This is a genomic window from Candidatus Nitronauta litoralis (assembly GCA_015698285.1).
Taxonomy (GTDB): domain Bacteria; phylum Nitrospinota; class Nitrospinia; order Nitrospinales; family Nitrospinaceae; genus Nitronauta; species Nitronauta litoralis.
In genome coordinates this window covers 3,877,501-3,921,641 of the sequence record CP048685.1, presented here as the reverse complement: position 1 = coordinate 3,921,641, position 44,141 = coordinate 3,877,501, and the positions used below count along the sequence as shown (strand labels likewise).

45 protein-coding genes, 2 rRNA genes, 1 pseudogene and 2 riboswitches (1 of these 50 running past the window's edge) are annotated in these 44,141 nt (G+C 46.0%); of the genes and pseudogenes, 20 read left to right on the top strand and 28 right to left on the bottom strand.

Annotation, left to right across the window (positions count from 1 at the left end):
• Nucleotides 1-20: 20 nt before the first annotated feature.
• The 3 genes from G3M70_17940 (at nucleotide 21) to G3M70_17930 (ending at nucleotide 4,382) form a co-directional block, all read left to right on the top strand.
• Entirely contained in the window at nucleotides 21-1,298 is a 1,278-nt protein-coding gene (locus G3M70_17940) for a nitrate oxidoreductase subunit beta (GenBank protein QPJ63648.1), read from the top strand.
• 68 nt (nucleotides 1,299-1,366) lie between these two features.
• A complete protein-coding gene (locus G3M70_17935) occupies nucleotides 1,367-2,194 on the top strand; it encodes a hypothetical protein (protein QPJ63647.1) in 828 nt (275 codons plus the stop codon).
• A gap of 496 nt (nucleotides 2,195-2,690) precedes the next feature.
• Nucleotides 2,691-4,382: a hypothetical protein gene (locus tag G3M70_17930; GenBank protein ID QPJ63646.1), complete on the top strand. Its 1,692-nt coding sequence runs from the start codon at nucleotides 2,691-2,693 to the stop codon at nucleotides 4,380-4,382.
• 13 nt (nucleotides 4,383-4,395) lie between these two features.
• Here the strand turns inward: G3M70_17930 and G3M70_17925 are convergent, their stop codons facing one another.
• Entirely contained in the window at nucleotides 4,396-6,123 is a 1,728-nt protein-coding gene (locus tag G3M70_17925) for a tetratricopeptide repeat protein (GenBank protein ID QPJ63645.1), read from the bottom strand.
• An 88-nt stretch (nucleotides 6,124-6,211) separates the two neighbouring features.
• The gene (locus G3M70_17920) at nucleotides 6,212-6,553 is read right to left on the bottom strand and encodes an iron-sulfur cluster assembly accessory protein (protein QPJ63644.1); all 342 of its coding nucleotides are present in this window, start codon (nucleotides 6,551-6,553) and stop codon (nucleotides 6,212-6,214) included.
• Nucleotides 6,554-6,997: 444 nt separating this feature from the next.
• Here G3M70_17920 and G3M70_17915 point away from each other — a divergent pair, with 444 nt between their 5' ends.
• From G3M70_17915 to G3M70_17905, 3 genes are all read left to right on the top strand, one after another.
• Nucleotides 6,998-7,231, top strand: coding sequence for a BolA family transcriptional regulator (locus G3M70_17915; GenBank protein QPJ63643.1), 234 nt, complete (start codon nucleotides 6,998-7,000; stop codon nucleotides 7,229-7,231).
• A 63-nt stretch (nucleotides 7,232-7,294) separates the two neighbouring features.
• Nucleotides 7,295-7,627 (top strand): glutaredoxin, encoded by a 333-nt coding sequence (locus G3M70_17910; protein ID QPJ63642.1) that lies wholly within the window; start codon nucleotides 7,295-7,297, stop codon nucleotides 7,625-7,627.
• Nucleotides 7,628-7,784: 157 nt separating this feature from the next.
• Entirely contained in the window at nucleotides 7,785-8,312 is a 528-nt protein-coding gene (locus tag G3M70_17905) for a redoxin domain-containing protein (GenBank protein QPJ63641.1), read from the top strand.
• 17 nt (nucleotides 8,313-8,329) lie between these two features.
• Here the strand turns inward: G3M70_17905 and G3M70_17900 are convergent, their stop codons facing one another.
• Entirely contained in the window at nucleotides 8,330-8,935 is a 606-nt protein-coding gene (locus tag G3M70_17900; GenBank protein ID QPJ63640.1) for a nitroreductase family protein, read from the bottom strand.
• Nucleotides 8,936-8,952: 17 nt separating this feature from the next.
• Nucleotides 8,953-9,687 (bottom strand): 1-acyl-sn-glycerol-3-phosphate acyltransferase, encoded by a 735-nt coding sequence (locus tag G3M70_17895; protein QPJ63639.1) that lies wholly within the window; start codon nucleotides 9,685-9,687, stop codon nucleotides 8,953-8,955.
• 33 nt (nucleotides 9,688-9,720) lie between these two features.
• Between G3M70_17895 and G3M70_17890 the strand changes: the two genes are divergently transcribed.
• From G3M70_17890 to G3M70_17880, 3 genes are all read left to right on the top strand, one after another.
• Entirely contained in the window at nucleotides 9,721-10,548 is an 828-nt protein-coding gene (locus tag G3M70_17890; protein ID QPJ63638.1) for a S1/P1 nuclease, read from the top strand.
• A gap of 94 nt (nucleotides 10,549-10,642) precedes the next feature.
• On the top strand, nucleotides 10,643-11,281 hold the full coding sequence (locus tag G3M70_17885; protein QPJ63869.1) for an MBL fold metallo-hydrolase: 639 nt from the start codon (nucleotides 10,643-10,645) through the stop codon (nucleotides 11,279-11,281).
• 93 nt (nucleotides 11,282-11,374) lie between these two features.
• Nucleotides 11,375-12,184 carry a DUF2797 domain-containing protein gene (locus G3M70_17880; GenBank protein ID QPJ63637.1) on the top strand — a complete coding sequence of 270 codons (810 nt, stop codon included), beginning with the start codon at nucleotides 11,375-11,377 and terminating at the stop codon, nucleotides 12,182-12,184.
• A 95-nt stretch (nucleotides 12,185-12,279) separates the two neighbouring features.
• Here the strand turns inward: G3M70_17880 and G3M70_17875 are convergent, their stop codons facing one another.
• Nucleotides 12,280-13,167 carry an acyl-CoA desaturase gene (locus G3M70_17875; GenBank protein ID QPJ63636.1) on the bottom strand — a complete coding sequence of 296 codons (888 nt, stop codon included), beginning with the start codon at nucleotides 13,165-13,167 and terminating at the stop codon, nucleotides 12,280-12,282.
• A gap of 180 nt (nucleotides 13,168-13,347) precedes the next feature.
• Between G3M70_17875 and G3M70_17870 the strand changes: the two genes are divergently transcribed.
• From G3M70_17870 to G3M70_17850, 5 genes are all read left to right on the top strand, one after another.
• Nucleotides 13,348-14,388 carry a HAMP domain-containing histidine kinase gene (locus G3M70_17870; protein ID QPJ63635.1) on the top strand — a complete coding sequence of 347 codons (1,041 nt, stop codon included), beginning with the start codon at nucleotides 13,348-13,350 and terminating at the stop codon, nucleotides 14,386-14,388.
• A gap of 18 nt (nucleotides 14,389-14,406) precedes the next feature.
• Entirely contained in the window at nucleotides 14,407-15,114 is a 708-nt protein-coding gene (locus G3M70_17865) for a response regulator transcription factor (GenBank protein ID QPJ63868.1), read from the top strand.
• Nucleotides 15,115-15,121: 7 nt separating this feature from the next.
• Nucleotides 15,122-15,775 carry a hypothetical protein gene (locus tag G3M70_17860; GenBank protein QPJ63634.1) on the top strand — a complete coding sequence of 218 codons (654 nt, stop codon included), beginning with the start codon at nucleotides 15,122-15,124 and terminating at the stop codon, nucleotides 15,773-15,775.
• A 24-nt stretch (nucleotides 15,776-15,799) separates the two neighbouring features.
• A complete protein-coding gene (locus G3M70_17855; GenBank protein QPJ63633.1) occupies nucleotides 15,800-16,012 on the top strand; it encodes a hypothetical protein in 213 nt (70 codons plus the stop codon).
• Nucleotides 16,013-16,309: 297 nt separating this feature from the next.
• On the top strand, nucleotides 16,310-16,768 hold the full coding sequence (locus tag G3M70_17850) for a DoxX family protein (GenBank protein ID QPJ63632.1): 459 nt from the start codon (nucleotides 16,310-16,312) through the stop codon (nucleotides 16,766-16,768).
• Between the two features lie 37 nt (nucleotides 16,769-16,805).
• On the opposite strand, the gene G3M70_17845 is transcribed toward G3M70_17850, so the two are convergent.
• Both G3M70_17845 and crcB read right to left on the bottom strand, forming a co-directional pair.
• Entirely contained in the window at nucleotides 16,806-17,147 is a 342-nt protein-coding gene (locus G3M70_17845; GenBank protein ID QPJ63631.1) for a DUF190 domain-containing protein, read from the bottom strand.
• 13 nt (nucleotides 17,148-17,160) lie between these two features.
• A complete protein-coding gene (gene crcB / locus G3M70_17840) occupies nucleotides 17,161-17,532 on the bottom strand; it encodes a fluoride efflux transporter CrcB (GenBank protein ID QPJ63630.1) in 372 nt (123 codons plus the stop codon).
• Between the two features lie 131 nt (nucleotides 17,533-17,663).
• On the opposite strand from crcB, the gene G3M70_17835 reads away from it, so the two are divergent.
• Nucleotides 17,664-18,605 carry an ABC transporter substrate-binding protein gene (locus G3M70_17835; GenBank protein ID QPJ63629.1) on the top strand — a complete coding sequence of 314 codons (942 nt, stop codon included), beginning with the start codon at nucleotides 17,664-17,666 and terminating at the stop codon, nucleotides 18,603-18,605.
• Here the strand turns inward: G3M70_17835 and G3M70_17830 are convergent.
• The 16 genes and pseudogenes from G3M70_17830 to G3M70_17755 all read right to left on the bottom strand — a co-directional run bounded on the left by G3M70_17830 (nucleotide 18,598) and on the right by G3M70_17755 (nucleotide 33,188).
• Nucleotides 18,598-19,380, bottom strand: coding sequence for a hypothetical protein (locus tag G3M70_17830; protein ID QPJ63628.1), 783 nt, complete (start codon nucleotides 19,378-19,380; stop codon nucleotides 18,598-18,600). The genes G3M70_17835 and G3M70_17830 overlap by 8 nt on opposite strands.
• Nucleotides 19,381-19,394: 14 nt before the next feature.
• On the bottom strand, nucleotides 19,395-19,943 hold the full coding sequence (locus G3M70_17825; protein ID QPJ63867.1) for a TlpA family protein disulfide reductase: 549 nt from the start codon (nucleotides 19,941-19,943) through the stop codon (nucleotides 19,395-19,397).
• Between the two features lie 31 nt (nucleotides 19,944-19,974).
• Nucleotides 19,975-20,139 (bottom strand): annotated as a pseudogene (locus tag G3M70_17820) (cytochrome C).
• Nucleotides 20,140-20,294: 155 nt separating this feature from the next.
• Nucleotides 20,295-21,467: a transporter gene (locus G3M70_17815; GenBank protein ID QPJ63627.1), complete on the bottom strand. Its 1,173-nt coding sequence runs from the start codon at nucleotides 21,465-21,467 to the stop codon at nucleotides 20,295-20,297.
• Between the two features lie 138 nt (nucleotides 21,468-21,605).
• A complete protein-coding gene (locus G3M70_17810; GenBank protein ID QPJ63626.1) occupies nucleotides 21,606-22,019 on the bottom strand; it encodes a hypothetical protein in 414 nt (137 codons plus the stop codon).
• A 94-nt stretch (nucleotides 22,020-22,113) separates the two neighbouring features.
• Nucleotides 22,114-22,665, bottom strand: a complete 552-nt coding sequence (locus G3M70_17805) for an HAD hydrolase-like protein (GenBank protein ID QPJ63625.1) — start codon at nucleotides 22,663-22,665, stop codon at nucleotides 22,114-22,116.
• Nucleotides 22,666-22,956: 291 nt separating this feature from the next.
• Entirely contained in the window at nucleotides 22,957-23,811 is an 855-nt protein-coding gene (locus G3M70_17800; protein QPJ63624.1) for an SDR family oxidoreductase, read from the bottom strand.
• 36 nt (nucleotides 23,812-23,847) lie between these two features.
• Nucleotides 23,848-24,126 carry a MoaD/ThiS family protein gene (locus G3M70_17795; protein QPJ63623.1) on the bottom strand — a complete coding sequence of 93 codons (279 nt, stop codon included), beginning with the start codon at nucleotides 24,124-24,126 and terminating at the stop codon, nucleotides 23,848-23,850.
• 15 nt (nucleotides 24,127-24,141) lie between these two features.
• Entirely contained in the window at nucleotides 24,142-25,221 is a 1,080-nt protein-coding gene (locus G3M70_17790) for an exo-alpha-sialidase (protein ID QPJ63622.1), read from the bottom strand.
• Between the two features lie 64 nt (nucleotides 25,222-25,285).
• The gene (locus tag G3M70_17785) at nucleotides 25,286-25,711 is read right to left on the bottom strand and encodes an OsmC family protein (GenBank protein ID QPJ63621.1); all 426 of its coding nucleotides are present in this window, start codon (nucleotides 25,709-25,711) and stop codon (nucleotides 25,286-25,288) included.
• 309 nt (nucleotides 25,712-26,020) lie between these two features.
• The gene (locus tag G3M70_17780; GenBank protein QPJ63620.1) at nucleotides 26,021-26,587 is read right to left on the bottom strand and encodes a hypothetical protein; all 567 of its coding nucleotides are present in this window, start codon (nucleotides 26,585-26,587) and stop codon (nucleotides 26,021-26,023) included.
• A 26-nt stretch (nucleotides 26,588-26,613) separates the two neighbouring features.
• Complete coding sequence (locus tag G3M70_17775) at nucleotides 26,614-28,113, bottom strand: glycosyltransferase family 39 protein (protein ID QPJ63619.1); 1,500 nt, start codon at nucleotides 28,111-28,113, stop codon at nucleotides 26,614-26,616.
• Nucleotides 28,114-28,212: 99 nt separating this feature from the next.
• Nucleotides 28,213-28,776, bottom strand: a complete 564-nt coding sequence (locus G3M70_17770; protein QPJ63618.1) for an FABP family protein — start codon at nucleotides 28,774-28,776, stop codon at nucleotides 28,213-28,215.
• Nucleotides 28,777-29,002: 226 nt separating this feature from the next.
• Nucleotides 29,003-30,850 carry a TonB-dependent receptor gene (locus G3M70_17765; protein QPJ63617.1) on the bottom strand — a complete coding sequence of 616 codons (1,848 nt, stop codon included), beginning with the start codon at nucleotides 30,848-30,850 and terminating at the stop codon, nucleotides 29,003-29,005.
• Nucleotides 30,851-30,864: 14 nt separating this feature from the next.
• Nucleotides 30,865-31,034: riboswitch (cobalamin riboswitch) on the bottom strand.
• Nucleotides 31,035-31,063: 29 nt separating this feature from the next.
• The gene (gene cobD / locus G3M70_17760; GenBank protein ID QPJ63616.1) at nucleotides 31,064-32,011 is read right to left on the bottom strand and encodes a cobalamin biosynthesis protein CobD; all 948 of its coding nucleotides are present in this window, start codon (nucleotides 32,009-32,011) and stop codon (nucleotides 31,064-31,066) included.
• Nucleotides 32,012-32,018: 7 nt separating this feature from the next.
• The gene (locus G3M70_17755) at nucleotides 32,019-33,188 is read right to left on the bottom strand and encodes an aminotransferase class I/II-fold pyridoxal phosphate-dependent enzyme (protein QPJ63615.1); all 1,170 of its coding nucleotides are present in this window, start codon (nucleotides 33,186-33,188) and stop codon (nucleotides 32,019-32,021) included.
• A gap of 98 nt (nucleotides 33,189-33,286) precedes the next feature.
• Nucleotides 33,287-33,560: riboswitch (cobalamin riboswitch) on the bottom strand.
• A gap of 163 nt (nucleotides 33,561-33,723) precedes the next feature.
• On the opposite strand from G3M70_17755, the gene G3M70_17750 reads away from it, so the two are divergent.
• Nucleotides 33,724-34,779, top strand: coding sequence for a methyltransferase domain-containing protein (locus G3M70_17750; GenBank protein ID QPJ63866.1), 1,056 nt, complete (start codon nucleotides 33,724-33,726; stop codon nucleotides 34,777-34,779).
• Nucleotides 34,780-34,891: 112 nt separating this feature from the next.
• Here G3M70_17750 and G3M70_17745 read toward each other — a convergent pair whose 3' ends face one another.
• The gene (locus tag G3M70_17745; GenBank protein ID QPJ63614.1) at nucleotides 34,892-35,680 is read right to left on the bottom strand and encodes a dienelactone hydrolase family protein; all 789 of its coding nucleotides are present in this window, start codon (nucleotides 35,678-35,680) and stop codon (nucleotides 34,892-34,894) included.
• Nucleotides 35,681-36,184: 504 nt separating this feature from the next.
• On the opposite strand from G3M70_17745, the gene G3M70_17740 reads away from it, so the two are divergent.
• The 4 genes from G3M70_17740 (at nucleotide 36,185) to G3M70_17725 (ending at nucleotide 39,571) form a co-directional block, all read left to right on the top strand.
• Nucleotides 36,185-36,385 carry a cold-shock protein gene (locus tag G3M70_17740; GenBank protein QPJ63613.1) on the top strand — a complete coding sequence of 67 codons (201 nt, stop codon included), beginning with the start codon at nucleotides 36,185-36,187 and terminating at the stop codon, nucleotides 36,383-36,385.
• Between the two features lie 208 nt (nucleotides 36,386-36,593).
• On the top strand, nucleotides 36,594-36,767 hold the full coding sequence (locus G3M70_17735) for a hypothetical protein (protein QPJ63612.1): 174 nt from the start codon (nucleotides 36,594-36,596) through the stop codon (nucleotides 36,765-36,767).
• 543 nt (nucleotides 36,768-37,310) lie between these two features.
• Entirely contained in the window at nucleotides 37,311-38,648 is a 1,338-nt protein-coding gene (locus G3M70_17730) for a DEAD/DEAH box helicase (protein QPJ63611.1), read from the top strand.
• 260 nt (nucleotides 38,649-38,908) lie between these two features.
• Complete coding sequence (locus G3M70_17725) at nucleotides 38,909-39,571, top strand: cytochrome c (protein ID QPJ63610.1); 663 nt, start codon at nucleotides 38,909-38,911, stop codon at nucleotides 39,569-39,571.
• Between the two features lie 17 nt (nucleotides 39,572-39,588).
• Here the strand turns inward: G3M70_17725 and G3M70_17720 are convergent, their stop codons facing one another.
• The 4 genes from G3M70_17720 to G3M70_17705 all read right to left on the bottom strand — a co-directional run.
• Nucleotides 39,589-40,860: a hypothetical protein gene (locus G3M70_17720; GenBank protein ID QPJ63609.1), complete on the bottom strand. Its 1,272-nt coding sequence runs from the start codon at nucleotides 40,858-40,860 to the stop codon at nucleotides 39,589-39,591.
• A 19-nt stretch (nucleotides 40,861-40,879) separates the two neighbouring features.
• Entirely contained in the window at nucleotides 40,880-42,007 is a 1,128-nt protein-coding gene (locus G3M70_17715; protein QPJ63608.1) for a hypothetical protein, read from the bottom strand.
• A gap of 157 nt (nucleotides 42,008-42,164) precedes the next feature.
• Nucleotides 42,165-42,281, bottom strand: a 5S ribosomal RNA gene (gene rrf / locus G3M70_17710).
• A gap of 125 nt (nucleotides 42,282-42,406) precedes the next feature.
• Nucleotides 42,407-44,141 (bottom strand): 23S ribosomal RNA (locus G3M70_17705); it runs 1,291 nt beyond the window's last position.

The window sequence follows — 44,141 nt, the reverse complement described above, 5'->3', positions numbered from 1 at the left end:
GTTTTTAGGGAGGTTAAACAATGCCTGAAGTCTATAACTGGCAATTGGGTCGCATGGCGACCTATGTGTACGAGGAAAGGCATCCGAAAGAGCAGTTTACGTTTGTATTTAATACAAACCGCTGCATCGCATGCCAGACATGTACGATGGCCCATAAGTCCACCTGGACGTTTTCCAAGGGTCAGGAGTATATGTGGTGGAACAATGTAGAGACGAAGCCTTATGGTGGGTATCCTCAGTTCTGGGACTGGAAGATTTTGAAGATGTTGGAGCAATCCAACCCAGGTCAGAATGTATGGAACGTCCGTAAGACGTCAAACAAGGCCATTCACGGTGTATACGAGGGTGTGACGATTTTTGAAGCACCAGCGAAGATTGGTCTGAACCAGCAGGCGATCGGTTATGTACCGACTGACGAAGAGTGGCGTTTTCCGAACTTTGGTGAGGATACGGCTCATGGTCGTGAGTTCACCCAGTCCCGTGAGGGAACGTTTGGTGGGGACAACGGCACGCGTTCAGTATTGCCAGAGCATAAGATCTGGTTTTTCTACCTGCAGAGGATTTGTAACCACTGCACGTACCCGGGTTGTTTGGCGGCCTGTCCGCGTAAAGCGATCTACAAGCGTCAGGAAGACGGAATCGTTTTGATTGATCAGTCCCGCTGTCGTGGTTATAAGAAGTGTGTTGAGCAGTGTCCTTACAAGAAGCCGATGTTCCGTGGTACGACTCGTATTTCCGAGAAATGTATCGCCTGTTACCCCCGAATTGAAGGATTGGATCCTTTGACCGAGGGTGATCAGATGGAGACCCGTTGTATGGCCGCATGTGTTGGTAAGATTCGCTTGCAGGGTCTTGTCAAGATTGGCAGCAACGGTGAATGGGCGCATGATCCGGACAATCCTCAGTACTATCTGATTCGAGACCGTAAGGTAGCGTTGCCGCTGTATCCGCAGTTGGGAACAGAGCCTAACGGTTATTATGTTCCGTCGCGTCACGTGCCACGAGCATACAGCCAGCAGATGTTTGGGCCAGGTGTTGATCATGCGATTGATCAGTACATGGTACCGGATCGCGACCTGTTGGGCGTGTTGCAGTTGTTCCGAACGACGCAGCGGATTATCTTCAAGTGGAAGCGTGAGCCAGGTCCGAAAATATTCGAGACCAACATCCACGGGAAGAAGTTCGAGATGTATAACGACACGGTAATCGGGTTCAACCGTAAAGGCAAAGAGATCATCCGCGTGACGGTCGAAGAGCCATTTTACGTACGGCCTGAAGAACATCCGGGTGCATTCTAAAAAACCTGGACTCTGTCACTTCCGGGGCGGGTCTGCCGCCCCGGAATGGTTGTAATAAGGAGAGGACGATGAATGATATTGTAACCAACAAAGAGCAAGATCCAATCCTGGTCAAGTTTGGTGAAACCGGGTCTCTGGAGGAAGTGAAGGAACAGCGTATTTCGCTTCAACTGGCCCGCGGCAGGGTCTATGACATTTTGTCAAACGCTTTCACCTATCCCTGGAACCGGAAATTCTTCCGTCCCAAATCACTATTGGAACCAATGGACGTGTGTCTCCTGGATGAACAGGAGTGGGCCGTTCTTAAGGAAATCGTAGGGCGTTTTAATAATTACCTTCCAAAGATGTCGTTGAAAGAGGTTCAGAAAGAGTACATCCGGGTTTTTGGTCATGCCGTTTCCCAGGAATGTCCTCCGTATGAAATGCAATACGGCACCGAGGGCGGGATTCAGTCACAGACTGATGTCCTGATCCAGGTAGGGGGGTTCTACGAGACCTTTGGTTTTGAATTTCCAAAAAGTCGGGGTAAAGAGCGCGTTGACCATCTTTCTGTTGAACTGGCTTTTCTTTCTTATTGCTGTTTCAGGGAAGCTTATGGCGTCAGTAATGGGCACGAAGAAAAGAAAATTGCCATTGTCCGGCAGAGTGAAAAGAAGTTTTTAAGAAACCACATTGCCCGTTGGACTCCTTTATTTTGTATCTTCACCGCCAGAAAAGCAGAACGTGGATTGTATAAGGATCTGGTGGATGTGTTGGCTCTGTTCGTTCGGAATGAATGCGCGTTACTGGATGTAAAGGCACTTAAAGTAGAAGAGCCTGAATATCGCTCCTTGTCCTACAGTATGGAGAATGACCTGATTGCTAATGCTCCAGCGGAGTGTGAGCCAGTTAAATAAAAGGTAAAGACTATATTTCCCACTCCCTGGCAAGTATTTGCCGGGGAGTTTTTTTTTGTCCAGGTCTTTTGATAAATATTGGGTGGATAATTTCCAGTAACTGCTGGTAACAATATCTGATAATGAATCAAGTTATCAAATAGCAAACAGATGCTACGGAACCGGTATTCTTTTCAGTTATTACATTTAGAAAAATGATCAGATTCATTTAAAAAAATTCTACAGGATTTTAAAACCCCGGCATTTCATTTGGCATCTTAATTAGGGATGCAGTTTCTGTCTTATTGCTCTCGAAGTTCAGGTTGTCCCGGTATTACACAGCCAAAAGCATAAATTTTGGTGGAAACGGTTTTGATTTGTTTTTGATTCCTGACTGGGAGTGTCATGCCTGTTATTTTTTATGTGTCAGGGAGATGCTGAAACTCCTGAGTGCATAACATTCCTGGAAATTTCGGCTCCCAAAAATTCTTCGGAGATTAGAGCCATCGATAACTCAATGTTTGTATTTGATCCATTATCCCAGGGGTTGGATCTTCTTGCTCAAAGAGATTTGCAGCGCGCGGAATCACTTTTTCTTCGCGTCATTAATGATCCGTTTGTTCAGGAAGATGAACTCCAACAGGCCCGATCGTATCTTAATGATATACGGTCCTGCCAGGCCGGAACAAAGACACTTGATTTCGACCAGTACGGTCAATTATCCAAAAAAACGACACCCTCACTTGAGCCCATTTACAAGCTCATGACGGAAATTTATTTTTCCAAGGCTGAAACCTTTCCTGAAATCACCGCTGTAATTTCCGAAGCAGTTCCCAAGGTAATCAACCGTCTGAAACAGGTTAAAATCAGGGATATTCTGGCGCGTGATGCCCTTTTCCAGAAAATTGAGAAAATGGGATTGAAAGCGATCAAGGAGGAATTGAAAAAAGTATCTCCTGAAACTAAAGGTCCGGAAGTTTTTCGATGGAAAACTATTTATAGAAAATTCATTGAACAAATTAATCCCATTCTTCTGGAGCGTCACCTTGAACTGCTAGGCTATGTTCTTGATACTGGAGATATAGCAATACTGGATGATCCCAAGTTAACAGTGCTCACTGCAAAATACAGATGGATTGTAGAGAGCACCCTTCATTCAAAGTGGTATTTGATGCGGAGTTATTTTTTTAAAGCCCGCTCTGAAATCGAACAACAATTTTCGAAAAAAGAGGGTACCCGAAAGTTCTGGGAAGAGGTGAAGTACAAAAAAATAACGATTTTTGAAGAGTGCGGGTTTGAGGAAAAGCACATCCAGAAGTTCCTCTTCATCGATAAACTAAATTACAAAACCCTGGAGGAAATTTACGATTTTGCCAGGGAATTGGGGCTTACACTGATTCCAAGAGATGTCAGCCTGGCGCTGCGTGGGATAAAAAAGGCGAAGGATCACATCCGTGAAAGAGGGGGGCATTTGATGGGAGCCCGCCGCGAATTTCAGGGGCAATTGATTGAGCTTGGGTTCTCAACGGAAAATGCCTACCAGGTGGCAAGACATGCCAAACGTGCCAATAACCACCAGATTGCTGATGCCTTCCGCACGTGCCTCAAGGTAGCACAGGACGAGATATACTGGTATCGGGTTCCTCGACAATCACAAAAGCTCAAGGCCGATATTGAAGAACAATGCTGCAAGCATTTGAGCACAGTTCGAATTCACCTGTTTGACCGTGGGCGCCTGAACAAATTATTACTGCAAATTGGAAAAAGCCTGATCCGGAGGTATTTGATCCGGCATTACGGGGAATCGGTTGTCGGGCTGCATTGTTTTTTCAGGCTTGCGACGGTACATCAGTATTACAAGCTGAAGTTTTTTCATTACCATATGGCGGAAGTTCCAAGCGTATCGGAGTTGATCAAGGTCAGCCGGAAGGACTTTGTTCCGCTTGTCAAAGAAGGTTACAATAATTTTCTTAAGAAAAAACGGTTGGTTGTTCCCAAAACCCTTTTTGAAAAGGTTGAGGCTTACAAGTCGGTTACAGAGTGGGAAGACCCATATACAACGACTGAAGAAAAATTTCTGCTGCGCTTCTGGTTTTTGATGGACCACGGAGTTTCCATCACCCAGGGATTGTTGAATAAGGAGGTTTTGGCGCCAGGAGCTGATCTTTGGGGATTTTTAAAGCGGCAGGGAGAAGAATGTGAAAGTTAAGCTGGACTCAAGATCAGGTTGCGTTATCGGTTAGTTTATTCAACCGATTTTGCATATCGCGCAGTGGCATCAGGTCACCTTTTTTGGAAGCGGCGGCAATACCGTCCTTGTATACCTCTGTGGCGCGGTCCTTTTGTTCCAGCTGCTCCAGAGTTTTTCCCAAGGCCAGGTAGGCCGCAGAGTAGTCTTTAAAATTTTCCACAACCGTTTGGAGCGGTCCCAGTGCTTCTTCGTAAAGTCCTTTTTCAAAATAGATGGTCCCCAGACCGAAATTGGCTACCTGGTCCACAGGGTCGATCTCAAGAACCTGTTTGAACATACCGACCTGCCGTTCGCGCTCCGCTTCCTGTTCCTTCGACTTCGCTGCCTGGGCTTTTTCTTTTTGTTTTTCCTCTATAATTTTTTCGAACTGTATGGCTGTGGCTTCTCCCTTTTCCGCTTCAGCTTCCTCAATCCGGCCTTGTTGCATGTAGTAGACGGACAGGTTGGAGTGAGCCATGATTTCGCTTGGATCAATCTCTACCAACCGTTTCATAAGAGCGATTGCTTCGTCCAGTTTGTTTTGCTTGGATAGCAACACCCCGAGTGCTTCATAACCCAGAGCAAATTTGGGAGCCAGGGCGATAGCCTCTCTCAGCAAGGCGATAGGGCGGTCCAGATCGTCTTCCTTTTTGTAGATTTCCATAGCCTGTTGGTGCAATTCCTTGGCTCTCGAGAGGTTGGAGACCGGTTGGTAGAAGGGCAAGAGGGCGGTCTTGATTTTAAGGGGTTTGCCATCAACTGAAACCTCAAGGGTCTTGTCAGGGCTGCGATAATTTTTCTGAATGTAGGCAAGGGCGATATTTTTCTCAAGGCCTGGTGAATAAACGCCGCTTTTGACCACACCCAGTCGTTTGTTCCCAAGTTTCATTTCGGCATTATGCTGAAGCTCAGAGGCCCCTTCTTCAAGGGAGATTCCCATCAATGCAAATGAGGGAGCACCGTAAGTTTTCAGTCTGGCAATGACCTCCTGCCCTGTATAGCATCCTTTGTGATAGCTTACAGCCGTGTGCTCCAGGCCCGTTTCTGGCAGAAGCATTTTTTCATCCATGTCCAGTCCATAGACCGGCAACCCTGCTTCAATGCGAAGAATCTCCAGCGCTTCCTGGCTGACGGGGCCCAGCCCGGCAGTCTTTCCTGTTTCTTTTATGGCCTCAAAAATAAGGGTGCGGGCTGATTCCTCGAAAGCCAATACCAGGCCTGTTTCGCCAGTCAGGCTTTTTTCCAGAGCCCATACTTTATGGTTTTTGATTTCCAATTCACGGGCTTCGCTTGTTTTAAAGTCCAGAAGAATCTGACCGGTCAATTCATTGAGAATAGCCAGGGTTTTAGGGCCTTGAAGTCCGAGCAAGCAGAATTCGGGAATCTCCCTGGTAAAAGTCAAGGCTTCGCGAAAGTGAAATTCTTTCAAGGAGTCAATCACCTGATCCGCCTGATTTCTTTCCATTAATAGAAACCCGGCGTTGTCTCCGGTTTTGTAAAGGGTGAAAGTGCCTCGCAGGTTACCTTTGCGGGTGACAATGGCGTTTGCACATCCTTCCCCCGTTTTGAGTGCAAGGCAATCGTTGGTTGTCTGAGTTTGAAGGAATGAAAAAGCGTCTTCACCTTCAATAAAACCGATCTGCCAGGTTTCCATCCAGAAATAGGCGCAAGCTTCGCGAACGCGCCTGTATTCTGCTTCTATAGAGGTGGTTTGTGTCATAGTGATCATAAGAGCCGATTTGGCGAAACAAAAACAGCGCATCGGCCGGAGCCGGATGCGCTGCAGTAAATTTATTGTTTATTTGGACTCAGGTGAGTGAGAATGATTCACCGCAACCACAAGTAGATTTGGCATTGGGATTGACGAAGACAAAGCCTTTTCCTTGAAGCCCTGCCTGATAATCGAGCTGCATGCCTTTAAGATAGATAAGGCTTTTGGCATCCATGAATATCTTAAATCCGTCAGAATCGACAACAGTATCGCCTTTTTCCTCAGGGGTGAAATCCAAGTCATAGGACAAGCCGGAACAACCTCCGCCTTTTACGCCAAGACGAAGCCCGATACCCGGTTTTTCTTCTGCAGCAATCAATTTTTTTACTTCTTCTGCTGCAAGTGGGGTTATGGAAACAAACTGGGTTGTGGTGGTCATATCGTTGGGTCTCCAGAATAACTTTTTTATGGTCCTTCGAAAGCCAAAAAAGGCTTTTTGGAACAATTACTTTAGAGACTTGATTTAGCCTCTACTATTTAGATTAAGAATTTTACATTAGGATTTAAACATGCCTTCTAAATTTTAACATTGCCTGACTTAGTTGCTCTGATCATCGCAGATCATGGTGCAAAAAAGTCTTGTTAGCATCAAAATTATACTGGAAATGACTCTATCGCGCAAACCTGCAGGTTGCTATTTCACTTTAGTTATTATATTGTAAATTATTGATTTTATTTTATAAATTGTTTTTATTTGATTTTGAGGCAAGGAGTTGTGCGGACTGTCATCCTGAAATATAATAAATCCTGAAAGGGATTTTTGAATCCAATAAATACAACTGAATGAATGCATTTAGGTAAAAAGTGAGGTAAGAATTTAATTATGATCAGCATTCCCGATTTAATCAAACTCATCACCGACAAAATTTCCGATGCCGAGGTCAATGTTATGGACAAGACAGGTATGTCGGATCATTTCATAATCCATGTAACGTCAAAGGCTTTTGCGGACGTAGGCATTATGGACCGGCATCGCATGGTCCAGGATTGCCTGAGTACTGCTATGGCTGATGGGCGTGTCCATGCGGCGGAAATCAAGACAGATGTCCCCGGCTAACTTGCCGGAGTCCTATTTTGAACACAATTTGAAATCAACGTTTTCCAGAGTGAGGAACCATCAATGTCTGCATTTGAAGAAGAAATCAAAGACGAAATAGCTCAGAATAAAATCCTGATTTATGGCAAAGGCACCAAAACGGCTCCGCAATGCGGCTTTACAGTGGAGACTATCCAGTTTTTCCAAAAATATGGCTATCCGTTTGAAGTAGTCAATGTACTACCCAACATGGAAAAGCGGGAAGCGCTGAATAAAATGACAAACTGGCCTACACTGCCCAAAGTATTTATCGACGGCAAGTTTTACGGCGACACGGATATCCTGGATGATATGGAAGCTAAAGGTGAAGTGGAGCCTTTGCTCAAGGCCGCGTTTGACGAAAACCCGCCAAGTTAAGAAACGGGAATTTAGGAAATGGCCTTCTGAAAACGGGCGCTGATTATTTCTTAACTCACATAAGCACTTCTTCCAGATCGGGATATAGCCAGGGCAGTTTTTGGTTCCATCCGGTTAGGAATACAAAGGTGCGCTAAATCTATTACCCGAGGGAAACATGGGGCAAAAACTGGAACCAGGGGATCGTGCGCCTAATTTCGATCTTCCCGGAGTTTATGGTTACAAGGCCGGGGCGACGAGTCCCTCACATGAAGATGGGGTTCGGTTCAAGCTGAAGGATTACGAAGGTAAGAAATGGGTGGTCCTTGTATTTTATCATCAGGATTCCAGCCCGGAAGACACCCGCCTGCTGGTGTCATTTAACGGGTACAATCGGAAATTCACCACTAAAGAAATCGAACTATTGGCAATCAGCCAAAATGGAGTCAATTCCCACCGCCAGTTTATCGAGGTTTATCAACTGGGCTTCAGCCTGGTTGCGGATGAGAAAAAGGAAGTGACCGAATTATATGGTGTCATCCGTGAGGAAAAAAACCAGTTTGATGAACTTGAAACCCGGGTCCACCGTACAACCATGGTGATTGATAAAACCGGAATGATACGTAATATCTGGCAGGATATCGAGGATCTGCGGGAACATCCCCGCGAAGTCTGGGAGTACATTGCTAAAGAAAAAGGCGTGTAGACCGTCTCCAATACTTTCTAAAATCCGTTTTCAATCACGACATCATTTAAAGGTAACTGGCCCGGCTTGGGCCAGGAGTCTTTCGTCTTTTTGCCAATAGCCACCATCGCACCCATCACGTGATCCTCAGGCAGATTGATGAGTTTTGCGACAGCCTCAATGTCGTACCCGATCATCGGGCAGGAATCGTAGCCCATTGCTTTGGCGGACAACATCAGAGTCTGCATAGCCATTCCTATCGACCTTTGGGCTTCATCGCGTTGTAGCCAGTCCCGGCCCTCGTGAAAGGGACCCATCCATCCCACCAGTAAATCAGACACCTCTTTAGGGGCATTGGCCCAGTAGCGTTCCGGGTTTTTTGCCCAGGCTTTTGTATCCGCCGTCATCACTATGAGTAAGGATGCATCCGTCATCTGGGCCTGATCATTACCATGCTCCTTGCGGATTTTTGCGCGTAGTTCAGAGTCCCGCAAAACGACAAACCGCCAGTGCTGAATATTGAAACTGGTCGGTGACTGGATGGCTGCTTCCAGTAGTTTTGTTTCTTCGACCGGTGTTAACCTGTGGTCAGGATCAAAGTGCTTGATAGCCCGTCTTTGGTAAATTGCGTCAAATGTGTCCATGGGGATCTCCGGAAAATCTATTTTGATATTTGTTTTGATTCAAAATTTTGGCAGATGGTTTCTCTTATTTTCTGTAGCAGTTCGCTTTCCTTCTGGTTTTTTGCCGTTTCAAGATCAATTTCCGGTGAAAGAATGATTCTGACTTTTCCCGGGTGCACTGCGGTGCTGCCTTTTGGGATGATTCCACCTGTCCCGATAAGGGTTACCGGCACAATGGGCACTCCCGCGCGACTTGCGAGCAGGGTGCCTCCTTTTTTGAATTCACCAATGTTCCCGTCTTTGGATCGGGTTCCCTCGGGGAAAATCACAATGGATGCCCCTGATTTTAATTTTTCCACCGATGCCATGAAAGCCTGGTACGCGTTTTTGCGGTCATCGCGTTGCACTGAAATATATCCAGATGCGTGCATGGACCAACCGACGAAGGGTATCCGAAACAGGCTGGCCTTGGCGACCCAGCGAAGTTGGACGGGCAGGAATCCGGCGAGCGCAAAAATATCGAAAAAGCTTTGGTGATTGGCCAGGAACACCTGGGCTCGGTCGGAATGGGCGTGTTCAAGTCCTTCCACTTCCACCTGGACTCCGTTCCACACACAAAGCAGCCTGGCCCAAAGTGCGGATATTTTATGGGAGGTATTTCCAGTTGGATCGAACAACCGCGCGGTGACGGCTGCCGTTCCCAGAACCAGTGAAAGCAGTGTGATGACAACCCAGAAGCGGGTGGTATGATAGGCTGAAATCAAGGTCTTCAAGTGTAGCGATTAAGATTTGAGGTTGGTTTACCCATGCCTTTTGAAAAAATCCGGCATACGAGAATAGTCAGGTTCCTATATATTGCAGGGTGCTTTGTGGTCTTATTGGCATCAGCTTTTCCTGCTCAGGTTTGGGCCTGGGGGCCGCAAGGGCATCGCATTATTGCTCAGATTGCCGAGGAACGCCTTAAACCGGAAATCTGGCAAGCCATCCAGGACGAGTTTAGCATAAAGCATCTCGCGGATGTCGCCAATTGGGCAGACCAGATCAAGAGTGACCGTAGGGAAACCCGCCCGTGGCATTACTGTAATATTGCAGAAGGGGAGTTATTATATTTGCAGCAACGGGACTGCCCTCACGGTGAGTGCGTTATAGAGAAAACCCACTTCTTCAGGGAAGAGTTATTAAACCCCTCCGTTGTTGGAAGAAAACGAAAAGAGGCTTTCATGTTCCTGGTGCATTTTGTGGGAGATATTCATCAACCCCTGCATATGGGAAATGCGGCGGATCGCGGGGGGAATACAATAAAAGTGATGGTGAGTGGGGAAAGGACAAATCTGCATGCTGTATGGGATCATGATCTCATCCATACTCAGGGCCAATCTCTGGTAAAATACGCAGCGAAATTGTCTGCCAGTATCCAGAAAGAAAATGCTCTGGAATGGGGGGCACGCCGTTTGGTGGAATGGGCCAATGAATCGCGAAAACTGGCAGTACACCAGGGGTATCCACTTGAGTTAAACGACCAGGGTGAATTATCCAGACATTACCTTAAGGCAGGAGAGCAAGCCGTTGAGCTCCAGCTAAAAAAGGCCGGTGTCCGTTTGGCGGATTTACTCAATAAAACTTTGAAACCATAAACAGGAGAAGTCTGTGGGGGATAACGATCGGTTTTATTTCAAACAACTGTTAACTGGGGTTGACGTTGCGCAATCTGACCCCAGCGCCCGCAGCATGGCAAATTTTATTTATCTGATCGGGGATCGTGATACGCGCGAATGCATGGTTGTGGACCCCGCGTGGGATGTTGACGGATTGCTTAAAATCCTGGAAGAGGATGAGATGAAGCTGACCGGTGCGTTGGTAACACACTATCATCCAGACCATGTAGGGGGACATATTTTTGGTATGGACATCATCGGCCTTCCCCGGTTGATGGAAAAGAATCCGGTGCCGGTGTATGTAAACAAACATGAGGCAGAAGGGGTGAAGCAAGTGACTGGGCTTTCAGACACTGATTTAAAGTCAGTCGATAGCGAAGACAAATTAAAGATTGGCAACATTGAAATAAGTTGCCTGCATACTCCAGGTCATACACCCGGTTCACAATGTTTTCGAGTTGAAGATGGATTGATTGCGGGCGATACGCTGTTCCTGCAAGGGTGCGGGCGGGTTGATCTTCCCGGGGGCGACAGCGAAACCTTGTATCATACCCTGACCAAGCGATTGACCAAGATTCAAAATGAAGTTGTGCTGTATCCCGGTCACAATTATGGGGGAAAAGGGTCGGCCCCGATGGGTACAGTGCGAAGTTCAAATTATTATCTTAACGTCAATAGTCTGGAAGAGTGGTTTCGCCTCATGGGGGCCTAGCCCGAAAGGCAACGGAATACCTTTTTTGTGGGTTCAATGGCCTTGAACTTTTTTCTCTTTTAATCTCCCCAAACAATAAACCAACAAACCTATATGACTGAATCTGTAATTTACTCTGGCCAGCTCCGAAAAATGGAGCATGATTTCGCCGAGCCTATCCAGTATTTTCTGAGCCTGGATGAAAAGCGCCGGGAAGTGTCTTCACAGATCGGAAGGATGCTGACGTTGGAATTCGAAGGCACAATCACCTGTGTCGAATGCGGCCGGAAAATTAAAAAAACATATGACCAGGGTTATTGTTTTCCCTGCAGCCGGGACCTGCCGGAAAACGAGATGTGTTCCGTTCGGCCCGAACTTTGTGAGCATGAGAATGGTAATGAAGCCTCAAAGAAGTTCTGGAGTGAATACTGTAACGTTGATCATTTTGTATACCTTTCGCTCACTTCAGGTGTGAAGGTTGGGGTGACCCGGCATTGGAATATTCCGTCTCGCTGGATTGACCAGGGGGCTGTGGAAGGACTTATCATCGCAAAAACACCGGAACGAAAATTGGCAGGTCAGATTGAAGTGGCGTTGGCAAAGCACATGGCGGATAAAACCAACTGGCGTAAAATGCTAAAAGGAGAGGTCGAGGAAGTTGATCTGATCGATTGGCGGAACAAGGTGATCCAATGGGTCCCTGTGGATCTCCAGCAGTATCTGGTTCAGGATGAAAATGTTCAGAGATTGAGTTATCCGGTTCAAACGACACCTGCAAAAATATCGAGCCATAACCTCGATAAAGAACCAGCGTTTACAGACCGGTTGACTGGCATCAAGGGCCAATACCTGATCCTGGAGAAGAAGGTAATTAATTTAAGGAAATATGGCGGATATCATTTGAGGTTTAAGTTTGACGACTAGCAGAAACAAAAAAAGCCCTGGACAATTCGTCCAGGGCTTTTTAGAAAAAATCATACTATTTTTCTTTAGTGCAATAAAAAGTTACTGAGACCGGGCTACGCAGCCTTCTTGACGATTTCTCCCAGGAAGAATTTTTCGTCTTGCTCTTCATCGCGTCGCAATTCGGCGACCTTGATATTTTTAGCCAGTCCCAAAGTTTTCAAGACCCAGATTGCCATCCAGGTGAAATCAATTTCCCAAGGCCGTAAACCATGCCGGGCAGAGCTTGGAAATGCGTGGTGATTATTGTGCCAGCCTTCGCCCCAGGCGATAAGTCCGACCCACCAACAATTGGTAGAGAGGTCGTTTTCCAGTTTAACGTTTCGATATCCAAAGGTGTGAGCCGCGCTGTTGACGAACCAGGTTGAGTGGTAGGCGACAACTAACCGGACGAATATTCCCCAGATAACAAATGACCAACCCCCGACGGCAAACAGGATCAAGGCAAGAACACCCTGCAATTTAAGAAAGTTATTATCGAGAAACTTTATGAAAGGATCGCCCTGCAGGTCTTTGGAATGTGCATATATCTTTTGTGGGTCGTCATAATGGTTTTTGTAGATCATCCACTGAAAATGTGCCCAGAAAAATCCGTATTGCATACTATGAGGATCCATTGGCTGATCAGAGTTTGCATGATGCATTCTGTGCTGCGCCACCCATTTGGTGGGACCGTTTTGACACGCCAGGGTGCCACATAGTGCAAAGAAATAGCCAACGTATTTGGGTAATTCAAAACTTCGATGTGTCAGATAGCGATGGAAACCCAGACAAATGCCTAAGGAAGCTGTCATCCAATAGAGTAAAAACATGACCCCAACAGCGGACCAGGAGAAAAACTGAGGCAAAAAAGCAAGACACGCAGCCAGATGCAGGCCGGTGAAGAATGCCACGTTAATTTTGGACAATTGGGTTTTTAGGTGAATGTTTGGTAAATCGGCCATAACTTGAAAAACCTTTCGTCAAAAATTTTGGAATAAGGGTTCCAACACGATCCTTGCATTACAAGGTTACACGGAGATGGTTGTGCAAAATGTAAAACTTATGTAACATTTTAAATAATCAATGTTTTGGGCCATTTTTGGGGGCGGGTTTTGAGGCCTCGAAAATGTTAAAATCGGGTTATGAATAAGATAAAAACCATTTTTCATCCAATCATCATATTTATTGGAGTGCAGATTGCCTGGATTATACTTATGGCTATCTGGATTCGGTGGTATCTCAAGAATCGCCAGGATTTTAAGGCGTTTGCTGAAAGGCTTCAACCTGGTCTGTTTGCCACTGATTTGAATTGGGTTGTTTTGCTCGAAGGTTGCTTCCTGATGATTCTGATTCTAGGGGGATTTTACGTAATCTTTCTGTTTTGGAACAAGCAGGCCAAGCTTAACCAGTTGCAGAGCAATTTCGTTTCCAGCATGACTCATGAGTTGAAATCTCCGCTTGCCTCTATCCAGCTATATCTGGAAACACTGAAATACCATGATGTGTCACGAGAGGAGGCGCGCGATTTTGTCGAAACCATGCTGAACGATACGGAGCGTCTTTCCGGTCTCATTGAAAATATACTGCGCGCAAGCCACCCTGATCCAAAGAATATGCAGAACGAATTCCAGGCAGTAGATCTGAAGGTGTTTCTGGAAGAGGTAGTGGAAGTGCATAAGCCGCAATTCCGTGAAAACAAGATTGACCTCATCTGTGATTTTACTCCCGTTCCCACTATCATGATGGACCAGCGTTCCATGCGAATGGTGTTTAATAATCTGATGAGCAACGCATTGCGATATACCCTGGAGACCAAGGATGCTTCGGTGACCGTTCGTCTTGGTGCCGACAGCAGATTCTGTCACATCGCTTTTGAAGATAGGGGGATTGGTCTCAATGAGAAGGAAATAAAACGGATTTTCCGCAAGTTCTATCGTGTTTCAAAGCCGGAAACCCAGAACATTGTAGGGGCTGGCCTCGGGCTTTATATTTCCAGTGAAATTGTGAAAAATCATGGCGGATCTATCAATGTCACCAGTGACGGTAAGGACAAAGGATCGACGTTTACAGTGTCCTTGCCACTTAGTGGTGTCCCCGCACTTTCCTGGTGGGAAACATTGAAAACGCCTTTCAAAAGAGTTTCAATCACAAACCCGGCCGGGGCGGGCAGAGCAGGAAATTAAAAAAGTTTTATGGAATCCATAGAAATCAAGAAGAAGCGAATTCTGGTCGTAGAAGACGAGGCGCATCTGGCCAAGGGATTGAAGTTTAACCTGACTCGGGAAGGTTATGATGTGGAATTGGCCGGAGATGGTGACCTGGCTCTGGAAGGTTATAAAACAGGTGGATTCGATATGATGATCCTCGACCTCATGTTGCCAAAGCTCGGAGGACTGGAAGTGGTTCGGACCATTCGTAAAAATGATGTCCGTTTTCCAGTTTTGATGTTGACTGCCCGATCGGCTGATGAAGACAGAGCATCAGGGCTTGAGGCAGGTGCAGACGATTACCTCACCAAACCTTTTCATCTTCCGGAGCTGTTGTTGAGGGTCAAGGGGATCCTGCGACGCGGAGACTGGTATAAAGAACCCGTTCGCGAAGAAGACAAGTTTGAATTTGATGATAAGTGGGTGAATTTTGGAACCGGGCAGGCCCAAGGGGTGTCCGGTGAATTTATTCTCACCCAGAAAGAAGCCATGATCATGAATCTTTTGATATCGAAGCGCGGAGAGGTTGTTAGCCGGGAAGAGCTTTTGGAAAAAGTATGGGGCTTCAGACCGGATACTGAAACCAGGACTCTGGACAATTTTATTTCACGATTGCGTAAGTATTTTGAAAAGAAACCACAAAAGCCGGAATATATCTTAACGGTCCGGGAAAAGGGTTATCAGTTCAGGGCCGACTCCTGAGCTCGCCATGCCTATTCCCCGCAAACGATTTCGAAAAAAGCAGCAAGACTCTCCAGGTGATTTCCTTGAGTTTGGTGAACGGTCTGACAACCGTTACCCATTAAATGAAGACTGGGATGGCAGTGACTGGAAGCCAGTCTCTCGGTTGACATATGGCCTTACTACCGGAATGTTCTTTTATATGGTTTACCTCCTGGCGAACCATAATCCGATTACGGGTAGGTCGTTTGTTATTATGATGCTTCACAATGTGAATCTGGTATTCCACGAATTTGGCCATCCTGCATTTTCATTATTTGGTGACACTATAGGGATTCTGGGAGGAACCCTGGGACAGTTGGGAATCCCTCTGGTGGTAACGGTGGCGTTTTGGAAAAAGCGGGACAGTCTGGGGTTTGCTGTCGGATGTTTCTGGTTCTTTGAAAATTTTCTGGATGTTGCTGTATACATGGCAGATGCTATCGATCTTAAACTACAACTCATTGGTGGGTTGGGACTGGAAGCGCACGACTGGCGTAATCTGTTTTTGAGATGGGATTGTATTCTAAGTGCAAAAAAAATAGCAGCGGTGACCAGTGCTCTGGGCTGGATTGGAATGTTCTGGGCCTGGCTCTGGCTTGGGTGGCGCTGTTTGTTGACGCGTAACGCTCAACTACAATAAAAATCATGCAAAGGAGTTTTTGACGTGTACGATGAACAAATGGAAAAACTGATTGTGGCCCTCATGGTAGTTATCGAGAATCAGGGCGGTGAGGTGGCAGTTGATATGAAAGATTTTCATCGAATGTTTGAAGTCCGGCATCGAAAGGGTATTCAGGTTCGGGAAAGAGGGGATAAGGAAATGGTCCTCGTTCTCGGTGATATGCCTGTGAGCCCGGATGATGCGATGTCGAACTAAGCGATGGACCAGGTCATTGAACGACAGATAAGTTTCGAACAAGAAACCTGGATGCGATTGGTATTTATTTTAAATTATTTTTGCCCTGTTTCTATCAGGGAATTTAGTGGTAATCTCGAAGATGATAGTTTACGAAATAGGCTCCGGAAAGATCCCGTTTACATATAAAGAGGACAGGGGCCTGACAATCCTAAAAGGTTCCTCTGATATTCAAAAGCAGGAATGATCTGTTTTTATTAATAGATTAAAAAATGGTTCTTTTGAATATGAGGTGCCTTTCCTTAAGGGAGGTCGGGTATGGAACAATTACGGCAACTTTTTGAAACAGATGATGGGTGGGATAAAACGATCCTTAGGTTGGTTGCAGGTGGGGTGATGTTTCCACATGGTGCTCAAAAACTTTTGGGTTGGTTTGGTGGCTATGGTTTCAACGGTACCATGGGGTTTTTTACCGATACTATGGGGATGCCCTGGATCATGGGATTCACGGTAATTATGGTTGAGTTTTTCGCCAGCCTGGCTCTAATAGCAGGTGCCTTAACCCGCTTGTCAGCTCTTGGAATCAGCGTGGTTATGGCTGGGGCGGTAACTGTTGCCCATTGGCAAAACGGGTTTTTCATGAACTGGGCCAATAAAAACGAAGGTGAAGGATTTGAATATCACTTGTTGATGATCGGCATGTGTGGAGCTTTATTGATAGGGGGCGGTGGAAAAGCTTCTTTGGACAGGATGGTTTTTGAGCGTCTTAAAGCCTGACCGGGGATGTCCAAACTAGTTGTTGTTGGTATGGGAGTCAACCCTCATTTTTGCCATTATAAAGAACGACTCTGACTGTTTGCTCGGTGATCAAGCCTTCTGTCACCACACCTGAGAGCATGGGCTTTATGCGATCGATGTTTTCACGGTTATCCACCACTTCTACCACCACTGGCAGGTCAGTCGACAGCCGTAGAATAGAGGCCGTGTGGGCATGGCTGGTCTTTCCAAAACCATCAATGGCCCGAAGTACGGTGCACCCGGAAAGTCCTTCTTTTCGAAATAATTCGATAAGGTATTTATATAAAGCCTTATCCTTAAAGCGCGTCGCTTCACCTGTATAAATCCTAAGGACAACAGCATCGGATTGTGGTTTCATCAGAAATCCCCTTTTATAACTGCAAAGCCAACGTTCGCCCCAGATACACACCCAGCACGGCCAGAATTACAGAGCCGAGAATATTGGTGGAAACCAGGCCCCATTGTCCCTGGTCCATCAAACGAAAGGTTTCGTATCCAAAGGTCGACATGGTGGTGAAGGAGCCCAGCATTCCAATGCATAAAAACAAACGCGCTTCTTCCGACAAGATGCCTTTAAATTCGGAAAGGAACATCAGGGTTCCCAGCAGGAAACTGCCCAGGAAGTTGACCGACAGTGTTCCAAATGGAAACTGTGTGCCGCTTCCCTGAATCCACCCGCTTACCAGATACCGCAGGATCGCACCGAGGAATCCACCCGCCCCGACCCACAGTAACACTGACATATTGGCTCCTTGATTTCGTAATATGATTGCAACACTGAGGCTGTCCAGCCTATACTTTAGTAGATTTTTCCGAGGTTCCCAAATTTTTGTTTGTGAGGGAACCACCCACCTGTTTTTTGAAAGTTAATGGAATGAAAGTCGTTAGTCTGCTTCCATCCGCTACAGATATTGTATGCAGGTTAGGTCTGGAGGATAAGCTGGTTGGGCGATCACACAGTTGTGACTTCCCTCCGTCCGTGTTAGACCTGCCAGCTCTTACCAGTACTCGCGTTGAACCTTATTTGCCAAGTGTCGAGATTCACAGGTCTGTCGAAAATATTTTAAAGGAAGCGGTGACTGTATACCAACTGGATGAGAAGAAATTGCAAGAGCTGGCGCCTGATTTTATTATCACGCAGAATTTATGCGATGTGTGTGCGGTTTCTTACGGGCAAGTGGAAAATGCCTGTAAGCAGGCATTTGGTGACCAGGCTCAATTGATCTCCCTTCAGCCGGGAACTCTTGAGGATGTGTGGCAGACCGTGAAGCAGGTGGCGGAGGCGTTGGATGCCGTTTCCGCTTACGAATCGTTTCGAAACGATGTTGAAAAACGGACAAAATATATCCAGGAAAAGGTTGCGAATCTTTCCAAAAAGCGTGTGCTGACGATTGAATGGATCGATCCTGTCTATATTGGTGGGCTGTGGATGGCGGATATGGTGGAGATCTGTGGAGGCAAGCCCCTGTTTTCGAAACCGGGAGAAAAAGCGGTTGTTCTGAATGCAGAGCAGTTGCAGTCAATCGATCCGGAAGTCGTCGTCGTCAAGCCCTGTGGATTCAACCTCGACCAACTGATTGGAGAGATAGACCGATTGAAACAGCAGGTGCCCTGGCAAAACTGGACGGCTTCAAGGGAACAGCAGTTTTATTTTGTAGATGGCAACCGTTACTTTAACAGACCCGGACCCTTTCTCATGGAATCGCTTGAGATCCTTGCCTACTGCACACACCCGGAAGCTTTCCCGGACTTTGGAACTCGATATGCCAGGGACTGTATCCGGTTGTCGGCGGGGTTGGAATTGCCGGTCAATTGATCTTATAGCCAGCGAAAGTGAAAATATAGGAGTTGGCTAGCTTGGTGCCTTCTTTTAATTGCTGGCGTACACGGGTAGGCAGCCAATAGCCTTCGATCTTGCTGTAGAAAAACTCCAGAGTCTCTTCATATTTTTTCCCGTTCATTTCAAACCTTGACCGACTTTCCAGCACCTGCGACTTCCCATTTCTATCAGCATATTTCAAATGACTGGTGACATTGAAAGGGGAGTGCTGCCTTCTTAGAAGAAGGGTTTTTATGTTCCAGTGCCTGGGGTCGATTTTAAAATCATATTGCATGATCGGATGAGCCGAGTCTGTACTAAACCGGGCTTCAAGATATCCCTTCCGCTGTTTTTTCCCCTTAAAGGTGTAATCGTCAAGGGTCTTGCTCAAGGGGATGGGCATGAATACTTCAGCGTATTGCGACATAAACTTTAATATCTCGAGTTCTCTTATTGGAGAGACGCTGCCAGCCGACTCGTCAATTTCAAAATCAGGTTTATCCTGACCGGCTTTCCAGTTAAAGATAACGGTTGGGTTGTTGAGAAGTTTTTTATCCTCAGTGTCTGCAAAGGGATCAAGCTGGGCCCAATGGATACTGAATTTCAGGCTTTTAATGCCCTCGCGCTGTGGGTAATAGTAATGCGAATCGAGTTTTTCGATTAAAGGAGGGGGAGGGGCGGCTGAAGAGAGACTGGCTGCCAAAAGGAAAGCAGCGCACCCAGTTAACGCAACGGCTAGTGAGAAGCGGAAAATGTTATCAGAGATTTTCAAGGGCGAGCGTCAGCTTATAAACCGGCGTTGAATTCTTTGTTGAGCAGGATGCGCATTACTCTTTTGGACGTCTCGCTGTCCCATTCCCGTGAGCCGGAAATGAATCCTCTCAACTTTCCGTTGGCATCAATCAGATAAGAGGTTGGGAGCCCCATAATAAAGTAACGCCGCCGTGTTTCCTGGTTCGGGTCCAGGAGAACCGGAAAAGTTAATTTGTACTGATCCACATATTTCTGGACTTCCTCAGGGTCCGCCCTGTCAATGGAGATGGCGATTACCTGAACACCTTCATTCTTCATGGTTTCATGCAAGCGTTGCATGGAAGGCAGTTCTTCTTTGCAGGCCTGGCACCAGGTAGCCCAGAAGTTAAGGAGAACCGGTTTGCCGCGAAGGTCTTTCAAGTCTACTGTTTTGCCAGTAAGGTCTTTTAAGGAAAATTCCGGAGCGACCTTGATTCGTTGAGGGTAGACCGCACCCAACTGCGAATACGCTTCCTTGTGTGCCAACGCATTTCCGTTTAACAAGGGAGCAACAGCAAAACCTAAAGTCAGGCTCAATACCATGAGTGAACGTTTGACCTTCATCACCTTCTCCTTAGCGGGCGTTTCGATGCAGGTATGCCCGGATTGTCCGCATGTTTTCTTTTGTGTAAGACACTTTTCGTTCGTCCATGAACTCCACCATCATGCCAAGTACGTGATCCCATTGTTCCGGAGTGTGTCTCCCGGGATGAGGCACTGAATGGCACTGGCCGCATTGGGTTACAAAGGTCTTGTGGACCGGAGTGCCTGCTTCAGGATAATTTCCAAAAGAGGCACAACCCGATGCCACTAAAACCAGAATACTTCCCAAAAAAATTTTCTTCCATGAAACTTTTTTAATGTTCTTTTTCCTTTTAAACACGGGTGTTCAGATTAAAAACCGAGTTCGCCAGGAGCCTTGGTGCCCTTGTAGCGGCGGCTCTTGGAAGTCGGAATTTCGATGTAATAACTGAACATCATGCGCCACTCTTCACTCAATTGCGGACCACTCAAATCCTGATGAATCGGGACGGATGCCAGCAGTTCCATAATGTGCAGGGGAAACGGTTGGAACTGAACTCCAGCTGTAATATTGAGCTTGGTGAATCCATAGTTGTTTGGATCAAACAAAGGGCTCGCAAACTGGCCGGTCGGAGCAAAAATACCGTTACCGTTAAAACGTGTTGCGCCAGGCAGACCATTGTAGGCATCTTCCAGATGGCCATTGAACTGGAGTTGAACCAGTGCTTTTTCATGAAACTGGTACATGGTGTACAGGTCGAATTTAAACTCGTCCCCCTGCTCATAGCCCTGGTCATTTTCATGCCAACGGCCAATGTACATGGCGTTTAAACCGTACCAGAAAGGAGAGGACGAACCCTGGAGGGTCACCGCCATGATTGGGTCAAAACTACCACTACCCATTTGCATTTTGTAGGGCAGGATCTGGCCATTTTGACCTGTGATCGGACTTCTTGTGAAACGCTTGTTGATATCCCCGGTTGGGAATGACAGTCCGCCGACAATTGAAATTTGTTTGGTCGGGACCAGGTTGTCATCGGAGTAAAGGCGATATTTTGCCAGAACTTTGGTGTCTCCCAATCCTTCGGAGTGCATCGTGAAGCCTCGAGCCCTTGAAGGATTGTTCCCTAACATGTTGTTGCGAAGTGGAACATTGAACACCATATCCATGTCGTTTCGCTTGTAACTGGTCATGGCCATAATGGCAAAGTCGTCGGTGAAGGAATAGGCACCGCCCAGCATGGTCATGTACATGCGCATCTCGCGAGGAGCTGCACCGAACGTTCTACCGTTCGGCATTCCAAGAATAGATTCCGTGACGATGTCATTAGTTCCGCTGCGAAGGGGTCCCATTTCCATAAACATCTGGCTCAGCTTCACCCGGAATTCATGTGTCTCCGGAATTCCACCACCAAAAATATTCATGGGCATGTTACCGCCACAGTGGGTACAGCACAGTCCGACATAGGCTTGAACGGTGGATGCTGGAAGCAACCAGACGGCAACCATGAAGGTCAACAGTAAAGATTTGAGCTTGTTTAACATTGCTTGTTCTCCGAAAAATCAGCGACTTTTCCACAGAAAGGCGAATTTAAAAAAACGCACAGTCTTCCAGGGATAGACCTGAAAACAGGATTTATACTTTTAGTATTTGTGTTCTATTGGGAGTTAACTAAACAGAATTTAAGCTAAAGACCGCGGAGGGGGAGATGCGGTTTCAAGGCTTAAAATTCCGGGTTTTTCATTTTGGAGGAGGAGGTGAGTGACCCGGATGTCCTTGCTGGGTTTTAATACAATCGAAATAGTGACCGGTGTGACCGGATTTTGAATATTTGCCCCGTGCTTGGATGCGGGTGTACTACCGCAGGCAGAAGTCAGTATTTGTATGGATTCTTTTGTCTTTTGCGCGTGAGGACAGAATTTTAAAAAATGATTGGTATGATTTTTTAATAAGCAATGCAACGAGACAGCCTTCTTTTTGTGATCAAACGGGTTTTTTCCATGCGAATGAGGATGCGCCAACGCATTGCTGGACAACACACTCAATCCCAGGAAGAGAAATCCGGTTACAATGATGACAAATCGAAAGGATCGCATAAGGCTCTTTTGATAGAATTCTCCCAATTCTATACCGAAACAAGTCTTTATGTCAAATTGGTGCTTGGCGGGAAGCCTTGAAAAACAAAGGGCTTTAAGGGGAGGTGTTAGATTTACAGCGCTTGAAGGCCCAATCGCGGGTCCATTTATGAATAAAATTTTCTGGACCTGGAATGGGTTCTACATAGAGGAAAAGCATTCCTGCTTTTACTGCTCCCCCGTCAGTTAAATAATTATCCCCAATCATGCACACTTGCGCAGGGTTTTCCAGTTCAAGAAAATGTTCCATCGCTTTCAGGAAGCCCTCGGGGGCTGGCTTGGCGGGAACATCGGATACAACCGGGATTCCGGGGAATTGATGGAACCGGTCTTCCCGGGCATTCGTGAATATAGCTACCTTGAGCCCGGATTCTTTCATCTTCAGGACATGACCGACTACGGCATCACTGTATTGCCGGGCATGGTCTGGCCCGAGAGTGCCGTCGGCATCAATGAGAACACCTTCGATACCGTCCGTTTTTAGCCGCTCAATAGAAATATCCTCAAACCGGGAGACGGATTGGTAAGTGGTCATTGATTCTGGTTGAAACATCAGTGAAATAAATCGCTTTAATTTAACCCATTTCAATCCGGACCGATCTGACATGAATTCGCAATTCCCTTGTGAGTTGTGTCAATTAGCTGGTAGAAAGTTTTGGCTGAAAACAATAAATACCTTATTGATTCCAGGTTGTTTTTGCAATAAATGAAAACTTTTCAGTAAGGGTTGAATAGAGATATGAGAATTTCTCAAAGAGATCACCTCCTGTATTGAGCCTCATCTCCTGCAAAACAAGTCTGGTATGAGTTGAACAAATTTTTTTTTAAACTTTGATTGGTTTATCTGGATAGAAGCAAATAATGAAAACGCTAGGGCCAGCTATGGCATTCCAGGTCTTTACAGAGGCCAATGCGTCAGGCCACACCACTCCTCGCTCAATCGCCACAATTTTTCCTGATCCTCGACACTGTAGGATAAAGTCGAGCTTTTCACCGCCTTCTTCTTTGTGAAGTATTTCCCGGATAAATGTTTTATATCATCTGATTCCGCAAGATGAATCTGGGTTTCAGCGCCACGCTCAGGATTAATGTAAAAAAATGGGCGTGCGATCGCTTTACTCAGTTTATAGAGAAAAGATCCTTCCCTGCCAAAACCGGTATCGACAATTCCAGGATGCAGGCAGTTGACCGTGACCCCTGTTCCTTCCAAACGCTTTGCAAGGGCATAGGTGAACATAACGTTGGCGAGTTTTGACTGGTAGTAAGCGGGCAGGGCGCGGTAATTCCTTTTCATAAAAATATCATCTAAGTTGATTGTTCCCCAGGCATGAACCATGGAGGAAACGTTGATGATTCTGGCGGGAGCGGATTCTTTTAGCCGATCAATTAAAAGCCGGGTAAGGAGAAAGTATGCAAGGTGGTTGGTGGCAAAAGTAGTTTCGTACCCGTCGACAGTTTCTCGTCGCTCCCCAAGCAGGACACCCGCGTTGTTCATGAGAATATGAAGTCGAGGGTGATTCTCTATAATTTTTTTTCCGAGTTTGCGGACCTCCTCCACCGCGCTCAGGTCTGCTGAATAGGCATGCAGATTTGCGTTTCCAGTTTTCGCTGTAATTTCATCGCGCGCTGCAATAGCTTTTTCCTGATTTCTACAAACAAGGATTACCTCAGCGCCGTTTCCAGCGAAATGTTCAGCACTGACCCGTCCCAATCCGGAGTTGGCTCCTGTTATAAGAAGGGTTTTGTTGTGCATGATCTTAAGTGATGGAAGTTGATTGGAAAGGGCAAATTAGCCGCCACCCGATACTGCCTGAAGAATAGTGAGTCGGTCGCCTTCTGTTATTTTACACTCCAGAGAGTCGAGCCACTTTATATTGTCCTCATTAAAATAGATAAGGATGTGGGGGCGGATGTTCCCGGATTTTGTAAGGCAATGATGTTTAAGCAGGGGATATTCCTGCCATAAAATTTCTAGCGCTTCATCCAATTGGGAAGCATGAAGACTGGTTTCCTGATTACCACTCAGGCAGTGAGCCAGGATTGAGGGCACCTGGATTTGCAGTTGCATGTTATTTGATGGTCATTATTTAATGAAAACAGATACGGCATTGATACGAGGCAGCTGGCAGGGCAGTGTCTGCCATTGATCCCCGTTATTAGTGCTGTAGTGTACCTGGCCACTAATAGTTCCAAAGTAGACACCGCATCTGTCCAGCCCGTCTACCGTCATCGCCTGTCGCAATACTCCCGTAAAACTTTGTTGAGGCAGACCATTAGTTAAAGCCTGCCAGGTATCGCCGGAATCTACACTACGATAGACACGTAGATTTCCATCGGGTATCACGCGATACTCGTCGCTTTCCTGAGGAACGATAAACAAGGTGCCGGGATCATTCGGATTGATCACCATGGGAAACCCAAACTTGTGGGGCAACCCGGATTCTATGCGTTGCCACGTATCGCCGGCATCATTGCTTCTAAACACGCCTCGGTGATTTTGTTGATAGAGTTTCTCGGAGTTGGTTGGATCGAGAATTAGACGGTGAACACACGATCCGATTTCCTTGTGGGTTTTGCCTTCAATAACGATTTCAAGTCCTTCATTTTTGGTGGACCAGGTTTTGCCGTCGTCATCCGACCTGAACACCCCCACCGCTGAAATCCCCGCCCACAACCTCGCGGGGTTTTGGGGATCAACAAGCACTGAGTGGCAACAAAGCCCTCCTTTCCCACCCATCCATTCTTCCCGGGAAGGGTGACCGGAAAGCCCATCGAGTAATTCCCAATGTTCTCCGCAGTCATGGCTGACAAAAATTCCTGCCGGATCAACACCGGTATAAAAAGTATCGGGTTGGTCCCGGGTACCTGGAACGATAGTCCAGATGGATTCAATTTCATAAGGACTGTCTTGTGGATATTGTGGCGGATTTTTTATTTCGCGCCAGCTGTCCCCGAGGTCTTCCGATAGGTGAATACCGGGCCCATAGAAGGGAGAGTTAACGGCAGCATAAATTCGGGGCTTTTTTCGAAAATCAAACAGGGTGTCGGAAACGGACCAGCCTTTGAGAAGCGGTCCCCGCATTTCCCAGTTGTTTCGTTCCAGATCGGAGGAAAATAGAAATAACCCTTTTTCAGTACTGACCGAGAGGAAAACGTCTTTCATAAATTCACCAATAAAAAAAAGCCCGCACCCTTTTCAAAAGGTGCGGGCGGAGAAACTACAAACCTTATTTAAGTTTTGCGTTGAGGCTGATTTCCGGACCAGCCAGGGCTTTTGAAACAGGGCAGCCGTTTTTGGCAGCTTCCGCCAGTTCATTGAACTTGGCATCATCAATCCCTGGAATTTCCGCTTCCATATCCAGTTCGATTTTAGTGATAGCGAAACCATCGCCCACTTTTTCAAGATGAGCTGTCGCAGTAGTCGCAACGCTTTTCGGGTCGAATCCGCTTTTTTCAAGAGTGGCTGAAAAAGCCATGGAATAGCAGCCCGCGTGGGCAGCGGCAATCAATTCTTCCGGGTTGGTTCCGTCTCCGCTTTCAAAACGCGACACGAAAGAAAATGGACCTTCATAGGCTCCAGATCCAACTTTCATGGTTCCTTTACCATCTTTGAGTTTGCCTTCCCATTTGGCAGATGAACTTCTCGCAGGCATCCGATACTCCTCTATTTTAAAATGTTGGTTTATAAAGACCGGTCAAAAACTAAACATCTTCAAGGCTTTGAAGAACCTGAACTTGAGATCCAGTTTTGTCTTCTGAATTTCAGGGTTCGAAGATGGCTTAATGTGGCTTTAGAGTTACTTTAACAAAAGAATGTGGCTCGTAAAAACATTGAATGAGTCTCCGTTATACGATGACTGTAAATTATAAAAGGATTCGGGAATGTTATCTTACTGGAAAATTATTAGCAGGGTAGAAGATAGCCCTTTAAAGTCAAATGCTTTCAGGAACAAAATCGGTCGTCAGGGTGCTGATCGGTTGAGCTTCCCTGCTTTTTGGAAACGCCTGATTTCTTCATCACTGATTTCAAATCTCTCCATTTTTCGAACCGAATCAAGGATATCATCGGAAATCTTGTGATCCTTCCCGTAACTCTCTGAAACCGGGCTTAAACCGCGAATGCTGGAGCCCGAAGAAGATTCCTGGGCTGTCATGGTTGGAGTGGTGCCGAGCAGGGCATCCAACGAATCACCCTGCTTTTCAGTCGGGGCCTTTTTTCTTTTGTAGGATCTTTTTTGCCGGGTCGCGGAGTCCATTGTTTCCGATGATTTGGACGAAACCTGGGGTGTTCCCGTGGCGCGCGAGGGAGAAGGGGATGGCGGAGTTTTTTGAACTTTCGGTTTTACCGGGTTTGATAGCACCGGTGGAGTTGTGGTTGCGGGTTCACTGGAAGCCCGGGGAGGAGACGATTCCATCCTGGTGGATTTAGAAGACCCGCTGGAGCACCCCGAGGTGCCAGTCAGAATAATCACAATTGCCGTGAAGGAAAAAACATTCCAAAAACCTGAAGAAAGCTTTTTATTATTCATAAATCAATGTTCACAGTCAGGGAGTTTTATCTGCCAATCAGGTCCATTGCCGGAAATACAATTGTATTGTCGGGAAAAGACCTGGGAATAAATATGTAATAAGGATAAACAATTTCATCCAGCGTATAGTTTTTTTTCAGGGAAGATAGAAACCTCTCCGGGAAATTAATGTTTTCATAAAATGCTTTTCCGCTCAATGATTTTTTTTGGGCCATGCTTTCGAAAGGAAATTCTTTCGAAATGGGCGACCAATTCGTGAGGATCACTGCTCTAAACTGTTTTTTTTCAAGCTTGTTAAAAAGGTTTTGACTAATTTCAGGAAACTTTATTGACAAGACTCTGAGGGAGTAGGCATCAAGGAGGTAGGGTTTATGACCCATCAAGATCGGAATCAGCGGGTTTTCACTCAAAACGGGACCTGCTGTTGCAGGGAGCTTTTTAATTATACCTCCAATGTCTTGGAACGTTGGCCTCCCGTTTTGCTTGAAATGATTTGAGACAGAATCTACGCCCGGTAAAAGAGTCAGGAGGGTACCGACCATGAGCATAGGAAGGATAGCTATTGTGGGATAACGGTTTTTAAATTGACTGCTCCAGCCGCAGGCAAGAACCCAAAGTGATGCAGCCAGAAGATCTATCAGGTGGATGGAATCTGTATCAGGAATGGCAAAAAGAGCAACCGTTCCCAAAAAGGTTATCCAGAAATATATTTCTGCAAATGTACCCCTTAAAGGTTTAAGGACAATCAACGTCCAAAATGCCGCGCCTAATAGCATAAGGAAGAAAGGATCGCTCAGGGCAGTTTTAAAAAACCAGAAAGGAACTTGTAAGATGGAATTCCAGCTAGTTTCTTTCAGAAAATAGGTCGCAAGCGATCCATCAAATCTTCCGCCGCTTGCTGTTTGCAATATTTCCCAGAGCAACAGAGCCAGGGATGCTGTTACCAGAAATAAACCGCAGCCTGCTTTGATTCTTCTTTTAAACAAAAGGTAAAGGGAGACTGCAACCCAGCCGTACCCCATAGTGATTTTACTGAACCAGGCCAGGACAAACCCCACTACCATCCAGATCCATGTTGCAGCAGTGGGTTTTTTTATGCCTTGTATAGCGAATCCCAAAGCAATCAGATTCAGAAAGCTCGCCAGTAAATCACTGCGAACTTCCAGATGAGCCAACTGAAAAGAAGAGGAGAAACAAGCTAAAAGCACAAAAGGGACGGCTGTTGATAACGGCACCTCGGATTTTTGCATTAAACGAACCAGGGCCAGTAGAAAGCAGAATCCGATCAACAGGGTCAAGATGGCTCCGGCGGTGGAAGGAATTCCAACCAACTCCATCATGCCGGCAAGCAGGATGAAGAAAAGAGGCATGAATCGACTGCCGCCGTAGCCCGTTTCTTCAAAGTATGGGCGGTAAAACTCTCCATTGACAAAATCCCAGGCGTACGCGGTCCAGATGCCCGAGGTGTCGCTGAATGGAAGACCGTCAGTCCAATACCAGGCAAGCAGAGCGAAAAATTGAGCCATCCCTGTAAAAGCGGCTATTTGAAGCCAGGTACGTGAGCTTTGGGGTGAGGTTGGGTACATAGAAAGATTGATTGGAGTTGAAAAAATTACTATACGATTTCAGGTAACTTTCGTCAGGGTATTTTTATCGATGTGATGGAACAGGTCGGGTTTCCCCTTGATCTGGATCTGGGTATCTTCTTCATAACTGAAGCTTTGATCCGGGTGAAATGTTACTTTCAATAAATAGTTTACAGTCTTGAACTCCTTGTCGAGAAACAAGTTTGAGCAAATTCCATAGGTATCGGAACCGGCCTTGGCAGACAGTTCAAATGAGTCGGCACCTTCTTTAACAGTTCCGCCTGCCAGAACATTCACTCCTCTAGGGACAATAAAGCAGCGCATGGCTTGGCGATTGGCTTCATCCCAGAGCCAGTAACCCAATTCTTCATGGAAAGGGCTGTCTGAGCCAATTTTCCACGCCGTCGTCGAATAGCGGAGGCCAAATAGTTCCTGCTCATGATTATTTACAGGGCCAAATGGATCAAACGTCATGCGTTCCCTGAATTTATTATTTTCTGTTTCCCGGTTTCCGGAAGGAGCTGTGTCGTCTCCTTTATCTCCTTCCCAGATTCCAGCAAGCTTTCCCAAGGGACCGAGTTTGTCAATGATATCCTGATCCATCTTGTTGCTCCTTTCTTAATAAAGTATTCGAATTTATATATTAGAACAACCCGGTCTTTTTGTCTCGAGAATGTATTTCCGAAAAAAAAGAAAATTTTTTCTCAAGTGGATAATTTTGAGGCAAGTCAGGAAAATAGCGCAGGGATGCTCGGGGAATAAATATTTGAGAATAAAAAAGCCGGGCACCCTGTGGAGGTCAGGATGCCCGGCTTTACAAAAGAGGTTCTTAGTTAAATCGGAAATTCATTCCAACAAAACCGGATCTCCCTTGTGTACCAAATGGAATAGCGACTTCATAATCTTCGTCCCAGATGTTCTCAATACGTGCGGTAAATTCCAGGTTTTTCATGGGACGTAACGCAAGTGCAATCCTGCCAACGGTATTCCCATTTACCCGACTTCTAGCGGGGAAGGAACTGAAGGCTGAGCCTCGGGTGTGTACACCAAACAAAGCGTCAAAACAATCCCAGGGTGTCCAGTGAAGATTGAATGTGTAAATATTTTCCGGTCGACGAGGAAGCTGACTGCGTGTGTTGATGTCTTGTGTGTCCACGTAAGTGTGGGTAGCGCTCACTCGGAATGTCTGATGGATTTGAAAACTACCAGTGGTTTCAAATCCATTGGCGGTGGCATTGTCTACCTGAAACGCTCCGAACATTCCATTTAGAAATTGAGCAATGATCAGATTATTGTAATCAGCATCAAAGTAGGTGGTGTCGATCACGATACGTCCGTCAAAAAATTCCTGCCGTAAACCGACTTCCCAGCTGTCGGTATCTTCCGGAACCAGATTGGGGTTGCCAAATCCTGGGAAGAAAAGCTGATTGAATGTCGGAACCCTGAATGCGGTAGCGTAGGCCCCGCGAATTTTGGTTCCGTACCTGTTGAGCTTGTAAGCTCCCTCAAATTTATATGTCAGGGCATCGTCGTAAATTGAATTGATAGTTTGCCTGAAGCCTGCGGAAAGGAACAATCGATCATCATAGTTAAAATTTAACTGAGTGTAATACCCTTGTGCATGGTTTTCACCTTTGAGGCCATTGGAAAAATTTTGAGCATTGGTAGTCTGGTGCTCAAATCCGGCGACGACTGAAAAGTTGTCGTTTATGCGAAAATTATTCTGAAGGTCTGCGGTGTAGGATCGGCTGAGGATTAATGAAGGGAAGGCACTTCTTGTATTCACTTCATTTTGTCCGTAGTTCATGTTGAGACGGGCATGCCACCAGTCGGTGAGTTGTTTCTCTACCGGAACGGCGAGATACCATTGATCTGTCTGACTGCTGGAGTTGTTGTCTGCAATTTGAAAGGAATTGTCAAAGTCATTGGCAGACTGCGTGTATCTGCCGATGAAATCTATGCGTCCATCACCCAGAAAGTTTTTTCCGATGCGGGTGGACACGGTGGTGTTTTCATAGTCGTCATTTTCCAAGGCACCACGCCGTTTATTGACCGTAGAGAAACCCTCGGTGTCGGTTCGCGAAGCTGTGACGGAATAATCCAGAAAATCGAGGTCGCCTCCGCTGCCTGCCTTGACTTTGGTTGTTCCGAAGGTGCCTCCTTCTACTCCGAAAAAATGTTCAGGTTCTTGTCCAGTGCCTTTTTTGGTGACAATATTTATAACACCGCCGACCGCATCTGATCCCCAAAGCGTACTTTGTGCTCCTCGCAGAATTTCAATCCGCTCGACATTGTCCAGGTTCAGGTTGGAGAAATCGAAAGCCCCCAAGGTATTGGAGTTTGCCTGGACCCCGTCGATCATCACCAGGGTTGCATCGGAGTTTGCGCCGCGCATAAATATGCTGGAGGGTGCACCGAAAGCTCCGGTTTGGACTGCTGAAACCCCCACTTGTTCTCTCAAAATTTCCAATACTTGAAAGTGATTTTTCTCGCGGATTTCCTCCTGTGTGATTACGGTGATGGCTGAGGCTTCTGTGTTTTTGGCGTTGGTTCGCGTAGCCAGTACTTTGATTTCAGGCAGGGTGCTTTGATTGTCAGCTGCGGGAACAGGTGTGGCTGTAATACAGTCGGTGCTGATTAATGCAAGTATCAGGATGAAACATTTGAATCTGGTCATAGTGAATCCTTTCCTCGAAGGAGAAGATTCCGGGCAGGTTTCCTGACTTGGGGCGACCTACTGACCATGCCTTCCCATTTCACAATTCGAAACAGTGGCGTAACAGGCTTTCGTTCCCCTTACAGTTGCGGGACAGTGTCGGATTTTCACCGGACTTCGCTTGACCGGAATGGTTTAAAAAAATGTACTACTAAGCAGACCTCTTTGAAAAAATTAATGGATTAAAAGTGAAACAATGCAAAACAAAAAAACAGCAAGAACAGATGCCGTGAGCATTATGATTTGGCTCTGCTTGATGTCATCTTGTTCAATGTCACGAGTTGATTCACCCAGCGTGGGTTTTGATACCCGAGTACCTTGATAGCTGGATGTGCCGCCCAGTTGAACACCTAAAGCCCCTGCCATGGCAGCTTCGGGGAACCCTGAATTTGGGCTCAGGTGTTTGCGTCCATCGCGAAGGGCGGTGGTTAATGCCCTCCATCCGTTATGACCTGTAATGAAGGTGGCAACAGGGAGTAATACGGCAGAGAGCCTGGCCGGTACCCAGTTGGCGACATCATCCAGACGAGCCGGAAAGGTTCCGAATTCGCGATAACGTTGGTTTCGATAGCCAAACATCGAGTCGAGGGTGTTGACCGCCTTATAGCCCATTGCCAGAGGAGCGCCTCCGATAAAGGCAAATAGCAACGGGGCGAGCACGCCATCAACATAACTTTCTGAAATGGTTTCAACCGTGGCGCGCGAGATTTCATTCTGGTTTAAGTTAGCAGTATCGCGACCCACAATTCGGGATAACCAGTTCCTCGCAGCAGGCAGGTCTCCGGACTTTAATGATTGGAAGACCGGACGACTTTCGTCAAAAAGACTTCTTACGGACAAGGTGGTGTATATCAAAAAAGCTTCGACTACGAAATTTACCGTAGGATGAATTAGCGTCGCGCCTTCAAGCAAAAACCAGATTATCCCATATGCGACACCAACCACAGTCAAAGTGCTGATGGTGCCTGCAGTGAAAGCAGAGAAAAACTTACGGGTAAGATTTTCCATTCGAGCCGCGAGCCATCCGATTCCCTTTACCGGATGGGGAAACTTTCTGGGGTCTCCCAAAACCAGGTCAAGCAGGAACGCTATTGAAATGAGGGCGAACGTTTCAGAGGTCATATCGTCATCATCCCAGGCATGATTTTAAAGCGTTGATCAACGAAGTATTTTCATCCTTTGTGCGAATGCCTACCCGGAAGAACCTGTGGTTGAGTCCCCTGAAATTGCCACAATTTCGAATCAGGATATTTTCTTTGAAGAGGTTTTTATATAAGGTTTCTGGGTAAATGGAGTTGTCGGTTAACTTGAACAATAACGAACACGAATCAGAAGGGAATAGTTGTACAGTTGAGAACGAATTTAAAAGGTCACCAATGCGCGCTCTTTCTTTTGCAAGAAACTTTCTCGTCTCTTTCATGTACTCGGTTTCGTCCAGGCACATCAATCCCACCTCGAGTTCTATAGACCCTGCAGACCAGGGCGGTATGAAATTTTCCAGTTGTTTCTGGATGGAAGGGTTCATTATTCCGTATCCAAGACGTATTCCGGGGATGCTGAAAAATTTTGAGAAAGTACGGATCAGAATGAGATAGGGATTGTCGTGTATTATTTCTGGAAGGAAATTTTCTTGTTCGGTGAAATCGATGAACGTTTCATCTACGATGAGGAAATTCTGATTTTTGTTTGTGAATCTCAGTAACTTTTCAATTAGATCTTTGTTGCATAGGGTGCCGCTTGGGGACGCAGGATGGCCCAGAATAACTCCGCCAAGATTTTCTATTGATTTTAAATAGGGTTCCAATACTTCCCATCGCAGATCAAAATCTTTTTCTGGATCAAGCAGGAAGAAATGGGTTTCGATTCCACGTAACTCGAAAGACTTTTCATATTCAGAGAAGCAGGGCGCGATGATACAAACGGATTGCGAAGGTTTCCACAATTCCGGCAACGTGTAAATCAGTTGCGTGGAGCCGTGAGTAACAAGAAAATTCTCGGGCTTGAGGCCGAAATAGTCGCCAAGTCGTAATTTTAAGGAGTTGGCAAAGGGGGCAGGGTAGGCTCCTGTTCTGTGAATTGCACCTAAAATAGTATGTGCCAGGGATTCAGGAGGGCCCATTGGATTGAGGCAGACACTGAAATCGAGCAAGTTGTCTAAACTCCCATTGCTATAGGGCTTAAAGACAGCAGGATCGCCACCATGTTCTGGAAACTCAAATGTAGAGGCTTTGGACTTTCCCTCAAGATTAAACGAGAAAGAATTGTCTATTGTGCGGATAGTTTCCAACTGTTCTTCCACCGGAGGATATCCTTTCCAGTGAGAAGAAGGGCAAAAAAAACCACTCTATATAGGAGAGTGGGTGCGTGAACCCTTCACCTCTTGTGTTCGAAGAGAATCGTGAAGCTTAGTCTGGCGAGGCTTTCTGGCTTCCGGTTCATCCCAATTTCACGCCTTCCCGTAAAGTTTACCTGCGAAAACTAATTATTGACCGCGAGCAACTCAAGTATTTTAGAGCTGCGAGTAAAAGAAACAGTCAATATGGAGTAATCAGAGGTCTCTTTAAAACAGTGGCTTTTGCGAAATCAGTCCCCGGTAACAGCGGCGGACCCGCGACGGATTTGCACCGTCTTTCCTCACTTCCAGACAGGGAGCGACAAAATTTAAATTAATCCTATGTCTTAAGGGTTGAAATGTCAAATCTTTGGTTTTTATCCAATAAAACATGAATATATTTTTGCTGGAATTCCAGTATAAATATCTGTCACTAAACCCTATAGTATGTTTGGTAAAAAAAATTTTCCAGACGATGGAGGAAATCATGTCTGCTTCAAATTTGAATGTCGACGAGGCAAAACTACACGATTTAATGTTTGGAATCGTAGGGGATCTCGGAGCGGCTTCCAGTGCGGTACTCGTGGTGATTGGTCAGAAACTTGGGTTGTACCAGGCACTTGCAAACAATGGTCCCTGTACGGCTGAAGAACTTGCGCAACATACGAAAACTGCATCCCGTTATATTCTTGAATGGGCGTCGGCTCAGGCGGCTTCGGGTTATATGGACTATAACGCTGAAAACAAAACGTTTAATTTAAACCCGGAGCAAGCTACGGTTTTCGCTGATGAGGAAAGTCCTTTTTTCATGGGAGGTGGATTCCATTCAATTGCCTCGCTTTACCACGATGAGGCCAAGGTGACCGAAGCATTTAAAACAGGGGAGGGGGTTTCCTGGGGAAGCCATGACTCCGAACTATTCTGCGGTGTCGCCAAATTCTTTAAACCTACATACAAGGGGCACCTGCTTCAAGACTGGATTCCTGCTCTGGAAGGTGTCGAAGAAAAGTTAAAGCAGGGAATACAGGTTGCAGATGTAGGCTGTGGTTACGGAATTTCCACGATCATGATGGCAGAGGCTTTCCCCAATAGCCGGTTTTTTGGCTTCGATTTCCACGAGCCTTCCATCGACCAGGCGAAAAAGCTGAAAGCCGAAAAGGGAATCGAAAATGTTTCTTTTGAAGCCGCGAAGGCCAAAGATTTTGGTGGAGGAGCCTACGGCCTGGTTACTTTCTTCGATTGCTTGCATGATATGGGGGATCCTGCCGGAGCCGCAAAGCACGTTTTCGAAAAGCTGGATCCAGACGGAACCTGGATGATTGTGGAACCCTTTGCCCATGACAGCCTGGAAGAAAACTTGAACCCGATCGGACGGGTTTACTATTCATTTTCCACTACGGTTTGTACACCGTCGTCGCTTAGTCAGGAAGTCGCGCTTGGGTTGGGCGCACAGGCCGGTGAGAAAAGATTGCGGGAAGTAGTGGAGTCGGGTGGTTTTACAAAATTCCGCAGAGCAACCGAAACCCCGTTCAACCTGGTGTTGGAAGCTCGACGATGAAAAAAGAAATTGAGGCCAGGAAGAAATGCTCCCTTCAAAAATGAAGGGAGCAAGCCAGGCCTTGGTAGAGAGATTGTGGTTTTATTATAGACTTCTGTTCAGAAAAAAGAGTTTACTTCCCGAAAACACGTTTGAAAAAATCGAGCATCGTTTTCCAGGAACGTTCGTCGGCCTGTTTATTATATTCCAATGCACCGATATCAAATTTTTTCCGAAACTCATCTGCCTGTGGGTTGGTGAAGCTGTGCTTGACACCAGCCATGCTGACATAGGTGAAGTCAGCTCCAGTAGTCTTCATGTCTTTTGAGAAGGTACCGAAAGTTTCCGGTTTCAGGAATCCATCATCCGCGCCATTTAGAACAAGGATGGCTGCCTTGATCGCTCCCTTTTGGACAGCAGGCTCCAGAGGAAGAGCGCTGTGAAAACCGACAACGGCATCAAGGTCCGCTCCTTCGCGGGCCATTCGCAATGAAACCGCGCCACCAAAACAAAATCCGATTGAAGCTATATGTTCTGAATCCACGGTTTTGTGGTTCTGAAGGATTTTTTTAGCAGCATTGAACTTTGCCTGTGATCCGGCCCAGTCCTTGAAAGCAGCCGTCATGAACTCTCCCGCTTTTTTGGGATGGTCGGCCAGTTTGCCGTCTCCATACATGTCGACTGCCAGGGCTGTGTATCCCGCTTCGGCAAGTTTTATGGCACGGTTTCGGGCATGCTGGTTATGCCCCCACCACTCATGGACCACCAGCACACCTGGACGTTTTCCCCCTGTTTCATCATAAGCCAGAAAACCAGTGAGTTGGGTTCCATCCACCGTGTATTGGATCTCCTCAGTTTTGACATCGGCTTGGGCCGGGGTCAAAAGAACTAACAATATTAAAATTGAAAAAAGGTATTTCATTGGAATGACCTCATAAGGGTTTTTATGGGATTAAGCCTTGTTTCTTATTGAAAATAAAGGACATGGTCTTTAGCTTGATCGATATTTTTCCAGCATTATAACATTACAGAATTGGTCTCCCAAGCCAGGCCGGTGTGCGAAAACAGCAGCAAAATGCCTTGTTTTTAGCATTTAATTTGATATTTGAAGGATGATAGCCAAAAACACAGGATAAAATTTACACTGAATTGAAAAATAGCTTTTATTCAGAAATGTAATATGGTATTCTTTTATCAAATAAGATGGGTTGGCACAGGTCAGTGCGCTTTTCATCTGGATGTGCGCATTTGGTAAGAAGAATGAAAAAGCAAAAAAACTTTGTTTTAAGCCATCCTTCGGGTGGTTTTTTTTTGGCTTGAACACCTTCATGAAATTTGTGGCACAACCGGTCTTTTTTTCTAAACTGGGAGACTTCTTCAAAATAACTTGAGAAGTTGTCCCACAATTTTTATGGAGCATATCAAAATGCCAGTAGGAAAAGTTAAATGGTTTAACGAAAGCAAAGGGTACGGTTTTATTGAGTCTGAAGAAGGCGAAGACCTGTTTGTTCACTTCTCTGAAATTCAGGTTGACGGATTCAAGACCCTGAGCGAAGGCCAGACTGTAGAATTCGAAAAATCAATGGGCCAGAAAGGACCACAAGCATCTAAAGTGGTACCCCGTTAAACGATCAAATCGATCTTTCGCCGGCAGGGCCTCGGCTCTGCCGGCTTACTTTTTTTTAAGGGCACATCCAGAAAAATCTGCAGCTTCAAGCGACCCTTTCGCTCTGAGTGGCCAGACCGCTCTTAAGGGTTCGCAAGTTGCTGTAGGAAAAAAATGAATGTTTTAGAGATCCCCTTAAGGTTCCCGAATCTAATCTAGAAGAGGCATCATGCATGAAGTAAGAGTGTACGATAAAACAGGAAATCTGAAGAAGGTGATCTCGGTCAAAGCCTTGAATAAAAGATCCAAAATGCAGATCGAAAACCCATCGTTGTACAGGAAAAATCGAAAGACGACTAAAGCCACTCCTAAAGACACCGAATTACCACCTGTTGTGGATTGAGGTGTCCTGTTACGTGTCAGCTTGATATTTCAATCGGGTCAACACCCCTTCGAACAGTCGTCAGTTCCCTCCTCTAATTTTCGCGGAAAAAATTACGGGTTGTATTTACAGGCATTACCTCAAAGCGTTTCCCTATTGGTTGCCTGACAATTCCGTAGCTTAGAAACTCATTAAGCTTATAAAAACTTAATCTGGTTTTGAGGTTTCGAATCCGGGCTTTAATTGGCCTGTGATGGAAACATATTTTTGACGAACCTCTAATCCTTCCAGACCTGCATGCTTATCCAATGGCTGAGCCTCGTCTATTTAGACTTGTGGCCGGACCAGCAGGTGTGGGAATTGGTTTAATTTTGAAGCGAGATCTCGCGGGTTGTGGAAAAACCAAACCGCTGATCAGTTTGCTTTGAATTTAAACATAGGTGCGAGAGGCCCGAAACCGGGAGTCATGCCAGGGTGCATTTTGCTGATTGACAGCGTTAAATGCCTGCATGGCTATCATGAAATTTTTTCAATAAGTTGAAAAAAAATAATAAAAGGAAAGAAATGACAAATTTAGCGACGGCCCCTGACGAAAAGGGGTTTGCTTCTTTGAACCTGATCACCCCTATTTGCAAGGCGGTGCAGGAAGAACAATATTTAACACCCACCCCGATTCAGTTAAAAGCGATCCCTTATTTGTTGAGGGGACGCGATATGATGGCATGCGCCCAGACGGGGACTGGAAAAACAGCGGCATTTGCACTTCCTATATTGCAGCGACTCCAGAAAACGTCCCGCGCGCAGCATAAAAGAGGAATCCGTGCCCTGGTTCTGACTCCAACGCGGGAACTGGCTGTTCAGATCAGTGAAAACTTTGAAATTTACGGTCGCCACCTGAACTTTCGGCATCTGGTTGTTTACGGAGGCGTGAGTCTCAACAACCAGATCCGCAGTATCAAAAGAGGGGTGGATATTCTGGTTGCCACTCCTGGAAGATTGCTTGATCTCATTCGACAGGGCCATCTCAAGTTGCATGATGTTGAGTTATTTGTTCTGGATGAAGCGGATCGTATGATGGATATGGGGTTTCTACCCGATGTGAAGACTATTGAATCCAAGCTACATCCTGATCGACAGTCCATGATGTTTTCGGCAACCCTGCCAGATGAAATTGAAAAGTTGTCCCGGCAATTTCTCAAGGATCCTGTCAAAATTGTGGTGGACCCGCCTTCCAGTACGGTTGAAAAAATCGACCAGCGTTTGTTGTATGTTGATCGCGAAAATAAAAGTGCGCTGCTGGAATCCGTATTGCAGGATGAAACTATTGAGCGGGCTCTGGTCTTCACGAGAACAAAGCACGGTGCGAATAAGGTTGCTAAAAGCTTGAGCAAAAACCGGATCCGTGCTGAAGCGTTTCATGGAAATAAATCTCAAGCGGCCCGGACTCAGGCTTTGGAAAAATTTCGTTCAGGCAGGGCGAGAGTGCTGGTGGCCACCGATGTTGCTTCGCGAGGGCTTGATGTGGATGGAATCACACATGTCATTAATTATGAATTACCCAATGAGCCAGCGAGCTATGTTCACCGAATTGGGAGAACCGCCCGTGCTGGTGCTACCGGAATCGCGATTTCATTTTGTGATGCTGGAGAACGGTTTTTTCTAAGGAATATCCAGAAAGAAATTCAAAAAGAATTGGATGTGATCGGCGGTCACCCTTTTCCATCAAGAATTTCCCCTGTTCGTTCTGGGAAAGGAAAGAATGGAGGTCCTGAAAATAAAGAAGGGGCTCCTAAGCGAACAAAAAGGAATAGATCCGCTAAAAGTAACGGTTGGAAACCCTCTCGTTACAAGGGGAAGAAAAACCCTGGAAACAGCAATCGCCCCTCCAGACGAAAACCATAAAGATCTAAAGTAAAAACGGGTTAATATTGGCTCCGCTCCCTGCTGGTCAGGTGGCGGAGCTTTTTATTTTTATATGTAAATTGTTTTGTGAATTTATGATTGGAAATGATTTAAAAAATACAGAATTAGTCGTTATACTTTAATTGTGCGTATTTTTAGATTTGCATGAGTCTAAAAAGTAATTTTTGTTTTTTGGGTTTAATTGAAGAGTTGTTGCCTGAGTGAAGTATCTCTTTTTTTACTTTATTAAGGAGAAATTAATGAAAACCTGTTGGATATTGTTGTTAATTTTATTGTTTCCTGTTTCAGCAAATGCTCACAATAAGCCACTCCTGAAGAAGGTTTACAAACTTGCGGAAAAATTTGAAGTGAAAAGAGGTAAGGAACTATTTCAAAAAAATGGATGTGCTATGTGTCATGGAGAAGATGGTTCCGGAAATGGTCCCATGGCGAGCAGTCTAAAAAACCATCCTCGAAATTTTCAAAATTATTATGAAATGCACCGCATGCCAGATGTCCGGATTGAACAGGCTATTCGGGAAGGCTTGGAGGGAACCGCCATGCCGGCCTTTCCAGATTTCAGTGATAAGGAATTGATAGATCTCACCCAATATTTGCGTTCTTTCATGATTGATTCTTACACAACTGTTGATATTTGCCTGTATGAAAAATCTGTTCTGGAAGCAAGCGGTGCTCCCCAGGGTTATCATGTTGAAGTGGATGAACCCGAGCGGCTGGAGTTTAAAAAGCGGGGAGACAAAATTACCTTCCAAATTAAAAACTGGGGTAAGTTTCTGGGGAAGAAGTCCTGGCGAACTCATTTGAGGATAATGAAGGGCGAGCGGATTGTTTCTCTGGTTTCTATCAAAGTCAAACCCTGCCTTGGCAAAATTGAACAACTGGTCAAAAGTCTTTCCGAGTGATTTTACATGGAAATGAACTATTGGTTCGCTGTCAGTTCTTTGATAACGTCGCTGGCTCTTTTGTCGATTGATGAGGAGTCTCGGTTGTAATTTTTTATCAACCTGGTCAGATGTTTGTTCTTTATCCCAAGTGTCGAAAATTTGTTTAGTGCATCCTCTAAGCCCTCAATAAATTTCAAAGCATCCAGTCTGGCGATGGGAACTTCTGAATAATTGGGAAAAAACTCTTTGTCGTCTTCCAGGATTCGTAACCCATTTTCCTGTATCTCAGAATCTGTGGTGTGCCCCAGGCCTACTTCAGCCTTGCCGTATTCCAGGTATTCATAACGTTCTTTGAAAGAGCAGACGACCGTTTCAAATCCAAAATGGTTGTAGCGCTCTTTCAGGCCCAGGAAGCCATCCTGTCTTTTAGAAAATTCAAAATCCGTTGCCAGTCGGACGGGTTTGTCTTTTTCCAGAAACTCCAGATCAGAAATTTTGGTGATTTTTTGTTTGCTTTCCTTTGCCGCTTCTTCTTTTACAACCAGGCAATAATTGGTCATGGTGCCAATTGGTTTAAACCATTGGCTTTGGAACCGCTCGCGGCCAACCTCCCTTAAAGTGTCTAAAATACTCTCCTCAGTTTTTATTTCACCGTTGTCTGTATGGTAGTTCACATTAAAAAACAGACAACCTGTTCCCGTGTAGTCAATGATCAAGTCGACCCAACCATTTTTTATGGCGGCATAATTGGTAAGGGTGCCTCCTATCGGGATAATTTCGTTTATTTCATTTATCTTCAAGCGGCCTTCCTGTTTCTCATACTTTAAAAAACTGGTCAGCAGTTTGACGGCCACAATATTGGCCGGAAAATCTTTCGAGGAAATAATCAAGGTTCCCTTATCAAGTCGGTCTTTTGCAAAATGGTTGGGACCACCAAGGATGGGATACAGGGCCTGCTCTGCGGTGGATAACTTTCCTTCCAGATCACGTTCAAGGGTTTTTGTTCTGAGTTGGACTTTTTCATCGACGGCTCTGTTGATATTAACTTCAAGTTCCCCGACTTTAAAATTTACAAACTTGGAAACCCGGAGAAACCTTCTGATTATCTCAAAGAGCACGGGAATGAAAGCGATGCCAAGTAGAATCAGAACCTTGTCTGTTGCCCTGAATCCAGATTCTCTAAGTTCCTGAACCAAAAGGAACAGGATGAGCAACTCCATCGCTATCACAAAAGTGATGACTATTTTTTCAAGCAGATCCGGGGAACCCTGGTTACTTTTCCGGTTAGAAATCGGGCTGTCATTCATAGGTGTTCCTTTTCAAATATTATCGAATGAGTTCGATGAACTTTCCATCAAGGAGAAGGGTTTTTCCCCTGTAGGGACCTGTGAGAATGTAAATCCTTGCTTCCGCTTTAAGGCCATTTTTCGAATCGGTTTTGTTCTCTGATACAGGGTTCCAGTTTAACAGTTCTCCCCTGGTTCCTCTGGGGAGGATGTAGGCTTTCTTTCCTTCATAACCAATGATGGGCAATGAAATGTCATGAACTGTTAATACAATATTGGGTTTGTAGCCAGACGATCTTTCTTCTACCCTTCTTCTGATTCGCTCGAGGGCTTCTTCCCCCAATTCCTCCTGGGCCTGATCAAAATTTTTCATGAACTCGACATTTTCGGGATTTATTCTGGATACGATGAAATAAAAGTTTTCCCGGGTAAAACAGGAACGGTTGTCTGAGGAACCTTTATTTTCCATGATGCCGATCTGGTCGCGGGCTTCGGGGAAAAGGTCGTATAGAATTTCCTTCCCGACTCTTTTTTGAAACGGGATAACCTCAACTGATTTATAGTTGGGATCAATCAACGCCTTGAACAAATTAAAAGCATTGTTGAATGTGGTTTTGTTTTTTGGTGGGATAGGGGAATCCGATTTATCCGGGATTTGAGGAGGCAAATATTCAAGTATTTCTTCGGGATACTCAAAGCCTTCACCCATGGCTATTGAACCCAGCCTGAAAGACTTCAGCTCATCAATCTGGATGCGGACTGAAGTGGAAGTAGAAAATTCTATGTGATTAAGCGAAACCTTTTTTTTATTGTAAAAAAAGGACATGCATCCTTCAAGAACCGGGTCTTTTGAATAAATGAATTCTCCTACTCTCTTTTGGGATTTTCTGAAGGGGAAAGTGCCTCGAATCCCCTTGACCTTCTGGTTCGATTTAACTTTGTTTTCAGCCTGGCCCCAGGGCATGAACAGGTAGCGGGGGCTGTAACCCATCCGTTTTAAAATAGCCGTCACTTTTTCCGTAACTTCACCGTATCCCTCCACAAACTCTGAAACATAAGGTTTGAATTCTCCCACCGCAATTTCAATATTACTCAGGCGTTCCTGGGCGTAGAGGTTAGAGGTGTAAACAATAGAAAGAAAAATAATTAAGTAAATAAGCCTAAACATATGGAACCCTTCATAAACTTGAATCGTATATTTATAACATAAGAAAAAATTTTAAATTAGAACTCAAAAGTAGTGGAGAGAGGTATTCAAAGAAAAGGGAAGGGGAGGGAAAATAAAAAACGCCAGACCCATCAGGATCTGGCGTTTCAAATTTTAAACCCGGCGTTGACCTACTCTCCCACACAGTGTCCCGTGCAGTACCATCGGCGCTGGGAGGCTTAACTTCCGTGTTCGGAATGGGAACGGGTGTGGCCCTCCCGCAATCAAGGCCGGGAAATCGAGTTCAATGACAGGAGAGGGCGATCATTCAACCGACTCTGTCTTTATTTTTGATTTCCCAGATTGGGGGAAATTGTCACATTTGAATATTAAGTAGTAGCAAGCAGTCGAGATGTAAAAAAGGCCAAGCCTCACGGCTGATTAGTACCGGTTAGCTGCACACATTACTGCGCTTCCACACCCGGCCTATCGACCTTGTAGTCTTCAAGGAGCCTTGAGTCTCCCGAAGGAGAAGGGAATTCTTATTTTAAGGTTAGTTTCCCGCTTAGATGCTTTCAGCGGTTATCTAGTCCGAACATAGCTACCTGGCAATGCAACTGGCGTCACAACCAGAACACTAGAGGTTCGTCCATTCCGGTCCTCTCGTACTAGGAACAGATCCTTTCAGAATTCCAACACCCACAGAGGATAGGGACCGAACTGTCTCACGACGTTCTAAACCCAGCTCGCGTACCGCTTTAATGGGCGAACAGACCAACCCTTGGGACCTGCTTCAGCCCCAGGATGCGATGAGCCGACATCGAGGTGCCAAACCGCTTCGTCGATATGGACTCTTGGAAGCGATCAGCCTGTTATCCCCGGCGTACCTTTTATCCGTTGAGCGATGGCCCTTCCACATGGAACCACCGGATCACTAAGACCTACTTTCGTACCTGCTCGAGATGTCTCTCTCGCAGTCAAGCTCTCTTATGCCTTTGCACTCGTTGGCTGGTTTCCAATCAGCCTGAGAGAACCTTCGCGCGCCTCCGTTACATTTTAGGAGGCGACCGCCCCAGTCAAACTACCCACCTGACATGGTCCCTGACCCGGATAACGGGCCTAGGTTAGGTTAGCAATGTAATAAGGGTGGTATTTCAAGGTTGACTCCACCAAGGCTAGCGCCCTGGATTCAAAGTCTCCCACCTATCCTACACATACTAGATCGATAACCAATATCAGGCTGTAGTAAAGGTGCACGGGGTCTTTCCGTCCTTCTGCGGGAAACCGGCATCTTCACCGGTATGTCAATTTCACTGAGTCCCTGGTTGAGACAGTGCAGCCATTGTTACGCCATTCGTGCAGGTCGGAACTTACCCGACAAGGAATTTCGCTACCTTAGGACCGTTATAGTTACGGCCGCCGTTTACCGGGGCTTCAATTCGAGGCTTCACCGAAGTTGACCTCTCCTTTTAACCTTCCGGCACCGGGCAGGCGTCAGACCCTATACATCGTCTTACGACTTAGCAGAGTCCTGTGTTTTTAGTAAACAGTCACAGCTGCCTGGTCACTGCAACCCCCCTCAGCTCCAGGAGCAAGTCCTTTCACCTAATGAGGGCACTCCTTATCCCGAAGTTACGGAGCTAATTTGCTAAGTTCCTTAACCAGAGTTCTCTCAAGCGCCTTAGGATTCTCTCCTCATCCACCTGCGTTGGTTTCGAGTACGGTCACCCATAACGCCAACTACGAGGTTTTTCTCGGTAGCATGGGATCACTGAGTTCGCTTTACCTGACGGTAGAGCTCCACATCACATCTCGGAGTTAAGGAGATCCGGATTTGCCTAAATCTCCCTCCTACTTGCTTGTACCGGGACGTCCATCACCCGGATCAGCTACCCTTCTACGTTACCCCTTAGCAGGATACACGCTATAGGTGGTACGGGAATATTAACCCGTTTCCCATCAGCTACGCCTTTCGGCCTCGCCTTAGGGGCCGACTTACCCTGAGAGGATTACCCTTCCTCAGGAACCCTTGGATTTTCGGCGAACAGGTTTCTCACCTGTTTTATCGTTACTCATACCGCCATACTCACTTCTCTGCAGTCCACCCGTCCTTACGGTCGAGCTTCATCCCACAGAGAACGCTCCTCTACCGATG

Coding starts and splice junctions, on each gene's coding strand:
- G3M70_17925 (QPJ63645.1), bottom strand. CDS start 6,123: ATGACACAAACCACCTCTATAGAAGCAGAATACAGGCGCGTTCGCGAA.
- G3M70_17825 (QPJ63867.1), bottom strand. CDS start 19,943: ATGGTATTGAGCCTGACTTTAGGTTTTGCTGTTGCTCCCTTGTTAAAC.
- G3M70_17790 (QPJ63622.1), bottom strand. CDS start 25,221: ATGAAAGACGTTTTCCTCTCGGTCAGTACTGAAAAAGGGTTATTTCTA.
- G3M70_17765 (QPJ63617.1), bottom strand. CDS start 30,850: ATGACCAGATTCAAATGTTTCATCCTGATACTTGCATTAATCAGCACC.
- G3M70_17770 (QPJ63618.1), bottom strand. CDS start 28,776: ATGGATCAGGATATCATTGACAAACTCGGTCCCTTGGGAAAGCTTGCT.
- G3M70_17795 (QPJ63623.1), bottom strand. CDS start 24,126: ATGCAACTGCAAATCCAGGTGCCCTCAATCCTGGCTCACTGCCTGAGT.
- G3M70_17935 (QPJ63647.1), top strand. CDS start 1,367: ATGAATGATATTGTAACCAACAAAGAGCAAGATCCAATCCTGGTCAAG.
- G3M70_17890 (QPJ63638.1), top strand. CDS start 9,721: ATGCCTTTTGAAAAAATCCGGCATACGAGAATAGTCAGGTTCCTATAT.
- G3M70_17835 (QPJ63629.1), top strand. CDS start 17,664: ATGAAAGTCGTTAGTCTGCTTCCATCCGCTACAGATATTGTATGCAGG.
- G3M70_17725 (QPJ63610.1), top strand. CDS start 38,909: ATGAAAACCTGTTGGATATTGTTGTTAATTTTATTGTTTCCTGTTTCA.
- G3M70_17815 (QPJ63627.1), bottom strand. CDS start 21,467: ATGTTAAACAAGCTCAAATCTTTACTGTTGACCTTCATGGTTGCCGTC.
- G3M70_17870 (QPJ63635.1), top strand. CDS start 13,348: ATGAATAAGATAAAAACCATTTTTCATCCAATCATCATATTTATTGGA.
- G3M70_17905 (QPJ63641.1), top strand. CDS start 7,785: ATGGGGCAAAAACTGGAACCAGGGGATCGTGCGCCTAATTTCGATCTT.
- G3M70_17900 (QPJ63640.1), bottom strand. CDS start 8,935: ATGGACACATTTGACGCAATTTACCAAAGACGGGCTATCAAGCACTTT.
- G3M70_17715 (QPJ63608.1), bottom strand. CDS start 42,007: ATGTTTAGGCTTATTTACTTAATTATTTTTCTTTCTATTGTTTACACC.
- G3M70_17880 (QPJ63637.1), top strand. CDS start 11,375: ATGACTGAATCTGTAATTTACTCTGGCCAGCTCCGAAAAATGGAGCAT.
- G3M70_17800 (QPJ63624.1), bottom strand. CDS start 23,811: ATGCACAACAAAACCCTTCTTATAACAGGAGCCAACTCCGGATTGGGA.
- G3M70_17910 (QPJ63642.1), top strand. CDS start 7,295: ATGTCTGCATTTGAAGAAGAAATCAAAGACGAAATAGCTCAGAATAAA.
- G3M70_17745 (QPJ63614.1), bottom strand. CDS start 35,680: ATGAAATACCTTTTTTCAATTTTAATATTGTTAGTTCTTTTGACCCCG.
- G3M70_17860 (QPJ63634.1), top strand. CDS start 15,122: ATGCCTATTCCCCGCAAACGATTTCGAAAAAAGCAGCAAGACTCTCCA.
- G3M70_17920 (QPJ63644.1), bottom strand. CDS start 6,553: ATGACCACCACAACCCAGTTTGTTTCCATAACCCCACTTGCAGCAGAA.
- G3M70_17775 (QPJ63619.1), bottom strand. CDS start 28,113: ATGGCTCAATTTTTCGCTCTGCTTGCCTGGTATTGGACTGACGGTCTT.
- G3M70_17805 (QPJ63625.1), bottom strand. CDS start 22,665: ATGTCAGATCGGTCCGGATTGAAATGGGTTAAATTAAAGCGATTTATT.
- G3M70_17845 (QPJ63631.1), bottom strand. CDS start 17,147: ATGAAACCACAATCCGATGCTGTTGTCCTTAGGATTTATACAGGTGAA.
- G3M70_17850 (QPJ63632.1), top strand. CDS start 16,310: ATGGAACAATTACGGCAACTTTTTGAAACAGATGATGGGTGGGATAAA.
- crcB (QPJ63630.1), bottom strand. CDS start 17,532: ATGTCAGTGTTACTGTGGGTCGGGGCGGGTGGATTCCTCGGTGCGATC.
- G3M70_17940 (QPJ63648.1), top strand. CDS start 21: ATGCCTGAAGTCTATAACTGGCAATTGGGTCGCATGGCGACCTATGTG.
- G3M70_17930 (QPJ63646.1), top strand. CDS start 2,691: ATGTTTGTATTTGATCCATTATCCCAGGGGTTGGATCTTCTTGCTCAA.
- G3M70_17730 (QPJ63611.1), top strand. CDS start 37,311: ATGACAAATTTAGCGACGGCCCCTGACGAAAAGGGGTTTGCTTCTTTG.
- G3M70_17735 (QPJ63612.1), top strand. CDS start 36,594: ATGCATGAAGTAAGAGTGTACGATAAAACAGGAAATCTGAAGAAGGTG.
- cobD (QPJ63616.1), bottom strand. CDS start 32,011: ATGACCTCTGAAACGTTCGCCCTCATTTCAATAGCGTTCCTGCTTGAC.
- G3M70_17780 (QPJ63620.1), bottom strand. CDS start 26,587: ATGAATAATAAAAAGCTTTCTTCAGGTTTTTGGAATGTTTTTTCCTTC.
- G3M70_17915 (QPJ63643.1), top strand. CDS start 6,998: ATGATCAGCATTCCCGATTTAATCAAACTCATCACCGACAAAATTTCC.
- G3M70_17740 (QPJ63613.1), top strand. CDS start 36,185: ATGCCAGTAGGAAAAGTTAAATGGTTTAACGAAAGCAAAGGGTACGGT.
- G3M70_17810 (QPJ63626.1), bottom strand. CDS start 22,019: ATGCGATCCTTTCGATTTGTCATCATTGTAACCGGATTTCTCTTCCTG.
- G3M70_17875 (QPJ63636.1), bottom strand. CDS start 13,167: ATGGCCGATTTACCAAACATTCACCTAAAAACCCAATTGTCCAAAATT.
- G3M70_17885 (QPJ63869.1), top strand. CDS start 10,643: ATGGCAAATTTTATTTATCTGATCGGGGATCGTGATACGCGCGAATGC.
- G3M70_17785 (QPJ63621.1), bottom strand. CDS start 25,711: ATGCCTGCGAGAAGTTCATCTGCCAAATGGGAAGGCAAACTCAAAGAT.
- G3M70_17720 (QPJ63609.1), bottom strand. CDS start 40,860: ATGAATGACAGCCCGATTTCTAACCGGAAAAGTAACCAGGGTTCCCCG.